This window comes from Pseudomonas sp. SIMBA_041, assembly GCF_046535095.1.
Classification (GTDB): domain Bacteria; phylum Pseudomonadota; class Gammaproteobacteria; order Pseudomonadales; family Pseudomonadaceae; genus Aquipseudomonas; species Aquipseudomonas mucoides.
This window is the reverse complement of record NZ_JAWRXJ010000010.1, coordinates 57,672-115,342: the sequence shown is the minus strand read 5'-3', so window position 1 is coordinate 115,342 and position 57,671 is coordinate 57,672. Positions and strand designations below refer to the sequence as shown.

Sequence of the window (57,671 nt, the reverse complement as noted above, 5' to 3'; positions counted from 1 at the left end):
CAGCGGCGCCAGACCTATTTGGCCCAGCGCCGGCACCAGACCGATGTGTAACAGCCACAAGCCGCCAACCCACAACATCTGAGTCAGCTGCCAAACCATGGCGCCCGCACGCAGCGGACGCAGGCTTTTAGATGTGGCGGACTTCGACAATCTCGTACTCGATCACGCCACTCGGCGTTTTCACGGCAACCACATCCCCCTCTTCCTTGGCAATCAAGGCGCGGGCCAGCGGTGAACCGACGGAAATCTTGCCGAGTTTGAAATCAGCCTCGTCCTCACCCACGATGTGGTAGGTGACGCTTTCATCAGTCTCGACGTTGGCGATTTCAACGGTCGTGCCGAAAATCACTTTGCCAGTGTGAGGAATGGTCGTGACGTCAATGATGACCTGATTCTGAATCCGGCCTTCGATGTCACGAATCCGCGCCTCAACCATCCCTTGCTGCTCACGAGCAGCGTGGTATTCGGCGTTTTCCTTCAAGTCACCCAACTCGCGGGCCGTGCCGATGTCCTGGCTGAGCTTCGGACGAACGACCTTGGTCAGGTGAGCGTGTTCTTCTTCCAGGGCTTTCGCGCCCTGGACGGTCATTGGGTATTTGATCATGCCTTCAATCCTGCGTGTAGATCCTGCAAGCGGCGCACGGTCTTCTCGGGACCGAACTTCAGCGCTTCGCAAATGGCTTCGCCAGCAGCAATAGTCGTGGTGCAGTAGATCTTGTGCTGCAGGGCATTACGACGAATGGAGTACGAGTCGGCAATCGACTGGCGACCCTCGGTGGTGTTGATGATCAGGGTGACTTCGTCATTCTTGATCATGTCGACCACGTGCGGACGACCTTCGGTCACCTTGTTCACACGGCGCACTTTCAGGCCTGCGGCTTCGATCAGCTTGGCAGTACCGGCAGTGGCGACCACTTCGAAACCCAAGTTGATCAGATCACGAGCGACGCCTGCAACCAGTGGCTTGTCGTCGTCGCGAACGCTGATGAACGCGGTACCGCCAGTCGGCAGCACTTCGCTGGCGCCCATCTGGGCCTTGGCGAATGCTTCACCAAAGGTGTCGCCCACGCCCATCACTTCACCGGTGGACTTCATCTCTGGGCCCAGGATCGGGTCCACACCAGGGAATTTGGCGAATGGGAATACCGCCTCTTTCACGCTGTAGAAGTTCGGGATGATTTCTTTGGTGAAACCGATTTCCTTCAGGGTTTTACCGGCCATGACGCGAGCCGCGATCATTGCCAGGGAAACACCGATGCACTTCGATACGAACGGTACGGTACGGGAAGCACGCGGGTTGACTTCGATGACGTAGATGTCTTCGCCTTGCAGCGCCAACTGAACGTTCATCAGGCCGACCACGCCCAGCTCCAGGGCCATTTTCTTGACCTGTTCGCGCATCTCGTCCTGGATGTGGCCAGGCAGCGAGTACGGCGGCAGGGAGCACGCGGAGTCACCGGAGTGAACGCCTGCCTGCTCGATGTGTTGCATGATCGCGCCGATCACCACGTCAGTGCCGTCGCAGACCGCATCCACGTCCATTTCGATGGCGCAGTTGAGGAAGTGGTCGAGCAGCACAGGGCTGTCGTTCGACACTTTCACCGCGTCACGCAGGTAACGCTTCAGCTCTTCTTCTTCGTAAACGATTTCCATCGCACGACCGCCCAGTACATAGGACGGACGAACCACCAGCGGGTAGCCGATCTTGGCAGCAGCACGAATCGCTTCGTCTTCGCTGCGCACGGTGGCGTTTGGCGGCTGACGCAGGTTCAGGCGCTCGACCATTTGCTGGAAACGCTCACGATCTTCGGCGCGGTCGATGGCGTCAGGGCTGGTGCCGATGATTGGCACGCCGGCTTCTTCCAGAGCGCGAGCCAGTTTCAACGGAGTCTGGCCGCCGTATTGGACGATCACGCCTTTGGGCTTCTCGACTCGGCAGATTTCCAGCACGTCTTCCAGGGTCACTGGCTCGAAGTACAGGCGATCGGAGGTGTCGTAATCAGTGGATACGGTTTCCGGGTTGCAGTTGACCATGATGGTCTCGTAACCGTCTTCGCGCAGAGCCAATGCCGCGTGTACGCAGCAGTAGTCGAACTCGATACCCTGGCCGATACGGTTTGGACCGCCGCCGAGGATCATGATCTTGTCGCGGCCCGATGGCGCGGCTTCGCACTCTTCCTCGTAAGTCGAGTACATGTAGGCGGTGTCGGTGGCGAACTCGGCCGCGCAGGTGTCAACGCGCTTGTAGACCGGGTAAACCTCGAGCTTGTGACGGTGGCGACGCAACGCCTTCTCGGTCACGCCCAGCAGCTTGGCCAGACGCATGTCGGAGAAGCCTTTGCGCTTGAGGCGGAACATCACGTCGCGGTCGATGCTGGCCAGACCCAGGGTCTTGACCTTCTCTTCTTCCTTGATCAGATCTTCGATCTGCACCAGGAACCACGGGTCGATCATGTTCATGCCGAAGATGTCTTTGACCGACAGACCGGCGCGGAAGGCATCAGCCACGTACCAGATACGCTCGGCGCCCGGCACAGTCAGTTCGCGCTTGAGCACGCTCATGCTTTCCGGGTTGCTCAGGTCGAGCTTCTCGTCCAGGCCGCAAACGCCCACTTCCAGACCGCGAAGGGCTTTCTGCAGGGATTCCTGGAAGGTCCGGCCGATGGCCATGACTTCACCGACCGACTTCATTTGAGTGGTCAGGCGTGCGTCGGCTTTCGGGAATTTCTCGAAGGCGAAACGTGGCAGCTTGGTCACGACGTAGTCGATGGACGGCTCGAAGGACGCAGGCGTAGCGCCGCCGGTGATTTCGTTCGACAGTTCGTCGAGGGTGTAGCCGATCGCCAGCTTGGCAGCGATACGCGCAATCGGGAAACCAGTGGCTTTCGAGGCCAGCGCTGAAGAGCGGGAAACACGCGGGTTCATCTCGATCACGACCATACGGCCAGTGTCCGGGCAGATGCCGAACTGAACGTTAGAGCCGCCGGTTTCCACGCCGATCTCACGCAGTACCGCCAACGAGGCGTTACGCATGATCTGGTATTCCTTGTCCGTCAAGGTCTGTGCTGGCGCAACAGTGATCGAGTCACCAGTGTGCACGCCCATCGGGTCAAAGTTTTCGATGGAGCAGACGATGATGCAGTTGTCCTTCTTATCGCGGACAACCTCCATCTCGTACTCTTTCCAGCCGATCAGGGATTCGTCGATCAGCAGCTCTTTGGTTGGCGACAGGTCCAGACCACGGGCGCAGATTTCTTCGAATTCTTCACGGTTGTAAGCAATACCGCCACCGGTGCCACCCATGGTGAAGGACGGACGGATGATGCACGGGAAGCCCAGGCGTTCGAGAACGGCGTTGGCTTCTTCCATGCTGTGGGCGATACCCGAACGCGGGCAGTCCAGGCCGATGGATTTCATCGCCTTGTCGAAGCGCGAACGGTCTTCAGCCTTGTCGATGGTGTCCGCATTGGCGCCGATCATCTCTACGCCGAACTTCTCCAGAACGCCTTCGCGCTCCAGGTCCAGTGCACAGTTCAGAGCGGTCTGGCCACCCATGGTTGGCAGCAGCGCGTCCGGACGCTCTTTCTCGATGATCTTGGCAACGGTCTGCCATTTGATCGGCTCGATGTAGGTGGCGTCGGCCATGTCCGGGTCGGTCATGATGGTCGCCGGGTTGGAGTTCACCAGGATGACGCGGTAACCCTCTTCGCGCAGGGCTTTACAGGCCTGGGCGCCGGAGTAGTCGAATTCGCAGGCCTGGCCGATAACGATCGGGCCAGCGCCGAGAATCAGGATGCTTTTAATGTCTGTACGTTTTGGCATGGGTTTGTCACTCAAATCCGCAGGTCAGTCGGCAAGCCGTCTTGTTCAATCTTTGAAGCCTTGAGGGGGCCGCCGGTGTCGGGACCGCCCTCAAACCTTGCACCATCAAGGCGAGCGATCAGCGTCGCTTGGCCATCTCGTTGATGAAGCGATCGAACAATGGCGCTACGTCGTTCGGGCCAGGGCTGGCTTCCGGGTGACCCTGGAAGCTGAAGGCGCTCTTGTCAGTACGCTCGATGCCTTGCAGGGTGCCGTCGAACAGCGATTTGTGGGTCGCGCGAACGTTGGCCGGCAGGGTCGCTTCGTCTACGGCAAAACCGTGGTTCTGGCTGGTGATCATCACCACACCGCTGTCCAGATCCTGGACCGGGTGGTTGGCACCGTGGTGGCCATGGCCCATTTTCAGGGTTTTGGCGCCGGAGGCCAGAGCCAGCAGTTGGTGACCGAGGCAGATGCCGAACACCGGGATCTCGGTTTCGAGCACGTCCTTGATCGCCTGGATCGCGTAGTCGCATGGCTCCGGATCACCAGGGCCGTTGGACAGGAACACGCCGTCCGGCTTCATTGCCAGCACATCGGCAGCAGGCGTTTGTGCAGGTACCACGGTCACGCGGCAACCGCGCGCGACCAGCATGCGCAGGATGTTCAGCTTGACGCCGTAGTCGTAGGCGACCACGTGGTACGGCAGCTCGGCAGCGTCGATGGTTGCGTGGCTGTCGGTTTTCAGATCCCAGACAGTCGAGCGCCATTCGTACTGCTCTTTGGTGCTGACGACTTTTGCCAGGTCCATGCCTTTCAGGCCAGGGAAACCCTGTGCGGCGGCGATGGCGGCGGCTTCAGAAATGTTGTCACCGGCCATGATGCAGCCGTTCTGTGCGCCTTTCTCACGCAGAATGCGCGTCAGGCGGCGGGTGTCGATACCGGCGATAGCCACAACGTTGTTGGCTTTCAGGTAGTCAGACAGGGACATCGTGTTACGCCAGTTGCTCGCAACCAGTGGCAGGTCACGAATGACCAGGCCAGCAGACCAGACGCGGTCAGACTCGGCATCTTCCGGCGTGGTGCCGGTGTTGCCGATGTGCGGGTAGGTCAGGGTAACGATCTGTTGGGCGTAGGAAGGATCGGTAAGGATTTCCTGATAGCCGGTCATTGCGGTGTTAAACACCACCTCACCAACGGTTTGACCGTCGGCTCCAATGGCTTCGCCGCGAAAAATGCTGCCATCAGCAAGGGCGAGTATGGCTGGCTTAGTCAAGAAGACCTCCCGTAAATAAAGCCTGAAAGGGCGATCGCAGGTTGTAAAAAAGCGGAGTGACGTATGGACACGTCACCCCGCTTCTTCACCGAATAATTCTGCGCGCTTTTAGTGGACACACTAAAGCTGTAGCTTACAGAAAAAGGCCTTTTTGGTCTACCGCCAATGAGCCCGAAAGGCTGGAGAATGCGACAGGACGTCGCTTGGCAGTGTAAAACCGGGCTCAAACGCTGGGTCTGAGCCCGATTTCGGGTGCATCTTAACGCAAATCAAGCACGTCTTGCATGTCGTAAAGACCCGGCTCACGACCATCGAGCCACAACGCAGCCCGCACCGCCCCCTTGGCGAAGGTCATGCGGCTGGACGCTTTATGGGTGATTTCCAGACGCTCACCTTCGCAGGCGAACAGCACCGTGTGATCACCGACCACATCACCGCCACGAACCGTGGCAAAGCCGATCGTTTCACGCTCACGCGCGCCGGTATGCCCTTCGCGACCATAGACCGCAACCTTCTGCAGATCACGATCCAGGGCACTGGCAATCACTTCACCCATGCGCAACGCGGTGCCTGAAGGCGCATCAATCTTGTGCCGGTGATGCGCTTCGATGATTTCAATGTCCGCGTCATCACCCAGCACGCGCGCCGCCATGTCGAGCAACTTCAGCGACAGGTTGACACCGACACTGAAATTGGCCGCGAACACGATAGGAATGTCTTTGCCCGCTTCGGCCAGCAACTGCTTCTGCGCAGCCTCCAGCCCCGTCGTGCCGATGACCATGGCTTTGCCGGCCTTGCGGCAGAACGCGAGGTTTTTCAGCATGACTTCCGGCAGCGTAAAGTCGATCAACACATCGAACTCATCAGCGACCGACTCCAGATTGCCGGACAACGGCACGCCGATGCGGCCCAGCGAGGCCAGCTCGCCAGCATCCACACCAATCAGTGTGCTGCCGGGGCGCACGATGGCCGCCGTCAGACCGGTCAGCGGCGCGCGCTGCTGCACGGCCTCGACCAGAATCTTGCCCATGCGCCCGGCAGCGCCCATCACAGCTATACGTCGCATGCCGACTCCTTACAAATCGCCGAAGAAGCGCTTCACGCCTTCAAACCAACCGGTGGTTTTCGGCGAATGGCTGTTGTCGTCCGCCAAAGAGCTGCGGAATTCTTCCAGCAGTTCACGCTGACGACGACCCAGGTTGACCGGGGTTTCAACCGCCACGCGGCACATCAGGTCACCGGCACCGCCGCCACGCACTGGCGCAACGCCTTTGCCGCGAACGCGGAACTGCTTGCCGGTCTGGGTCCCCTCAGGGATTTTCAGTTTGACTCGACCATCAAGGGTCGGAATCTCCAGCTCTCCGCCCAACGCCGCATCGACAAAACTGATCGGCACTTCGCAGAACAGGTGCTTGCCGTCACGCTGGAAGATCGCGTGCTCGCGCACATTGATAACCACGTACAGGTCGCCCGTCGGGCCACCCTGAGCGCCCGCCTCGCCTTCGCCAGACAGGCGAATGCGGTCACCGGTATCGACACCGGCCGGCACTTTGACGGAAAGGGTTTTGTACTCTTCGACGCGGCCTTCGCCGTTGCAGGAGTTGCACGGGTCGGAAATGATCTTGCCTTGGCCATGGCAACGCGGGCAGGTTTGCTGCACCGAGAAGAAGCCTTGCTGCATACGGACCTGGCCGATACCGCCGCACGTCGGGCAAGTGACTGGCGAGGAGCCTTTCTTGGCACCCGAACCCTCGCACGGCTTGCAGTTAACCAGCGTCGGAACACGGATATTCACGGTGGTACCGCGCACCGCTTCTTCCAGGTTCAGTTCCAGGGTGTAACGCAGGTCGCTGCCGCGCTGGGCGCCGCCACGGGAACCGCCGCGACCACCACCGAAGAAGTCACTGAAGACATCGCCAAAGATGTCGGAGAAGTTCTGACCGCCAAAACCGGCACCGCCGCCGCCCATGCTTGGGTCGACACCGGCATGACCGTATTGGTCGTAGGCCGCGCGCTTGCTGGAGTCGGACAGTACTTCGTAGGCCTCGTTGGCCTCCTTGAACATCTCTTCCGACGTTTTGTCATCGGGATTACGGTCCGGGTGATGCTTCATCGCCAGGCGGCGGTAGGCCTTCTTCAGGTCTGCTTCGCTTGAGCCACGCTCAACACCCAATACTTCGTAATAGTCACGCTTTGCCATATGTCTTTGCACTCTTGAGGACGTTCGGCAAACCTCTCCTGAGCCTTGCCAAACTCGTTGAGCCCCAATACAGGCCCGGACCCAACTCACGTCAATTCAACGATCCTGGTCTTTGATTCATTGCGGTACTTTCGGCTCGAAAAGCAGGAGCATTCCCGGCCATACCAACAACACACGAGCGTTGTCGCATGCTGTAAAAATTCGCGTATTCCAGACACGCCAACGCGGGAGCAAGCTCCCGCGCGGCGACATCCTACCAGTCACCGCCTAAAGGCAGTCAACCGGGCGACCAACAACTTACTTGTGGTCTTTGACTTCTTCGAACTCGGCATCGACAACGTCGTCAGCCTTTTCAGCTTTTTCGTCTTGCGGTGCCGCGCCTTCAGCAGGCTGGGCCTGTTCGGCGTACATCTTCTGCGCCACTGGAGCAGAGACTTTCGACAGCTCTTCAACTTTGGCTTCAATTGCAGCTTTGTCGTCGCCTTTGACGGCGGCTTCCAGAGCAACAACAGCGGCTTCGATTGCAGTCTTCTCTTCGGCAGTCACTTTATCGCCAGCGTCAGCGACCATTTTGCGCGTCGAGTGAACCAGTGCATCACCCTGGTTGCGAGCGGTCGCCAGTTCTTCGAACTGACGGTCTGCGTCGGCGTTGGTTTCAGCATCGCGAATCATCTGCTGAATTTCTTCCTCGGACAGACCGGAGTTGGCCTTGATCACGATCGACTGAGTCTTGCCGGTGGCCTTGTCTTTGGCGCCTACGTGCAGAATGCCGTTGGCGTCGATGTCGAAGGTCACTTCAATTTGTGGCACGCCACGTGGTGCTGGCGGAATCTCGGCCAGGTCGAACTTGCCCAAGGACTTGTTCTGGGCCGCTTGCTTACGCTCACCTTGCAGCACGTGAATGGTCACAGCGCCCTGGTTGTCATCGGCAGTCGAGAATACTTGCGATTTCTTGGTAGGAATCGTGGTGTTTTTCTCGATCAGCGCGGTCATCACGCCACCCATGGTTTCGATACCCAGGGTCAGCGGGCTAACGTCCAGCAGCAGAACGTCTTTAACGTCGCCAGCCAATACCGCGCCCTGGATAGCAGCACCCATGGCCACCGCTTCGTCCGGGTTCACGTCTTTACGAGCTTCTTTACCGAAGAACTCGGTTACCAGCTTCTGAACCAGTGGCATACGGGTCTGACCGCCGACCAGGATCACGTCGTTGATCGCGCCAACGTCAATACCGGAGTCTTTCAGCGCGATGCGGCAAGGTTCGATGGTGCGCTGAACCAGGTCTTCAACCAGTGCTTCCAACTTGGCGCGAGAAATCTTCACGTTCAAGTGCTTCGGACCGGTGGCGTCTGCAGTGATGTACGGCAGGTTCACGTCGGTCGACAGCGCGGAGGACAGCTCGATCTTGGCTTTTTCAGCGGCTTCTTTCAGGCGCTGCATCGCCAGCGGGTCACCTTTGAGGTTCATGCCGCTTTCTTTCTTGAATTCGTCGACGAGGTAGTCGATCAGACGAATGTCAAAGTCTTCACCACCCAGGAACGTGTCGCCGTTGGTGGCCAATACTTCGAACTGGTGCTCGCCATCAACTTCAGCGATCTCGATCACGGAAACGTCGAAAGTACCGCCGCCCAAGTCGTAAACGATCACGGTGTGATCGCCTTTCGCCTTGTCCATACCGTAAGCCAGAGCGGCTGCGGTGGGTTCGTTGATGATACGTTTTACGTCCAGGCCCGCGATGCGGCCGGCGTCTTTGGTGGCTTGACGCTGGCTGTCGTTGAAGTAGGCCGGAACGGTGATCACCGCTTCAGTCACTGGCTCGCCGAGGTAGTCTTCGGCGGTCTTCTTCATTTTCTTCAGAATTTCAGCCGAGATTTGTGGCGGCGACATTTTCTGGCCGTTCACTTCTACCCACGCGTCGCCGTTGTCGGCCTTGGCGATTTTGTACGGGACCATCTTGATGTCTTTCTGTACGACTTCTTCGTCAAACTTACGACCGATCAGACGCTTCACCGCATACAGGGTGTTATGCGGATTGGTCACAGCCTGACGCTTGGCCGATTGGCCAACCAGAATTTCGCCATCGTTGGCGTAAGCGATGATCGACGGCGTAGTACGCGCGCCTTCAGCATTTTCAATAACTTTGGCTACGCCGTTTTCCAGCACGGAGACGCAGGAGTTGGTAGTCCCCAGGTCGATACCGATAATTTTGCCCATGTTCACTCTCCCGAAACTTTGGATTTGGATGCCGCAGCAGTGGTGGCTAACTGCGGTAGCACTTAAACGCTTGACTTATAAATGGGGGCCTTGCGGCCAATTTCAAGCCTGCTCGTCAATCGAAGGCGAAACTGGTGCCGGGGCTTTGCTGACCACGACCATGGCCGGGCGCAGCAGGCGACCATTGAGCTGATAGCCCTTCTGGAACACCTTGAGCACGCTATTTGGCTCGACATCAGCGCTTTCCTGCATGGCCATGGCCTGATGCTGAACAGCGTTGAACGGTTCGCCATGCGGATCGATCGCTTCCAGCTGATAGCGTTTCAGGGTGTCCTGGAACATTTTCAGGGTCAGCTCGATGCCTTCGCGCATTGGGCGGATGCTTTCGTCGTCCGGGTTGGACAACTCCAGACCACGCTCCAGGCTGTCGATGATCGGCAGCAAATCGCCTGCAAACTTTTCGAGGGCGAATTTGTGCGCTTTTTCTACATCCTGCTCAGCGCGACGGCGGACGTTCTGCAGATCGGCGGCAACACGCAAAGCCTGATCCTGCGCGCCTGCCAGTTGCTCTTCGAGCACTTGTACACGAGCCGCCAGGTCATCACCCGAAGCCGCGGAGCCCTGGTTGGCGTCTTGATTCTGCGTATCCACTGTCTGTTCGTCAGCCATAGATTTCTCCTTTCAATATCGTCCGTGAGCTCAACTCACGCTTCTGTCCCGGTATATGGGGCCGCAAAAATCAGCTTCAAGGGGCTCGTTGCGATTAACCCTACAAAAAGCGCTGCATTGCGATTACCCGACGCACCACGCATTTCGTCAGACCGAGCAAATCGAGCTAAGCGAGGGCATTGTCAGGCGCAAATAAAACACTGTATAAATAACCAGACCTAAAGCCTGGGAGCGGCCTTTATGCTGGTGCACCTGTCCGTACATAACTACGCCATCGTTGAACACCTCGATCTCGAACTCGATCGCGGGATGAGCGTGATCACCGGGGAAACCGGTGCCGGCAAGTCGATCATGCTCGACGCCCTGGGCCTGACCCTGGGTGATCGCGCCGACAGTGGAGTAGTCCGCCCCGGCGCAGACAAGGCCGACATCCTGGCGACCTTCGACCTGGTCGATATCCCGGAAGCCAGCGCCTGGCTCGCCGAGCGCGACCTTGAAAGCGATGGCCCGTGCATCCTGCGCCGGGTGATCACCGCCGAAGGCCGCTCCCGTGGCTATATCAACGGCACGCCCTGCCCGCTCGGCGACCTCAAGGCCCTGGGCGAGCTGCTGATCGATATCCACAGCCAGCATGAGCACCAATCGCTGCTCAAGACCGACACCCATCGCCGACTGCTCGATGAATACGCCGGGGCCACGGACCTTGCACGCCAAGTGCAGTTGGCCGCTCAACGGTGGCGCCAGACCCGCCAGGAACTGGAGCGCCTTTCCAACTCCGGCGACGAGCAACGCGCCCGCCATCAATTGCTCAGCTATCAGCTTGAAGAGCTGGAGAACCTTGGGCTCGGCGAAAACGAGCTGGAACAACTTGAGCAGGAACACAAGAACCTGACCAACGCCGAAACCCTGCTGGGCATCTGCCGGCAAGTGGTCGAGCAGTGCAGCGAAAGTGATTCTGGCAATGTCCTCAATGCCCTCACCGCAAGCCTCAATCGCCTCTCAAGCGTCAACAACTCGATCGGCGCCTTGGGCGAGGCCAGCAGCCTGCTGACCAGCGCACAGATTCAGGTAGAAGAAGCGGTAGGCGAACTGAACCGCTTCCTCGACAACTTCGACGCCGACCCGGCGCGCCTGCAATACCTGGAAGAACGCCTCGATGCGATCTACACCATGGCGCGCAAACACCGCATCCAGCCGACCGAGGTCGCGGAGATGCAGCAGCGACTGCTGGATGAAATCGAAACCCTGAATGCCAACGATGAATCCATCGAACGGCTGAGCGATGAACTGGCCTCTTATGCCCGTCATTATCAGGAGAAGGCGCGCGAGCTGAGTGACTTGCGCCATCAAGCGTCGAGCAGCCTGGCCAGCGCCGTTGAGCAGGAGATCCAGCGACTGGGCATGCCCGGCGGTCGTTTCACCATCGAGTTGCGCCCCAACAGCAGTGATGAGCTGCTGCCCAATGGCCTCGAACAGGTCGAACTGCTGGTGAGCGCCAACCCCGGCCAACCATTAAAAGCCTTGGCCAAAGTGGCTTCAGGCGGTGAGCTGTCGCGGATCAGCCTGGCGATTCAGGTGATCACCGCACAAACCTCTCGTGTCCCGACACTGGTATTCGACGAAGTAGACGTGGGCATTGGCGGCCCGACCGCCGAGATCGTAGGTCAGTTGTTACGGCGCCTCGGAGAGCGTGGGCAAGTGCTGACCGTCACTCACTTGCCGCAAGTAGCCGCTCAGGGTCACCAACATTTATTCGTGCACAAGGTACGGGGCGAAGAGGCGACCCACACCGCCGTCTCCAAGCTGAGCAAAAATGATCGCGTCGAAGAAGTGGCGCGGATGCTGGGCGGCATCGACCTGACCAAGGAATCCCTGGCCCACGCGAAAAAGATGGTCGTCACCGCAAAGATTTAAGATCGGCAGACAGCACGAAGGCGACCCTGGGGTCGCCTTCGTTCGTTTCGCGAATGTGAAATTCGCGCGACATGCTTACTTTTTCTTGCGTACGTACAGCACCAGATTGTGATCAACCATCTCGAAACCATACTTGTCGACGATGGCTTTCTGAAGGCGCTCGATTTCTTCGTCGAAGAATTCGATCACTTCGCTGGTCTCGACGTTGACCATATGGTCGTGATGCTTGCCGTCATCCAGTTCGAAGACCGCATGGCCTCCGTCGAAGTTGTGCCGCACCACAAGGCCAGCCGCCTCGAACTGAGTCAGTACACGGTAAACCGTGGCCAGACCGACGTCCTCACCAGCCTCCATCAGTGCCTTGTAAACATCTTCGGCACTCATGTGGCGCTGCTCGGCGGAATCGAGCATTTGCAGAATTTTGACCCGTGGAAGGGTCACTTTGAGGCCGGCTTTGCGTAGTTCGCTATTTTCAACCATGGTCAGCTTTCTCGCGATGCTGCTTCGCAGCTTCTCTTAATGCGGGTATGATCGGCGTTTACGTTGTCCCAGCCAAGATAGTGGAAGTCGCCCACCGATGCAAAACACCAAGCTCTTGCTAACCAGTTTCACCTTTGTGGGACTGCTCGCACTCGCCGGTTGTTCATTCCCCGGGGTTTACAAAATCGACATCCAGCAGGGCAATGTCGTCACGCAGGACATGATAGACCAGTTACGCCCGGGAATGACCCGCAAGCAAGTACGGTTTATCATGGGTAACCCTCTGCTGACCGACACGTTCCATGCCGATCGCTGGGATTATCTGTACAGCCTGCAACCGGGTGGCGGTGAACGCCAACAGGAACGCATCAGCGTTATCTTCAACCCAAATGACCAGCTTGTCAGCCTCTCTGGTGATTTCATGCCAGGCGTGAGCCGCGACGAAGCCATTCTCGGCAAGGACAGCGGCACGCAAGTCGCTGCACCAGCAGAAAACGCCGAGAAGCCAAAACCGGAAAAACCGGTCAAGCCAGGTTCGTTGCTGGACCAGATCCAGAAGGACGTCGACGGTGTAGAAACCGTTCCAGTCCCGACGCCAACACCGCTGGACACTTCGCCGCAATAATTTGCGACGCAATAAAAAACCCGGAATCTCCGGGTTTTTTATTGCCTGGCGTTTAGTGAATCACTGATTCCGCGCTTTGGCCTCGGCTGCCTTGGCGGCACGCAAGCGACGAACCTCCTTGGGATCCACCAGCAATGGCCGGTAAATCTCGATCCGATCACCCGCATGAACCGGATGCACATCGGGGTCGACAATGACCTTGCCGAATATACCCACCGGGCAAGTGCCCAGATCCAGCTCCGGAAACTGCGCACCTACCGCTGATTTGCGCAACGCCTCGCGCACCGACGCGCCGTCAGGCACAGCGACCGTCAGCAATACCTGACGATCAGCCGCGGCATACACCACTTCGACCTCAATCACCGACTCAACCATGAATCTGCTTGGCGCGCTGACAGAACGCGTCCACCAGCGTGTTGGCCGCCTGATTGAACAACGGCCCCAACGTCGCGCGAACAATCGGTCCGGCATAGTCGAACGACAGATCCAGACTGATTTTGCAGGCCTTATCCGTCAGCGGCTTGAACACCCAGATACCGTGCAACTGAGTGAAAGGCCCCTCTTCAAGGTTCATCTCGATCGACTGCCCGGGCACCAACGTGTTCCGAGTAACGAAATGCTGGCTCAAACCGCCTTTGGCCACCCCGACGCTGGCGCGCATGTGCTCCGGCGAGCTTTCCAAGACTTCGGCTGCCGAACACCACGGCAAAAACTCGGGATAACGCGCTACGTCGTTGACCAGGTCATACAGCGCCTGCGCCGGGTACGGCAGCAGGGCCGAGCGTTGAATATGCGTCGTCATGTCAGCGTCACTTCCACAGCTGGGCGGCAAACACTACAAGAATGCCGATGGGCGCCACATAGCGCATCAAGAACAGGGACAGGCCAAACAGTATCGGGCTGCGGATCGACAACTCGTCGCGCACCGCTTCACGCCCCATGATCCAGCCTGCAAACACCACGAAACACAAACCGCCGAGTGGCAACATGATCCGCGAGGTGAAAAAGTCGATCACACCAAAGAAGTCCAGGCCGCCGGCCGCGCCCCATTGGTAGAGGTGGAACATTCCGCCTTCGTTCACGAAAAACTTGGCTTGCTTCCAGATATTGAAGGAAAACACGGTGCCCAGACCAACGAACCAGCAGGTAAACGCCAGCCAGAACGTGACCCAGGCGCGGCTGACCTTGGTGCGTTCAACCAGATACGCGACCATCGGCTCGAGCAGCGAAATCGCCGAACTCCAGGCTGCAACCGCGACCAGCACGAAGAACACTACGCCCATCAACTGGCCAAACACTACGTTACCAAAGGCAAAAGGCAGGCTGACGAACATCAGACCAGGGCCTTCGCTCGGGTTCAGGCCCGCAGCGAACACAATCGGAAACAATGCCAGACCGGCCACCAGCGAAACGAACGTATCGAGCAGTGCCACGCCAACCACGGTGCCGGAAATCGACGAGTTCTTCGGCATATAAGCGCCGTAGATCATGATTGAACCAACGCCCACGCTCAGCGAGAAGAACGCATGGCCCATGGCGGGCAGCAAGCCGTCGAGGACTTTTTCCGGGTGGAAGTCGAACATGAAATGCACGCCCTCCATGAAATGCCCGGTGGTCATGCTGTAACCCAGCAGCACTATGATCATCACAAACAGCAGCGGCATCATGATCCGCAAGCTGCGCTCAAGCCCGGCGACCACGCCTTTGGCGATCACCACGGCAGACAGCAGCATGAAAATCGTGTGCCAAAGTGTCAGGCGCCACGGGTCGGCGATCACATTACCGAAGTACGCGCCGACTTGGTCAGGCGTCACACCCTGGAAGTCACCACGGCCCATGTCGATGATGTAATCCAGCGACCAGCCGCCGACCACACTATAGAAAGACAGGATCAGCAACGCCGTGATCATCCCGGCGAAGGCGCCCCAGGACCACTTGCCCGAATGCCCCGCCTCCAGCGCCAGCACCTTCAAGGCATTGGCCGGACTTTGCCGGGCACGACGGCCGATCAGGGTTTCGGCCAGCATGACCGGTACGCCGATCAGCGCGATACAGGCCAGGAACATCAGCACGAAAGCGCCGCCGCCGTAGACGCCAACCATGTACGGGAATTTCCAGATACTACCCAGGCCCACGGCCGAACCGGTCGCGGCGAGTATGAAGACCCAGCGGCTAGCCCAACTGCCGTGGACAGAAACCTTGTCTGTCGACATCGTTATCACGCCCAAGCGTTCAAAAAAGAGGCCGCATTGTCCGGGATTCAATCAACCTGCTCAAGCACGTAGCGATACCGTAGCCGACTTGCTTGCAACTCCCTATAATGCCGCCCCTATGGCTAAACAGAAGAAACACCCAACAGGGACCATCGCGCAAAACAAAAAGGCGCGACACGATTACTTCATCGAGCATAAGTTCGAGGCTGGTCTGGTCCTGGCCGGCTGGGAAGTAAAAAGTCTGCGGGCAAGCAAGCTGCAACTGGTCGACAGTTACGTGCTGCTCAAGGATGGCGAAGCCTGGCTGCTTGGCAGCCACATCACGCCGCTGATGACGGCCAGCACGCACGTCATCGCTGATCCGACCCGTACCCGCAAATTGCTGCTCAACCGCCGCGAGCTGGAAAAGCTGGCGGCCGCGGTGCAGCAAAAAGGCTATGCCTGCGTGTGCCTGTCCTGGTACTGGAGCAAGCACATGGTCAAGTGCGAGATCGCACTGGGCAAGGGCAAGAAGGAATACGACAAGCGTGATACCGAACGCGAACGCGACGCCGGTCGTGAACTGGCCCGTGCGGTGCGCAACAAGGGCAAGGAAGATTAACTTCCTACCCTGATCATTCCCACGCTCTGCGTGGGAATGATCGTTTGCTGACTACATCCCCTTGCGCCGCTCCGCCCGAGCCATGCGCTGCACTTCCTGACGCACCTCTTCCAGCACTTCCTGCACATACAAAATATGGCGACTGGAAACTTCCCGCGCCTGCTCCGCCCGCCCTTCGATAATCGCCATGTACAACTCCCGATGCTGCGTGATCAGCATGTCGCGGGTTTCCGTGCGCTGCTTGTACATGCCGCCAATGTTGGTCACCACGTTGCGCTTGAGCAGGTCGAACAACCCGCGAATCGTGTGCAGCAGCACCGCGTTATGACTGGCTTCCGCAATGGCCAGGTGGAAACTGGCGTCCGCCGCGCCCTCTTCGGCCCGACTCACGTCGTCATGACGCGAATAACAGTCCTGGAGCACCTCAAACGCTGCCGTCAGCCGCTCGCGATCGACATCGGTGGCGCGCAAAGCCGCGTAATAAGCGCATGACGCTTCCAGGGTATGACGAAATTCCAGCAGATCGCGCTGCGCCTCGGGGTTGTTTTCCAGCAGATGCAGCAATGGATCGCTGAAGGTCGACCCCAGCGAATCGACGACATAATTGCCACCGCCCTGACGACTGACCAGCAAGCCCTTGGCTGCCAGTTTCTGAATCGCCTCGCGCAACGAAGGGCGCGACACGCCGAACTGCTCGGCCAGTGCGCGTTCGGCCGGCAAGCGCTCACCGGACTTCAGCGTGCCTTCAAGGATCATCCCCTCGAGCCGCTCGACAATATCGTCAGACAAACGGCGCTGACGTATCTGATCAAACCCCATAACTCACTTCTCCACGATCCCGACCGCTCGCCGGGCTCTCTATTCTGGCCTATTGGCGCGGCGTCAGCACCTGCCAGGAAGACGCTCGATCAAGCCGGTCAGCGGCATTACACACGGCGTATTCGACAAAAGTTTTAGGGCGGCAAATTGACACACCGCACAGAAGGCTTTTACCCTAGCCAACAGCGATTGTAAATTGGTATTACCAATTAACCAAGAACGCTGCCCAGTGCCTGACCAACAACAATTAGGGGCCACCCCATATGCAAACCTGGCAACAGCTCTACACCCCGCTCGGCAGTCTCGGCATCTCCGCCCTCGCGGCCGTCATCCCCATCGTATTTTTCTTCCTGGCGTTGGCGGTGTTCCGCCTCAAAGGCCATGTGGCCGGCAGCATCACCTTGGCGCTGTCGATTGCCGTGGCGATCTTTGCCTTCCAGATGCCGGTCGACATGGCATTCGCCGCCGCCGGTTATGGCTTCGCCTACGGTCTGTGGCCCATTGCCTGGATCATCGTGGCGGCTGTGTTCCTGTACAAACTGACGGTCAAGAGCGGTCAGTTCGAAGTGATCCGTAGCTCGGTACTGTCGATCACCGACGACCAGCGCTTGCAGGTGTTGCTGATCGGGTTCTGCTTCGGTGCATTCCTCGAAGGCGCTGCCGGTTTCGGTGCGCCGGTGGCGATTACCGCTGCCCTGCTCGTCGGCCTGGGCTTCAATCCGCTGTACGCGGCCGGCCTGTGCCTGATCGCCAACACCGCGCCCGTCGCATTCGGCGCCTTGGGGATCCCGATCATCGTGGCCGGGCAAGTGACCGGTATCGACGCATTCAAAATCGGCGCCATGACCGGTCGCCAGCTGCCGCTGCTGTCGCTGTTCGTGCCGTTCTGGCTGGTGTTCATGATGGACGGCATGCGCGGCGTGAAGGAAACCTGGCCTGCCGCGCTGGTGGCCGGCTTGAGCTTCGCCATCACCCAATACTTCACATCCAACTTCATTGGCCCGGAACTGCCGGACATCACCTCGGCCCTGGTCAGCCTGATTTCCCTGACCCTGTTCCTGAAAGTCTGGCAGCCGAAACGCGCCGCCGGCCAACACATTGCCGGTGCCGTCTCGGCGTCCGTGGTGACCGCCAGCGTCGGTGGTTTCGGTCAGCCGCGCACCACCGTGGCCTCGCCGTATAGCCTCGGTGAAATCTTCAAAGCCTGGTCGCCATTCCTGATCCTCACCGTACTCGTCACCATCTGGACCCTGAAGCCGTTCAAGGCGATGTTCGCGGCCGGCGGTTCGATGTACAGCTGGGTGTTCAACTTCGCCATCCCGCACCTGGATCAAATGGTGATCAAGGTGGCACCGATCGTGGCGGCCCCGACGGCCATCCCGGCAGTGTTCAAGCTCGACCCGATTTCCGCGACCGGCACGGCGATTTTCTTCTCTGCGCTGATCTCGATGCTGGTGCTGAAGATCAACTTCAAAACTGGTCTGACCACTTTTAAAGAGACCTTCTACGAACTGCGCTGGCCGATCCTGTCCATCGGCATGGTGCTTGCGTTCGCCTTCGTCACCAACTACTCCGGCATGTCGTCGACCATGGCGCTGGTGTTGGCAGCGACGGGCGCAGCGTTCCCGTTCTTCTCGCCGTTCCTCGGCTGGCTGGGCGTGTTCCTGACCGGTTCCGACACCTCGTCCAACGCCCTGTTCAGTTCGTTGCAAGCGACCACCGCACACCAGATCGGTGTCAGCGATGTGTTGCTGGTGGCGGCAAACACCAGCGGCGGCGTGACCGGCAAGATGATCTCGCCACAATCGATCGCCGTGGCCTGCGCCGCAACCGGCTTGGTGGGCAAGGAATCGGATCTGTTCCGCTTCACCCTCAAGCACAGCCTATTCTTTGCAACGATAGTCGGCTTGATCACCCTGGCTCAGGCCTATTGGTTCACCGGCATGCTGGTGCATTAAGTACTACAGGTTAAAACGCAAAAACCGACGCCGGACCACGATTCCGGCGTCAGCAATTCACAACCCGGTCTGCAAGGCTGCTGAAAGCTTCCCGCTCTATATTCAGCAGCCTCAGCGGACGGATAACCGGGACTCACCCGGAGACACGCCTGATGAGCGAGCTTTTTTACAACGCTGTGCCGAACGCGACCCGCGTCGCCCCGCCACTGCCCGAGCCTCGGCAATACCCCAGCGAGAAACCGTCACGGGTGTACCTGTTCGGGACTTGCGTAGTGGACTTGTTCTACCCGGAAGCCGGGATGGACGCGATCCACTTGCTGGAACGCGAAGGCATTCGTGTCGAGTACCCACAAGGGCAAAGCTGCTGCGGACAACCCGCCTACACCTCGGGTTACACCGAGCAGGCAAGGACCGTGGCGCGTTCGCAACTGGCGCTGTTCGCCGGAGATTTTCCGGTGGTGGTGCCGTCGGGATCGTGTGCCGGGATGTTGCGCGAACACTATGCCGACTTGTTCAAGGACGAGCCGGACACGTTGAAGCAAGTCCAGGCGCTCGCCGCCCGGACGTACGAACTGGCCGAGTTCCTGCTGTTTGTCTGCAAGGTGCAGCTCAAGGACAGCGGTGAGCCGGTCAAAGTGGCGTTGCACACGTCGTGCTCGGCACGCCGGGAAATGAACACCCACCTGCACGGTCGCGAGTTATTGGCGCAACTGAGCAACGTGGAGCGGGTCAATCACGACCACGAAAGCGAATGTTGTGGCTTCGGAGGGACGTTCAGCGTCCGTATGCCAGACATTTCCGGCGCGATGGTGGCGGACAAGACCCGGTCGTTGAAGGAATCTGGCGCGCACAAGGTACTCAGTGCCGACTGCGGTTGCCTGATGAACATCAACGGCTCGCTGGAGAAACAGCAGGAAGCATTGCGCGGCCAGCACCTGGCTAGTTTCCTCTGGCAGCGAACCGGAGGTGCCCGATGAGCACTTCCACGATTATTCCGACGGTCAGCGTCGACGAAGATTTTCGTGCCCGGGCTCACAAGGCGTTGGACGACAAGCAACTGCGAAACAACTTTCGCACTGCGATGGATTCACTGATGACAAAACGGGCAGCGTCCTTCAGCGATGCCCACGAAAGAGAACATTTGCGATCGCTGGGCAATGCTGTCCGCGCCCGTGCGTTATCCAAGTTGCCCGACTTGCTCGAGCAGCTTGAACAGAACCTGACCCGCAACGGTGTGACAGTGCACTGGGCGGAAACGGTGGACGAAGCCAATGGCATCGTCCTCTCGATCATCCGCGCTCACGAGGGGCGGCAAGTGATCAAGGGCAAATCGATGGTCAGCGAAGAGATGGAGATGAATCATTTCCTCGCTGATCAGGGCATTGAATGCCTGGAATCGGACATGGGCGAGTACATCGTCCAGCTCGACCACGAGAAGCCTTCACACATTATTATGCCGGCGATCCACAAGAATGCCGGTCAGGTCGCGTCCTTGTTCCACGACAAACTTGGCGTGGAATACACAAAGGACGTTGACCAACTCATTCAGATCGGTCGCAGAGTCTTGCGGCAGAAATTCTTCGAAGCGGACATCGGCGTCTCCGGTGTCAACTTCGCCGTGGCCGAAACCGGCACCCTGTTGTTGGTGGAAAACGAAGGCAACGGGCGCATGACCACGTCGGTGCCACCGGTGCACATCGCCGTGACCGGCATCGAAAAAGTCGTGGAAAACCTGCGCGACGTGGTGCCGTTGCTGTCACTGCTGACCCGCTCGGCGCTGGGCATTCCGATCACCACCTACGTCAACATGATCTCCGGGCCGCGCAAGGCGCATGAACTCGACGGTCCTCAGGAAGTGCACCTGGTCTTGCTCGACAACGGTCGCAGCCAGGCATTTGCCGACAGCGAACTGCGCCAGACCCTGAACTGCATCCGCTGCGGCGCCTGTATGAATCATTGCCCGGTCTACACCCGAATCGGCGGCCACGCCTATGGGGAGGTTTACCCTGGGCCTATCGGAAAAATCATCACGCCGCACATGGTCGGCCTGGCGAAAGTCCCGGATCACCCCAGCGCTTCCTCCCTTTGCGGTGCGTGCGGCGAAGTCTGCCCGGTAAAAATCCCGATCCCTGCATTGCTGCGTCGCCTGCGGGAAGAGAACGTCAAAGCCCCGGACAGCCCGCATCAAGTCATGCGCGGCCAAGGCAGCAAGTATTCGCGCAAAGAACGGTTCATCTGGAATGCCTGGGCGAAGCTCAACAGTTCGCCGACGTTGTATCGGCTGTTCGGTTTCTTCGCCACACGGCTGCGCGCGCTCACGCCGAACCATATCGGCCCGTGGACGCAGAACCACAGCGCCCCCAAACCCGCCGCCCGCTCACTGCACGACATGGCCCGCGAGCATTTGGCCAAACAGGGAGACCGTTGATGAGCGCCAGACAAAACATCCTCGCCAAGTTACGGAAAAGTCTGACCGGCACTACGCCGGTGCCTGACGAGTTCGACGTCGAACTGGTGACAGCGCCCTACACCTACACCGCTGAACAACGCATTCCGCAGCTGCGCAAATTGATGGAAGCGGTGCACACCGAAATCCACCTGACATCGGGCAAAGGCTGGCCTTCGCTGCTGGCCCAGTTGTTACAGGATCGTCAGTTGCCCAGCCTGTTGATCGCGCCGACTACACCTCACGGGGAACACATCACTCAGCATTGGGCGAAAAATCCGGGGCTGCCGGCGCTCAAAGCATACGACCGCCCGATTGAAGAATGGAAAGCCGAGTTGTTCAACGAGACTCCGGCCAGCCTCACCGGCACCCTTGGCGCAATCGCGGCCACCGGTAGCCTGATTCTGTGGCCGACGCGGGAAGAGCCGCGCCTGATGAGCCTGGTGCCACCGGTGCATTTCGCCCTGCTCAAGGCCAGTGAAATTCGCGACAACTTCTATCAGGTGCAGCAGGAATTCAACTGGGCCCACGGCATGCCGACCAACGCCTTGCTGGTGTCCGGCCCGTCGAAAACCGCCGACATTGAACAGATCCTCGCCTACGGCGCGCACGGTCCGAAAGACCTTGTCGTGTTGATCCTGGAGGACCAATGAGTCTACCGGCGGCTTTCCTTAGAGATGCACAGCAACTGATCCCCCAAGCGCGACGTTTCGACGACCCGCTGTCGACATTGGCCTTCGGCACTGATGCCAGTTTCTATCGGCTGATTCCGCAACTGGTAATTCGCGTCGAGTCCGAAGACGAAGTGGTGGCGCTGCTCAAACTGGCGCAACGGGATCAGGTCCCGGTGACCTTCCGCGCCGCCGGCACCAGCCTGTCTGGCCAGGCTATCAGCGATTCGGTGCTGATCGTGTTGGGGGATAACTGGAACGGTCGCGAGATTCGTGGCCAAGGTACGCAAATCCGCCTGCAACCGGGCGTGATCGGCGCACAAGCCAACGCCTGGCTGGCCCCGTTCGGACGCAAGATCGGCCCGGACCCGGCCTCGATCAACGCCTGTAAAATTGGCGGCATCGTCGCCAACAACGCCAGCGGCATGTGTTGCGGCACGGCGCAGAATACTTATCACACGCTGGCCGGCATTCGGCTGGTGCTGGCCGATGGCAGCCGCCTCGATACCGAAGACGCGGCCAGTGTGGCGGCGTTTAGACAAAGCCACGCCCCGTTGCTTGAACGTCTGGCCACGTTGGGCCGCGAGACGCGCGCCAACGCCGAACTGGCGGCAAGAATCCGCCACAAATACCGTCTGAAAAATACCACCGGCCTGTCACTCAATGCCTTGGTGGATTTCGACGAGCCTGTGGATATCTTGAGCCACTTGCTGGTGGGCTCCGAAGGCACCCTCGGCTTTATCAGCGCGGTGACTTACGACACGGTGATCGATCACCCGAACAAAGCCTCGGCGCTGATCGTGTTCCCGGACGTGGAAACCTGCTGCAACGCCGTGACCGTACTGAAAAGCCAACCGGTGTCGGCCGTGGAACTGCTGGACCGTCGCAGCCTGCGCTCGGTACAGGACAAACCCGGCATGCCCGCTTTCGTACAACAGCTGTCGAACAATGCTTGCGCGCTGCTGATCGAATCCCGCGCCGCATCGTCCACTTTGCTGCAGGAACAACTGGCGCAGATCATGGCGTCGCTGACCTCGTTCCCCGTGGAAAAACAGGTCGACTTCACCGAAGACCCGGTGGAAAACGCCCGCCTCTGGGCGATCCGCAAAGACACCTTCCCCGCCGTCGGCGCCGTGCGCAAAACCGGCACCACGGTGATCATCGAAGACGTGACCTTCCCGGTGGAACAACTGGCCATCGGCGTCAATCGCCTGATCGAGCTGTTCGACAAACATCACTACGACGAAGCGATCCTTTTCGGACACGCACTGGAAGGCAATCTGCACTTCGTCTTCACCCAAGGCTTCAACAACCCGGAAGAAGTCGCACGCTATCAGGCGTTCATGGACGACGTGGCGCAGTTGGTGGCGGTGGAATTCGGTGGCTCGCTGAAGGCCGAACACGGCACCGGGCGCAACATGGCGCCCTTCGTCGAACTGGAATGGGGCAGCGATGCCTACCAGTTGATGTGGCAGCTCAAACGCCTGCTCGACCCCAATGGCATTCTCAATCCGGACGTGGTGCTCAGCGAAGATCCACAGATCCACCTCAAGCACCTGAAACCGTTGCCGGCCGCCGATGAGATTGTGGATAAGTGCATCGAGTGCGGTTTCTGCGAGCCGGTGTGCCCGTCGAAAGGCCTGACCCTGAGCCCGCGTCAGCGCATCGTGATCTGGCGGGATATTCAGGCGAAAAAACGCGCAGGCGTTGATACCACCGAACTCGAAGCCGCTTACGAATATCAAGGCATCGACACCTGCGCGGCCACCGGTCTTTGCGCGCAACGCTGCCCTGTTGGCATCAATACCGGCGAGCTGGTGAAAAAACTCCGCAGCCGCAACGCAACGCGTACGAAAACCGCCAACTGGCTGGAAGGTAATTTCGCCACGGCACTGCAAGGTGCGCGTTTCACCCTGCACGTTGCCAATGGCGCACGGATGCTGCTGGGAGCGCCACGCCTGGCGAAGCTGTCGGCGACGCTGACGAAGCTGTCCAAAGGGCAGGTCCCGCAGTGGACCAACGCCATGCCGCAGCCGGAAAAAGCCATTCGCTTCAGCCCGACTGTGTCGGACGAACGCCCCCGGGTGGTGTACCTGGCGGCGTGTGTGTCGCGGGTCATGGGCCCGGCGGCGGGTGATAAAGAGCAGATGTCGCTGTACGACAAAACCCGTGGACTGCTGGAAAAAGCCGGTTACCAAGTGGTCTTCCCGGACAATCAGGACAACCTCTGCTGTGGCCAGCCATTCGCCTCAAAAGGTTACGCCGAACAGGCCGAACACAAACGCCAGGAACTGATCGGCGCCTTGCTGCACGCCAGTCGCGGCGGGCTCGACCCGATTTACTGCGACACCAGCCCCTGCACGCTGCGGCTGGTTCAGGACCTGGGCGACGTTCGACTGGACCTGTACGACCCGGTGCGATTCATCCGTACGCATTTGATGGATCGCCTGGATTTCACACCGCAGGAAGCGCCGATTGCCGTACACGTCACGTGCAGTACCCAGCACCTTGGCGAGAGCCAGGCGTTGATTGATCTGGCGCGCAAGTGCAGCAAAACCGTGGTCATTCCTGAAGGGATTCACTGCTGCGGGTTCGCCGGTGACAAGGGTTTCACCACGCCGGAACTGAACGCTCATTCGCTAAGAACGCTCAAGGACGCGGTGCAGCAGTGCAGCGAGGGGATTTCCACCAGCCGCACCTGTGAGATCGGGCTGTCGCAACATGGCGGCATTGATTACCACGGGCTAGTCTATCTGGTGGACCGCGTTACCCAGGCTAGGGCGACCTGAGCAGGACCTCAAGGAAGGCGCATTCAAGCGCCTTTTTTAGTGTTTCTTGCCAGAACCGACAGCAGTACAGCAAAAATTTAGAACCCTGACGTGCCGCCGCAGTCCACTGATCAAGTCCCGCAAAAGTGGGACCTTCCCAACACTCGGCAGCCCGTCCTGATGGTCAGAATGACTGGCCTCAGTTCAAGGAGATACACATGAAACGTTCTGTACTGTTTGGTCTGTTCGTTACTGCCTCACTGCTGGCTTCCCCCTCGTTTGCCGCCGAAAAAGATCTATGCGCGGTCAATCTGCAAACCATCGAAAACGCACAGGCACAGATTCCTGCGGAGATGGCTGACCAAGTAGCGGACTCCGTCAAGCAAGCCCAAGCGGACCATGCAAAAGGCACCAAGGAAGGTACTGACGCTTGCATCGCCGAGACCAATGACACCATCAAGATGATCAAGGACGCGAGCAAAGGCGGGAAGTAACCCGGCTCTGGGCCGACCTTCGGGTTGGCACGCTGGCTCTAACCGATACACATCCAAAACCCGCCAATTGCGGGTTTTGGTGCATTTGGGGTTTGATAATCCCTTATAGTGCCATTGCTTCCATCAGTCAGTTTTTCCATAGCTTTTTTTGCACAAACCGAATTACTGTGCCGCGCCGTAGTCTTTTAGATAAGCCCATCAATCGTGGCTGACTATCCGCTCGAGGAGATACCCATGAAACGTACCGCACTCGCTGGTCTGTTCATTTGCGCTGCAATGTTGGCCTCTCCGGTATTTGCTGCGGACAACAACCTGTGTACGAGCAAGCTGCAAGAACTCGAAGCCAAAGTGAATTCGCTGCCAGCGACCGCCACCAATGCGCCGGAGATCAAAAGACTGTTGGCCAGCGCCAAAGCGTCACAAGCCGCCAAAGATGACAAAAAATGCGCCACCGAGGCCAGTCAGGCATTGGCGATGGCCAATTGAACAACGAACCAACCCATGATCAATCGAAGCCCACCTTGCGGGTGGCCTTCTGAAGCGTGTTGGCGTACACTGCACAGGCCTGTTGCTCACTTTGATTCACCGAGTAGCAGGCTCGGGGCCGTTTAGGATTCGACGCCGGTTGCGAAACTTTAGGTGCATGCCGAGTTGGTAACAGAACTCGTAAATCCACTGTTGCAACTACTTATAGTTGCCAATGACGAAACCTACGGCCAGGAATTCTCTCTCGCTGCGTAAGCAGCTTTAGATCCTGAGCTTCTGGTACCTTCGGGTCCAGCAATCACCAGGGGATGTCTGTAAACCCAAAGTGATTGTCATATAGAACAGAATCGCCGTGCAGTACGTTGTGGACGAAGCGGCTAAAACTTACACAACTCGCCCAAAGCACCCTGCCCTTCGGGTCGCTGAGGGTTAACTTAATAGAAACGGCTACGCATGTAGTACCGACAGCGGAGTACTGGCGGACGGGGGTTCAAATCCCCCCGGCTCCACCAAACAAACATCTAAAGACGTCCAAGGGCGTCTTTTTTTGTGCCTGAAATCCAGTAAATACGGGGCTTTCAGGTCCAACTGGGTCCAATGGTATCTGAACTCATCCTACAATTCGTGTATTCCACGTGGTATTCCAAACCCACGACTGGTATTTTTTGGAATACACGCAGTACCGGAGATCACCATGGGTGCTCAAACAACGCGGCTTTCAGACGTCAAAGTCAAAGCAGCGAAACCAAAGGAAAAAGACTACATCCTCACTGATGGCGACGGCCTTCAGATGAGGGTGAGAGCCAATGGCTCAAAACTATGGAATTTTAACTACATTCACCCTGCAACCAAAAAACGGATCAACATGGGCCTTGGTACCTTTCCGGAGGTGAGCTTGGCTCAAGCCCGGAAACGGACCGTAGAAGCCAGAGAGTTGGTGGCGCAAGGGTTAGATCCGAAGGAGAAGCGTGACGCGGATCGGCAAATATTAAGAGCGACTACGGAACATACCTTTAAAAACGTTGCCACCGCGTGGTTCGAACTCAAGAAAGACGCTGTTACCACTGCCTACGCTGAAGACATCTGGCGTTCGCTGACGCTGCATGTTTTCCCCGACCTGGGTACAACCCCGATCTCAGCGATCACCGCACCGGCGGTCATAAAGTTACTTAGACCGCTTGAGACCAAAGGCAGCCTTGAGACCGTAAAGCGGCTAAGCCAGCGTCTTAACGAAATCATGACTTACGGCGTGAATTCCGGCTTGATTCACTCAAATCCACTCAGCGGGATTCGTTCGGTTTTCAAGAAACCAAAAAAGAAAAACATGGCAGCGCTCGCACCAGACGAACTGAAAGAACTAATGGTGACGGTGGCCAATGCCAGTATAAAAAGGACTACACGCTGCTTGATTGAGTGGCAGCTCCACACCATGACTCGTCCCGCAGAAGCAGCTACCGCACGATGGGCAGACATCGACATCGACAAGAGGATCTGGACAATACCTGCGGAGCGGATGAAAAAGCGTCGGACTCACATCATCCCACTTACGGAACAGGCTTTGGGGCTTCTAGAGGCTATAAAACCGCTTAGCGGCCATCGAGAGCATATTTTTCCAGCAGACCGGAATCCCCGGACCCATTGCAACAGCCAAACGGCCAATATGGCTCTGAAGCGCATGGGTTTTGAAGGTCGCCTGGTGAGCCATGGAATGCGCTCAATGGCCAGTACCATCCTCAACGAGCACGGCTGGGATCCTGAGCTGGTCGAGGTTGCGCTTGCTCACGTTGACAAGGATGAGGTACGTAGCGCGTACAATCGGGCCGATTACATTGAGCGTCGACGCCCAATGATGAAGTGGTGGAGCGAACATATCAAGGAAGCGGCTACCGGAAACCTTTCAATATCCGCAATCATCGATAGCCTAGACTGAAGCTACTCTTCGATGAGCTGGAAGATCAACGTCTTATCTTCGGGAGGCGTGTGAGCAGGCGTTCTCTTGCAATCGACAGAGCTAAGTGAAGGCAGCGTTTTTTTCGCTGCCGAACTGTTTGTTAAAAATCTGACCATGATGAGACATAGAGCGCGCTGCTCAGGGGTTATGCATGCAAACGCCATACGGACACTCCTACATGACATGGGATACAAACAAATCACTCGACACGGTTTTCGTTCTTCATTCCGAGACTGGGCTGGGGAATGCACTCACTACCCACGTGAAGTATGCGAAATGGCGCTAGCGCATGATGAGCGAGATTAAACTGAAGGGGCATACCCGCGTACTGATTTTCTCGATAAACGGCGCGACCTAATGCACGACTGGAGCAAACTCATTACGTCCCCCTCAATAGCCATGTGGGTAAAACACGCCCCTCCCGACCAACATCCCTCCACCGATTCGACAATGCGGCCTCGATAACATACGAATAACCCAACTTCATTAAAGATCAGCAGAAAAAAAATGAAAGAAAAAAAGCCCACATTATTTACGAGAACGCAGCTCGCCACACAAGAGAATGAACGCATCGGCAACATCACGATTGATAAAGCCATCGCTAAGAATCGTGAGTTACTGCATCACCATTTTTTTTCACCGCTTTCTGAAACTGAGGATTATCTAGAACTGTTAGAAAGCATCCGTTACAGCATCAGCAACCCTGAGCTTCAGGGAAGGCTAGAAGAAAAATGGAACACCGAAGCCAACAAGCACGACGACGAATTCACTATATTACTTCAGCATGTGAAATACGCCTGCTTATACTTGGAGTTAGCCAGCGCTGCCGAGCAAAATAAAGCCCGCGACAGAGCTTGGGCCCTTAATAGTTACGCCAGTTTAATGATTGGCGAAATCATAGAGCGTTCCGCAGCAATCCAAAACCTTAACGAAGCTGATAGACGCTCCGAACGAAACAGCAATAATGCCCGGGGCCGAAATAAATCTGTATTACCTGTAAAAGAGGAAGCCGCAAGACTATTGGAGGAATTGCGGCCTGAAGCAGGTTGGCCTTATAAGTCAACCGCAGTAGCGGCGCTAGAACGTCATTTGGTCGTTTTTATCGAAAGCAACAACATTTCTGGCGTACAGATCTCCAACATAGAAAATTGGCTGACCAAATGGCTGCGTGAAGATGAACTCGTAAATCACGTTTGGGAGAAAACCAAGCGTCAACAGGGAAATAATAAATCAGAACAAACAGGCTAATCACCACAGGGCTCTCAGCGCTGCGCAGACAGCTCGACGGCGCTGACCCCTAGGCTATGCACTCCTAAACAACAATTACTGCTCTTGGTCTACCACGCGCGCCTTTAGGGCTAGGGTATAACCCTTTCCCCATGCCGCGCCCTTTGGTTTGAAGTTTCATATATAAATCCGTCTTGGTGAGATAAAACACAGCTTTGCACAAACCTGCGCGCAGCTCGGCATCCGCATGTTCAATCATCCCAATCCCACAGCTCGCATAGGTAAGCTTAACCGCATTGCAGTTGTAGTACAGGCCTCGACCTTTCGTAATCACCTCCGTCCAATATTCCCCAATCCGCTTGGCCAGAGTTATGTCTTCTCGAACCTTGGAGCCGTCAAAGAAAAACATCATGTGATAATGGAAGCCTTTCTCCGGACCGTGCTCCAGTTTCCAGATGTAGCCCACCATATCATCAAACAGCTTGTTCGACCTCGCGTTCTCGAACAGGCGCTGTCGATCTTGCTTAGCTTGAGCCTGCGTCGTCCTAGAGTTTTCTTTCGAATAGGAAAGATCAATCCTCAGCACCAGCAGTCTGGCATGGCGCTCAAACAACGCATCTACATATTCTGTGAGTTCCTTGTAGTTTTTATTACTCGACCGCTGATAGCTGTTGAGCGTCGCTAGAAAGCTCTTAGATTTGACTTCTTGACGAATCTGCTCCACACACTCGTTCAGGTGCACCATGAGCTTACGAACTTCACTTGCGGTGCTCACCTGCAATAACGGAGGCGGAGGATACAATTTGAATTCTATAAGGCGGCTAATCGCCATATCTAGATACGGTTCAAATTTGTAAAGCGAATTAAACCGACTGCCGTTCGGGATGTGTTCCTTTAGAAGCCTGAGCAGAATATTGCCTGGAGCATTGCTCTCGAGGCGTGCATTGCCGAAGTCATCCACAACACGGATCTTAAACGCATCTCCTTCTGTTTTTATAAGCCTTCTGACCAACCACGATGCGCTCTTCATAATTGCAATCAGACCATTATTCAGAGCACCTACTTCTATGCCCTCTACCGTTAGCCCAATCTTACTCTGGAGCGCTGCAAGGCGCTCTTCATCACCTTTCACAAACACCTCTTCTTTTCTAGGAAATTTAACTGTCAATCACATTACTGATTGATCTGGCTGTAGACCAAGTCAATTCATTGCATTTTGATATCTGTAGACACACCTCACCTCTCTACTTACACGCAAGCATGGGTGATGCTTGCTGAATAGTTACTAACCTCTAGAGTAGTAGATCTAATTATTATCTAGAGGAGTAATACAGATAACATAAAAACCAAAAATATTAAGGCAAGCCGATCCGATCAAAGCACTGCCAGTAGTGCACCTCGCAATAGAAACATTGGTTAAAAACGTATACGGAGTTAGTGTTCGAATTCAGTTGAAAATAGTAAAGGGAATTTCAGCTCCATTCACCAGCGAACAGGTCTTTGAAAGATTAGCGCGCCTCCTTGGCAGACATGCGCTGCTCGAGCCAGGTGGTGATTTCGGAGTCAATCCAGCCGATGGCCGCTGCCCCTAATTTGATTGGTTTGGGGAACGTAGCGTCGTACCTCGGCGACTGGGTGTCCATGCGGTCGTAGATCGTTGACCGCCCAAGGCCGATACGATCGATCAGTTGCTTCAGGCGCAAAATCCTCGGGTAGAAAACGGCTTCTGTATTTGTCACTTGCCTTCTCGTCATGTGTTGGGAATGACGCGACTTTAGGCCACCCTCTCCCTGGACTTAAGGTTCCAGCGCCCAGTATTTTTTTTCGGCGAGTCGAACACCTGCTTTGACTGGGTCAGAGGGCGTGCTGCCTCCAATAGGAACCAAGTGCGTATACGAGGAACTAACTCTGCATGTTTTTTGACTGACAAACGCTGACCGTTGGGGGTGGGACGACCAACTGCTTTCGCTCCAAATGATTTTGAAACTCATTACACACCTATATCACGGTACTGAATTCATCATGGATGCTTCAACCATGTCATTTCGGTGCCCTTTCTGTAACTCGCAAAAAATCGCTTTTCATAAAACAGCCATGCGAATCGGTGCTGTTGTCGGCGCCGTCGGAGGCGCAGCACAAGGTGTCAGCGCCGCGCTCGCAGCAACCCGCACAGTCCCTCCTGTCGGTGGCATTGCCGATCCATTCGCTATCACGCTCAGTACAGTCTCTAGCGCCATCCTCGGCGGACTGGCCGGGGGCGTGAGCGGCTGTATTGTTGGCGCTCAACTTGGCGAAAAGCTGGATCGTCATGTACTGGCCAATAACTTCTGCCTGACCTGCGGGCATCGTTTCAACCTTCCAACCTAATCAATCTTTCTGATTTCCCCGTCAAGTGCTGCGTTCTACGCAGCGCTTTTGCCGCTCTATACCCAAAGGAACCACTCTCATGGCACATCTCGTTGAACAAATGGCATACGTTGGCGATGCACCCTGGCACGGCCTTGGCTCTGCGTTGTCGCCGAAACAGCCTCTAGAAATCTGGCAGCGTGAAGCCGGAATGAATTGGCAGATCCAGGAAAGCCCGGTTCATTTTAAAGCGGATGCATCTGGTCACCTCGGCACCATCCACTCGTTCCCAGAACAAAAGGTGTTGTATCGCTCTGACACCAAAGCCCCGTTATCGGTGGTATCCAATCGCTACCAAGTGGTACAGCCACGTGAAGTTCTGGAGTTCTACCGAGACCTTACCGAGTTCTCAGGTTACGAGCTGGAAACCGCTGGAGTGCTCAAAGGTGGTCGCAAGTTCTGGGCACTTGCCAGAACGGGCCAGGCGACAACCCTGAGGGGCAATGATCAGGTCAACGGCTATCTGCTGCTGGCGACCTCGTGCGACGGCACATTGGCTACCACTGCGACCCCTACCACCGTTCGCGTGGTCTGCAACAACACCCTGAGCATTTCCCTGAGCGGCGCCACCCACGCCATCAAAGTGCCGCACAGTACGCGTTTTGATCCGCAAACCATCAAAAAACAATTGGGCATTGCCGTCTCACGATGGGACGAATTCATGTACCGGATGCGCGCCCTCAGCGAACGCAAAGTTCAGACGAAAGAGGTCATAGGCTTCTTTATGGACGTGCTGTGCGACACCGGCGCGCATGACCCGATTCCCAATGTACTGCCCAACAAACGAGCTATGGAGAAGGTACAAAGCCTCTACGAAGGTAAAGGCAGAGGATCTGATTTGGAGTCCGCTCGCGGAACAGCATGGGGCTTGCTAAACGCCGTGACTGAATATGTGGATCATGAAAAGCGTGCCAGGAGTTCTGAGTATCGAATGGATTCGGCATGGTTTGGGCAAGGCGCAGTAATCAAACAGAAGGCACTAGATGCAGCGTTACAACTCGTTGCGTGAATCATCAAGCACAGCATCGCCGAGCACTCTCCCCTAATGCCAGCACCGCCCCTCCAGTAACTGCGCCACCCACCATCGTGTGCATTCACGCGTTCGGATAGGAATCCCAGCATGAAATATCCCAAGCTCAAATCCGGTGAAACGACTAACACCTTTGCCCTTGAATCACCACTCACCGAGGCAGACGTCTTACAGATGGCTCAACAACTCGCGATGTACCGCCTGTCTAAAGGACGGGCGCTGACTGAGCGCAGGCTCGTATTCAGTCACCTACAAACGCTGCTGCAATTTCATGATTACGAAGTCTTTGCTTTGTTACTGCTCGATACCGAGCACCGGGTTATTGGTTTCAGGGAACTATTCAGAAGTCCTTTAGAGGGGGGCGGCGTTTGTCCACGAGAAGTGGTGAAAATCGTAATGGAACATAACGCTGCAGCTGTGATCCTGGTTCATAACCACCCCTCCGCCATCCAGGAAACCAGCCAAGCCGATCGCACGTTGACCACGCCCCTTAAAAACGCCCTGAACATGGTTGGCACCCAGATTTTGGATCACGTTGTGGTGAGCCAGGAATGCTGCAAATCAATGGCAGAGCGAGGACATCTGTAATCGGCACGTGCGAACCCAGCCAGTTTGGCAGGTGGCACCTGAAACTCTCACCGAGTCAAATCACCTTAAAACGAGGAGCCCCCATGGTGTTGATACGTTCTTAATCACACTTTTAACCTTCATCAGAGTGCTGGCAAACGCTTCAGCAGAAGTGTTGACTGTAATCCTGATTCTGCGATTTCCGCCGATCCTGATTGCCGTTGGCACCGCTTTACTGCTCTTTCAATGGCTTCTCAAGCGCCTCTCCAGCTTCGAACAAAAGGCAGAAGGTGACAGGAGGCGGAAACGCCTCCTGTCGGCATAAATTCATTTTTGTATCTGATCAATCGAAAACCCAAGCTCTTTTTCTGCGGGACCCACCGTGCCTCCTTGTTCGGCACGCCTCGCGCGAACGTCAGGAGTAATTCCCGCGTCGCACTTTCGCGAACCCAAGGGCGGGCATGCGAGTTTTGCTGCTCAGAGCTTCTTTTAATTAATTGAGCTATGCACCAGTCGACGAACGTGCCTTGTACGAATCGCCTCAAGACCAATACTGTATATAATCACAGCAATCCAACTCATGCCTTTCAAAAACACCTGGATATAACTGCTTACTCTTCAATACACTCCCTAAGCTAGCGACTGATTAGGCCTGCATAGGGCTGCGCTGAGAAGAGATTGATCGGATTTCAGACCGGCTGAAGGAGCTCAACAATGTGGGTACCACCAAGCGAAGCCCCAGGCTTAGCCGATGAAATATTTTTGAATGAATTCAACGATTTAAGTGAATGTTTCAATTTCAAACCAAGCCAGCCGCCAGGCAGCCCAAGCGATGGCGTTTGCTTGCGGCAAAATCCGTTATCCATCACTATTGCCCCCTCGACGCCTACCGAGCAACCTCTAGTCAACTTGCCGAATAAACCTCAATCATCGGTGGCGAAAAAAGACCACCATCGTTCTGCCTATATAGGCGATAGCCAAGGGCTTCGCGAGACGCTCCCTACCCTGAAAACGACCGTATCCGGGCAGGAGCCCATGAAAAATATCGAAACCCACCCCCCGTTACCCGCCCACGGGCAACCTTTGATGTTTGCAGATCTCTTTGCGGGCTGTGGAGGCTTGTCCCTCGGCCTCTCGCTCGCAGGGCTAAATGGCGTTTTTGCCGTCGAACGCGACAAAATGGCCTTTTCCACGCTGTCGGCGAACCTGCTAGAAGGGCGTGACGTGCCCGTCCGCCAGTTCGAATGGCCCTCTTGGCTGGAAAGAAAGGCCTGGGGTATCGATGAAATTCTTGAACGGCACCCACTTGAACTTTCCAAACTTAAGGGCAAGGTGCATGTGCTTGCAGGAGGTCCTCCCTGCCAAGGATTCAGCTTCGCAGGGAAGCGGCTAGAGTCCGATCCACGAAACCAACTGTTTGAGAAGTACGTGGAAATGGTCAAGGCCATTCAGCCTGCAGCCATTGTCCTAGAAAACGTACCGGGCATGAAGGTCGCGCATAAAGCCAAATCTTGGAAAGAGCTTGGGATACAAGTTAAGCCCCAATCCTACTATGACAAGCTTGTCGAAAGCCTGGACCGAGTCGGCTATCAGGTCCTCGGCCGAATAGTGGATTCATCACTTTTCGGAGTACCCCAGAAGCGCCCACGCTTAATCGTAATTGGGATTCGCAAGGATCTCGCTCGTCATCTTCGTGGCGGCGCCACCAGAGCCTTCGAGCTATTAGAGGAGGCTAGGCTGAAGCAACTGCAAGATCTTGGCCTTCCAGAAACCGTCAGCGCTTCGGAGGCCATTTCTGATCTGGAAATAAGCCACGCGGGGACCCGACCATGCACTGATCCCTCTTCTCGGACCGGCTTTCAAGAGCTTGCATATAAGGGGCCTCGGACACCTTACCAAACCCTCATGCAACAGGGAGTGGACGGTTCCATGGACAGCGTACGATTGGCAAAACATAAGCCCGAGATCAGTGAACGGTTCATGAAGATCATTCAGGACCCAGAGTGCACCAAGGGCGGTTTAATGAGCTTGGCGCAAAGGGAAAAATATGGTCTCAAGAAGCACCGCATATGCCTAATGCGAGCAGAAAATCCCGCACCAACAATCACAACGTTACCCGACGATGTGCTCCACTACAGCGAGCCCAGAATACTGACCGTCCGAGAGTCTGCACGCCTCCAGTCGTTTCCCGACTGGTTCCAGTTCCGCGGTAAATTCACTACAGGTGGCAGCCGACGAACTAAGGAATGCCCGCGCTACACGCAGGTGGGCAACGCTGTCCCTCCCTACCTCGCGAGAGCCATTGGGCTAGCCATCAGGTCGGTACTAGAGGAAGCCGTGGCGGCCTCTAGCCAACAAGCAGTCGATGAAGTAGAACAACAAACCTTGGCCATAGCTTAAAACATAGGACTCGAGGGAAATGGATGGCACCCGACTGGAAGGACCGCGCGACCTCGCTCCCTTGTCGTTCGGGCTTGCCATCCTTCGGATCGACAGCGGCCAATGAAACAAGCAACTGCTTAGGGGAAGCCATCTTCCCCAGCTCCAACTCTTTGCAATTTAATCGACCTGGCTCATCTAAAGGTCGCAGCAGCTCAAGCAATTGTATTCAAGGGATAACATGGAATTTGAAAAGCAAGATGAATTGCTTTACCCAGAGGGTCTGATCAACTGGTCTGGGGCCAAGAAAGGAGGAGTCAGGCAGCCCTTTCAAGAAGAGTCCGGAAGGCCGGTAAAAGAGCAACTAAAAACCCCTCTAGTAGAGAAATTATCGAGCTGGGTTGAATCAGTTATCGCAGGCACCTCTGGAACTCCTTCGGCCATCTTACTGGTCGGCGGGCCCGGAAATGGGAAAACTGATGCGGTTGAGGGGGCAATCGAGACTTTTGATCGGCTAAGCGGTGCGGGTGGGCAGCTGCTGGCTAGTTTCTCGAATCAGTACAAGAACCCCTCAGGGTCCCTCCCCCCTCGACGAACCGAGGTTGAATTCAACGGTATCGTACCTGATGTTAGTGGCATGATTCCTGTTATCCAGTTGGTTCAAGACGCCACTGAAAAAGACCCGGCGCAACCAGGTGAGACAGCAGAGTCGCTGCTACTAAAAGAACTGCGGGCAATTAGGTACGGCGAGTACAAAGGTATTTACATCGGCTGTGTAAATCGCGGGATTCTGGCAAACACTTCAGCGCTTGCCATCCGAACCGGCGACACAGAGATGGCTTCATTTATCGCAAAAATCGTCTCCGCCGTGAGTGGAGGCGTAGATGCTCCAGCTTGCTGGCCCCTTCAAGAAAGCAACCTCGCATTATGGCCCATGGACGTGGACTCTTTGGTTGCCCCCCGTGATGGCGATTCAGGCAGCACAGTTGCACACCTAGTACTAGAAAAGGCCCTGGCCGAGGAAAAATGGAAGCCAGCGTGCAACAACAAGGCAGACTGCCCGTTTTGTCAAAACAAAACTTTGCTGGCGAGCGAAAAAGCTCGCGATAACCTGATCCAATTTCTTTACTACTACGAGCTCGCATCTGGCAAACGATGGACGTTTCGCGACTTGTACTCACTGGTGTCTCACCTTTTCATTGGGGAACCAGGATCCTTGACGATTGACGGTAAGTCTTACACGCCTTGCGACTGGACGGCCAAGATGCTCCAACTGGAGACGAAGGGCCCCAGCACGTTGGCAGGAGCTCGTGCTCGCTACTTGTTGACCTCTCGGCTATATCATCACCGGCTGTTCTCCAACTGGCCCCGACTAGCCTCAGGCAAGCATCTCGAGGCTTATCACGCAGTGTTCGCAGGGTCAAAGGTACCAGACCAGCTTGACGAAAAAGCCTTCAACATGGCGAAGTATCATTTCGGGTCTCTTAAAGCCCTAGCCGAGAAAGAACACACTGCGATCAGTGAACTTCTGTCAGGTGATTTCGCCACCTTCCTGGACCCCGCGCTCTTATACGGCGAACAGAAGATGTATACCGAGGCGAAGGATGGAAAGATAGTTACCGTCAACGATGTGGATGAGCACTTTAGTCTCTCCATAAAAGATGGACTGGAATTGGTATCTAGCCGTCTGGCACCGAGCGAGCGCAAGCTACTTGCACAGCTATCGGAAGCAGACGAAGCCCTGATGGACCAACACCATCCTGCCAAGGTATCCAGACAAGTGCGGCGTCTGCAGTCCTCCATGAGACAGTTCGCAGGAAGGCTTGTGAAACGGAGCCTCGGATTAAAGTACGGGGTATCCAAGGACGTAAAGCTATTTGTGGATTACGCCGGTTTATACCAGAGCGATTTTCAGCATGAAAACCTCGAAGACCTAGTCGAGCAATTAGTAAACGAAGACAGGCGAGTTTTTAAGATCCCCCTATCCACGACTTTTGGTCAGCCCGTTGCACACTGGGATAGGGAAGTTTCGCTACGTGTCCGCAGCGTCAAAACTTCAATGGAAATGTTCCTAGGAGATGCTTCCCGGCCAGCAAATCGCTTCCCGTTCATAAAAGTTCACAACAGGTATATACCAGTCACTTTTGCGCTCTACAAGGCACTCGTGGAGCTTGAGGAAGGGCTCGACGCCGCCTCCCTTCCACAGGAGGTGTTTGCCCTATTCGACGAAGTGAAATCGGTAACTGCTGGACAAATTGCAAGGGATAAAAATTTCGTAGACGGTAACGTTGAGCTGACCATAGGCCAGGACACCTACACGTTGAAAGTTAGCAAATCTATCCGGTTTAGAGGGTGAGTCATGGACAAGCTAAAGGACTACTTGAATGACCCCTGGGGGAAATCTAGTTCGCACAAGACTTACAAGAATAGCTTCTTGCATTTGACACCGTCGCCTGAAGTCACAACTGGCGAAATCCTGCTCGCGTCTCTATATAGGAACGTAGGATTCGCAGATAGCAAAGCTGGAGAAGCAGTCTGGGTGCTTGGAACACCTTTCAAAAAACAGTTGGCAACTGGGAAGCGTCCGGATAACGCGCAAAGCGAGGTGGCGTTTGATACCAAGCTGTGGAACACGGTAGTAAATTGCGTAATTGCCACACCGAATCTCTCGGGACAATCCCGCCAACGAGGAAGCCAAATCGCCCCGCTCGTACCCGATGCCACGCTATATTCCATGTCTGCACGGCTTACGGGACATCCATGGAACCCAGGTAAACTAGTGGCAAGAATGATTGCCCTTGGTAGCGATGACTACGACACAGCTCTAGCAATCTGGCAGAAACTTTTCTATAAGCTAAGCGTCACGTCAGAAGAAGATGATGTTTGGGCCAGAATGCTGCAATCGGAATTCGAGTCCTGGCGTGTAAAAAAGATAAGTGAAGCCTGGCAGTTGCCGAGCGAATTCCCGCAGGACGAAGGCATCTTTCCCGGCCCGTTAAACCTTGATTTCCCAGCCAAGCGCTTTGTTGAAGATCTCCACGTAGTGCTCGATTTAAAGCAGGACCTCACCCGTAGGCAATGGGTAAGCATGTTGGAGTCTTTATGCCGGATTGGAACCGCAGCTCATGTCACCTGGTGTTGCCACGCTAATAACAAATGCTGCGAACTTATAGAGGAAGCGCTGAGCCTAGGGAAGATCCGTAGCGAAGACGAAGTATCTGAAGAGCTATCAACAGGAAAAGGATTTTGGAGTCTTGGCCAACTTACAGCGAAACCGATAAAGGAGGCAGCACGTCATTATATCGAAGGGCGTGGCGCCCTGAATTTGTTGATGTATATGCTGGAGGATGCCGGCTTCGATATGTCGCAGGTCAGCCTAGGAACTACTGTCGAGATCGCCGAAACTCTGGACTATCTAGCCAAGCATCGCGATAAGTTTGACTTCAAACTGTATCTTAATAACTTTAACCAAATAATAGAAAGTGACCCCAAGATTGCAGAATGTAAGAAGGGCTCGTCGAAGAACGTGTTGGAGTTTCTAGAACATGTTGCTCGCCAGCGCATAACTTCCGAGGCCGGACTCGAAGGTTATGATCAGGGGTACTACATGGAGAAACGCGGTAACCACAAAAGCTCACCGCGCGTTGTTGGTCTCGGCCCCCTGTCAACGTTGCTGATGGTCCATTGTGCAGCTAGTCGGGTAACAGGCCCCTGCACCGTTCAGAATCTTTGCCAGCAGCTGGCCGGATATGGTATCAGCGCCGAAATGGCACTAGGGAAAGGTGAAAGCTTGAACAAGAGACTAAGAGATATGTCCATCGCCATCGATAGCCCAGATGCCGAAGGTGGCATGGTTATCACAAGCCCCTTGGCGAAAGCCGGCAAAGAAGGAAACTAAAGTGATCGGTGACTTTATAGGGTATCTGGTATCGAAGATACGAGCAGAAGCTGGACACTTTATCTCGTCGGAAGTTAACGACTTGAGGGTCACATTCTGTGCCCCTCCAGGTGGCATTCTCGACGAGATCTACGACAGATTCGATGCAATGGGCCCCCGTTTGGAGCTAGAGTCTGATGGCCATGTAATGCGGGTGCCCGTATTACGGGTTCAGGAAGGAGTTGAAGACCCCTCACACCAGAATACCACCCGGTGTTCGAGTAACCATGTCGTGGCGATTAGAACCTCATATGGCTCTTACTTGGCACTTTCGACCATAAATTCCCCCCCATTACTATCTACAGATACCACAGCAAACAAACTGGGTTTGAATCGGGTAAATCACGTGTCTTTCTCTACATGGAAAGATGAACCTTTCGTTGATGATGTCTTTAATGCAGTCTTGAGCCGGTTTAAAGAAGTGCCTGCAGAGGTAAAAGAACTAGCCTGGGAAGCTCTGGAGGAGGCCTTCATCGAGTCTGCGCAGACCGGAGACATGCAAGAACCCTGGGAGTTGCTCCGGGCCTTATACGATCTAGGGGGGAATGGAAAAACCAGCCGGGACCTATGTCACGCCCTTGGAGTACCCAAACTGGAAGAAGGCGAACCTCCCCAGCCAAATTTGAACTACAACATTGCCAGCTACATGCAAACTCATGGCTTCACGGCCGGTATCAACTTGCTGCAAGAGGATGCTGGCTCAGAGGAGGTTTCCGAAGCTCTGAAACTTTTGAGTCAGGATTTCGTGATGCTGTACCGGACGCCACAGAGATTCGTTACCCGCCCGCTCGGAAACTACGCTAAAGCCGGGAATGCTGAAAGGGCACAATGGTGGCACGTACTTTCGCAATCCGTGTGGGTAGAGCTGCTCAATCAGGAAGAAAGTAAAGATCTGGGCACGGTCAAAGTTATCTGCTCCAATGAGTTGTTCCGCCCTACTTTGAATAGCCAATTGGCAGTTGTAAAAAGCTCACCCCAATTCCTACTCCGCGTTGACGAGGAGTTATTGGGCGAGGAACTCTCTGTGTACCGTGCCTCAGGTCGGAAAACCCTTGAGCTGATTCAGACGATCACCATTAGTGATCTTGAAACTAATTGGGATGATAATTTGTGGCCTTGTGATCATGAACAGTACGTTCGCTATGAATTCGCCTGCAAAAAGCAGGAAAAGCCTGCCACATTCAAATTAATATCACTGGAGTCTTACCTCCCTAAAGTGGTACTAAACTGCCGATCAGCCCAGAAATTAACTCCTTTTAAAAAGAAAAGGGTAGGCCGTGGAGCGAAGACCACCGTTCAATACGAATGTGAATTGGTGACTAACGGTACCGGCACCCAGACTATCGAGTTCTTTCATTGTAATTCTGTGAGCCTGCCTGACAGTATTCACGGTCAACTCGGCGAAGGGATAAACGCTAGCGAAGTAGTTTGGCCATTAACAACCGCCGAGGTACAAGAGGGCCGCGCATTAGCCGTTATTGAGATTACCGAAGATTGTCAAGTCAGCTTCGAGATGAGCCTTTCAGAGTTAGACGACCCGATCATCTATACCCTTAATATTAGCGCCAACGAATTTACGGCCAAAGGGGCCTCTAGCGAGTTCGATAGGTTAGTCACCAACAACTGCACTCGCTCTGAAAACGTGGCCAAGACAGATGTCGAGCAATCCATGTTGACTCTCCTTGAGCAATGGATTTTAGAGAGTGAGGAGTCATACCAACCATTGGTCATTGGCCCCGGTTTTAAGGAGAGCTGGCATCAACCAGATTGGACCGTGCAACCCCGTATTTCCACCCGTCACCTGTCCTTAGATCCGCGCCCAAGGACGGACGAGCTAGCCCCCCCTACCGGTTACCTACAAGCCAGAAAAGAAGCACGGGAGCTTCTAAAAAAACTTTGTGACGATAAAGGATGCACTATCGAGGCTCTCAGCCTGGGCCAGCTCATGCTGGATAAGGATAACCGCAGCATTATTGAGCGTTACGTGTGCGAGTACGTAGACTGGCTATCTGCGCCTAACTCCCTCGCAGCCTGGGCAGACCTAATCACAGTTCACAAGGCTCAGCAGCAAAGCCACTTTCTAGAATCCAAACCTCTCGCGGTACTACTGTCGCCCTTTCACCCTGTTCGGTTGGCTTGGCAATGCAATGCCCAGCAACTCATGCAGGATTCGATTAATGCAGGATTACCCTGTCCGGTTGCCGGGATCATCGAGCCATACAGTTTTCCCGACTGCCTGGCTCTGAAGTGCAGGGATATGGACGGCCGTTTTAATCCAGCAGGGTACGTCACCGTTAAAAGCTCGTCGGATTACTGGTCAGTCCTGTGGCGGGCCGATCTAATAGCCGAGGTGAGCAAAGGCAACGACGAAGAGGTATTTGGCAATGATCTGGGATTGAAGATCGAGGGAATGGTAAATGGTTTCAATAGGCAGCAGGTGAAGCGCTCCTTAGACGAAATCCGCCACCTCTACCCTGCCAAGTCCACTCTCCGGATTTCCCTGCACAGCGACTCATCTGGGTATAGCTCCTGCAATGATGGAATAGATGAATGGTGCCTGGAAAATCTTGGGCCGGATGCCGACGAATGGTCTCCTGCCCATGGTTTAACACTTCAGATCATAGATAGGAGACCTCGGGTAGAGCAGCCCAGGCCAGCAGTGCTTGCTTCACTAACAGAGCGCTCAGGCACCAAGATTAGGTGGTATACCAATAGCAAAGAAGATCACGCTGTGCGGGATCTTTCCATCGTCGACCACTTGCAGACCATGGACCAAGAATTCCGCAAAGACGGCGTACTTTCCCCTGTTGATCCTACCTGTGTATCCCGCGTTAGCATCAAGAAAAACGCGGCTGCCCACAGGCAGTACTTATCTCTATCCAGAGCTGGCGAATTCGTTAGTGAGTCAACTGGTGACGTGCTGCAGGATAGCTTGTCCCGAGCACTGGAGTTGCTCGAATCCGGTTGTGTCAATGACGCAAAGTTTGACAGCCTTAGCTTCGCACCCAACTTACAAACTTTGAACAACTCGCTGAGGGATACGCGCTACAGCGCCATATCTTCTTCTGCCGTCGACGCTACCTGCTTTCACAGCCCCGGCAAAGACGCATACCTGTGGGACTTTGAACTGCCACGTTATGCGCCTGGTGCGGGGCAATCGAGCGGATTCTATTTGGTGGCAAAACAGTCACCAACCATGGTCACGGCGGTGAGGAACGTGCTGAAACAGCTCCCCGGCACAAGAAACGTTAGCGACGAACAAGTGGCTTCGCTGCTTGACGAGGTTTCTCGGCGCGGGATCCCTACTCTAAAAAGGCTGACCAGCGGGGGCTCTGCCAGCCTGGGTGAAGTAGGCATGCTGATAGCTGCACGCTTGCTTCAGTCAGACTTCCAACGCGGTAGTGAAGGAAAGGGTTTGGTTCCTGCAATAGGTAACCGCATGGTGAATCTCGTGATCCCGGCGGACGTATTCCAGCCGCGTTTCGACGAGTTACGCAAAGCCCTAGGCGCGGAGACCAGAGAAAGGCCTGACTTGCTTGTTTTAAGCATCGCCTTCGGCATAGATGTAGGGAACGAGTTACTCGAGCCGAATGCCCTCAAGATCACGCCAATCGAGGTGAAGGCCCGATCCACCGAGATGACAGAAAGACAACGTGACGAAGCGTTAACGCAGGCTAAATCGTTCGCCGGATTTCTCAATAACTTGAAAGAACGCGGAAAAGATTCTGCCCTTTGGGGAATTGCTTACCGTGACCTGATATCCAGCTGGCTGGATTATGGCTTCCGTGTTTACGGTGAAACTGACGTAGCTCAGGCTAGTCCTCGCTGGGTTCAGTATCACCAGCAAACTATCGCAAGATTGATGTCGAACAAGCTCGAAATCGAACTCGACCCTGAAGGGCGTCTGATATCAATTGAGAACACGTCCAAGAGCCGAGTCGTGTGCACGGGGAAAAGCCCTCTAAAAAACACTGCTATTCTCGGCTTAGAGTTAGCTGGAGCACTGTTGGCTGGTAATCAGCCACAGGTCGTTGCAGACATGGTGAAGCAGGTAGGTGACTGGAAGCTGCTGGCAGTCAGCAGCTCCACTGCGGAAACAATAACCGAGGAAAAAAAACCGTATCTCGGAGATAAAGAAGAGCCCTCCGGACTTATCGAGAATTCTCCCGAGTCAAACGAATCATCGTTGCAGCCAGAAGAGCCCGCTCTTACAAGCAATGAATCTGAAATCATTGTACCCGAAGCTGTCGCTGGACTTAATTTCAGAATTGGCAGCACCAAGGATCTAATTGGAAGTAAAGAAGTCATTTTTTACCCGGGTAATACTGAGCTAACTAATATCAACATAGGAGTAGTAGGCGATCTAGGGACTGGAAAAACGCAATTACTGAAATCACTCGTTTACCAGATGGTAAAGCAACCAGAGCAAAACCGAGGAGTGGCTCCTAAGGTCTTGATTCTGGATTACAAGCGGGATTTCAGCGACAAAGAAGATAACTGCCAGTTCATTAATAAGGCTAAGGTTAAGGTCGTATCTCCTCACAAGATACCTCTGAACTTATTCGCGACAGGCGGAGATAATTCCAATCGGACGATGCTCGACAAAATCGGCTTTTTCCGAGACATCCTGCGCAAAATTTTCTCCGTGAACGCGCCGGTTCAGGATAAAAATCTTAAGGAGGCCATCAAGGCGGCTTATCATCACACGAGGGAAGACGAAGGACGAGATCCTACTATCTACGACGTTTTCAAACACTACGAAGCGATCGTCGATAAGCCCGACTCCGTGACTGGAATCATCAGCGATTTGGTGGACTACGAGATCTTCGAAGATGATCCGACAAAAATCGTTAGCTTCGACGAATTTTTTGAAGGTGTTGTGGCCATTGACCTGAAAGACCTCAGCGATGAGAAGCTGAAGAAAATGGTAGTCGTTATTTTCCTTAATCTCTATCTAGACTACATGTTGAGGGTAAAAAAGAAGCCTTTTCTGGGTACAGACCCACAAACACGCTTCATCGATTCCTACCTATTGGTAGATGAGGCCCACAACATTATGCCTTACGAATTTGAAGTACTAACTAAACTCTTGGTACAAGGTCGAGCATTCGGAGTCGGCGTAATTCTTGCCTCCCAGTATTTCAGCCACTTCAAAACAACGCGGACAGATTACCTAGAGCCGATCGGGAGCTGGTTTATCCATCAAGTACCAGGATTAACAGCGAGAGATCTAGACAAAATTGGCCTACCTGCCGCCTCTGACAGCATGGTAAATCGCATATCAGGCCTGGAGAAATTCAACTCCCTCTGCAAAACACTTGATTGGAGCGGGGAGTTCATCGAGGAGGTCCCCTTCTATCAACTTGACTAACTAGCAAGTGACAGGAGCAATAAACTGACCTCTTGATCTATATACCTCAGTCGAACGCCATTATTCCGTTCGACTTGAGGTGTTATTTGAGCATGTGTAAGCCTTATAGGTTTTTCGATACTTCAGAAGAGGTAATTCGTGAACTGTCTCTCTACGAACTGGTCAACGAAGGAAATAGAGACCTTGCCGAGGAGATTTCAAACCGGAGGCCAGATATGACCGACTTCCTTTCTCCTAATGAGCGGTCAGAAAGGATGGCCCGAATCAAAGGGAGTAACACCCGCCCAGAAATAGCGCTGCGCAAAGTGCTGCATAGCCTTGGCCTACGCTACCGCCTGAATGGGTTAGGCTTGCCCGGCAAGCCCGACCTTGTGTTTCCCCGGTACAAGGCCGTTGTTTTTGTCCATGGATGCTTCTGGCATCGACATTCCAACTGCAACATCGCCACGACACCAAAAAGCAACACTGAATTTTGGGTGGAAAAGTTCGAGAAGAATGTCGCCCGAGATAATCGAGTGACCTCGTCTCTAAAGTCAGCAGGATGGAAAGTATTCATAGTTTGGGAGTGTGAGGTGGCGTCTGCCAAAAAAGCTAATGCAACCGGAAAGCGAATTGCGGATTTAATACGAGCAGAATAGCAGAACAACTTTCTAATAAAAGGCAAGACCACCCTGACTAGAAACAACTTGCAAAATAATTTTTTGCAAATCCTTATTTATACCCATTATCAAACCCCTCTAACCGGCAATTATATTTTCTTTTAATTCAATTGCATCTTGAAGTCTTTTACCAAAATCTTTCCGATCAATAGAGTAATGGGCACGACGATGACAATTAGGGCAAAGCGCAGCAACATTTGAAGGTAAATCTGGTCCTTCATCGGCAAGCCGAGTGAGATGATGCACTTCAAGAAACCCCCGTCCATCTAAACGAGTGAAAGGAGCCACAGACCCGCACGCTTCGCATTGCCCATTTGATCTAAGCGATGCATATAGGTGAACTGCGGCACTTCTAGACCTATATTCCGCAAGATTTATCCGAGGCTCGACTCTACTGGAGTTCAACGACAATAGTCGATGCTGCATCTCCCTCAAATCACTGGATGAGTCTAGAGCCAGATCATTTTGCTCACTATAATAATTATACTTCTCTTCACCAACCGGCAAAAGGCGAAAACGCCATAACTTATCACCCTGACGACTGCCATTAATGGGCACAAACTGTTCAAAACCTGACACATTAAACTGCCCACAATAGGAAAACAATTTCCCATAAGTTCCTCGATCGGCCACTTCTTTCGCTGTGGGTTCTCTTGTCGTGAAGAGCAGAACTGAAAAATTTCCAGAAGAGAGCTTGGAGTTCGCGGCGTTCCTCAAAGATTGATCACCTGTACGCCCTTGGCCAAAATACCACCAAGTACCATCAGAGATTCGCTCATCCGAGTAACCAGCTTTCTTACCGCCTCGGCCTCCTGATGTACAAATAAGACACCCTTGCTCCTCCCTCCCCCAAAGAACACCTGACTGCGTTTGCCCACTACCGAGAAACTCAAGTAAGCGGGATCTTTCATACTCTTCACCAATAACAAAGGGGGACATTTTCACTCCAGAACCACGCATCAGGCTATATAGACATACGCGAAGACAGAGTTGAACTATAGAGGAAATATCAATACGCCACCACGGAATGCTCAGCATCTTCCTGAAAGCGAGAAAATGAGAAAATGAGAAAATGAGAAAATGAGAAAATAGGGCTTAGCCAAGTCATGTCGCGTCGCTTCAGAAAAATTGATACAACTAATCATGGACGAGTCCAATTTCGGTCCATGCCAGCTCCTCGGATACCGATCTGGCGCGATAGCCCCAGTACTGGCTCTAGGCTATTATCCGTGCCCTTATTGACAGGCTGGCAGGGATTCGCATGAACGCAGCAGCACATTTTCGTAAACAGGACATCTATGCGGAGTTTCCGGAAATCGCCACCCGATACACGCTTGAGGGAGATGCAGCAATCGGCGAGGACAGCGGTTTTGGTTCGGTTTGGCGAGCTCACGACAAATGGGTTGGCTCATCAGTAGCCATCAAAATTAGTGAACATAATTTGTCAGACGAGGTTAGGCTTTGCCGGGAAATTGACGGTGAAACCGCCCGTGTATTTGATTTCTATAAGGGCGTGAGCGGCTGGGAAGCATACGCCATGGAGCACCTCAAAGATCCATGGGTGACTCTCTCCAAATTGATAGGAAAACGTCGATACAAATCCTCAGATATACAATTCTATCTAGAATGTTTCGAGATTCTCCGTGCGATACTTCACGGCTTAAGCTCCTTGCACGGAAGGCCGTACCAGCGGGGCAATCGAGTCGTTCACGCAGATATAAAGCCTGCGAATCTTTTTCTTCTTAACAAAAAAAAGCAGCGGCCTCATACCGTTTTTCGAATGCCCGCCTATGTCGACATGATCAAAATCATCGACCTAGGTGTAAGCACCTATACGGGAGGAGCCCCGCGTGGTTACACACCCCAATACCGTCCTCCACAGATGCAAACGGTAGGGCCCGGCTTCGATCTATATGCGGTTGCGGTAACGTTCGTCGAGTTGGTGACTGGGCACAGACCGGAGCACGAAGACTTGGCTAATCCATCAGCTATTCGAAAGGCTGTTGCCATACGCCCTTCAGGCGCTTTCTACATCGATGACTTAGTCGTAGAGCTCGCCAAACGCTGCAAAAATGCGGCAACACAGCGCACACACACGGCAGAGAAGCTGATCGAGTATCTTGACTCGAAGCTCTTCGACAAAGAGCCGTTGAGCCTAATCTGTTTACGCGCTCTGGTAAAAGCAAAGGTGACCTCCGGTACCAGATCTGAACTTTCAGATGCGATATATCCGGCCATAGCCAAATACTGGGGATGGAAGAAAACCTCGCGAAAACGTGAAGCGCTCACCGACGGCTTCGTATCAAGCTTGCTTGAGGAAGGTTTTTTGAAAAAAAGCCCTGGTACTAGAAAACTAGTTGTGGCCACTGGCGCCGTATAAGCACGTCCTAATCCAATGTCGCTCATGGCTCTCAGTTTAAAAAGAGCCGAAGCTTTGGGGAGCCTCCTGTGGGGGCTTCTAAAGCGGGTGCTGAAAACAGACTGACGACCTCTGTCCGCAGACCGAGCTGGGGGGACAAACGGGGGGACAAAATTATAAACTCTCACTAAACCCAACAAAATAAAGAGAAATATCACCAATAATGCCGCCCACAAGCCGAGCTAACCTAAAACCGATTAGCTAAAGCAGGAGGGGTTATTAGCAGAGCCCAACGTTAGAAAGGTATTAGATCGAGTCATCCAGATCAGAGTGAACATCATCGGCTCGGTCGAGCTCTCCTCAGAGCATCACAAAGGGACACGGTATTCCAATATGTATTCCAAGAAAAAAATAAAATCATAAAAACCTCTATAAATCAGTTAGTTATAGATTCAATTCAGATCACCCCGGCCCACCAAATCCGAAGCAAAACAAAACCCGCCAAGTGCGGGTTTTGTTGCATCTGGGGGTTGGTATGTTGCAGCTCCCATTCCTCGGGTTGCGGGGTTCAACACAATCAGGCCTATGCTGTCGTCCTAATCCCAAGGATGGCGCCATGAAATTCAAAACACTGATTGTCGTGTTAACCCTCTCCCTGACGTCCGGCTGTGCGTACTACAACGACCGCACCACCGACACCAGCAAGAACGGACGGATTGCCTGTGATGCCGAGCCAGCCAATCAGCGGGGGTGTTACACGAAGCAGTCGAAGGACTGGAATTGGAGTGGGTTGAAGTTTGGGGTTGGGGCTTCGAACTAGGCTCTGAACCCCGAGGTGTTCGCCACACCGCTGACCCCTTGTAGGCGTGAGCCTGCTCGCGACGGCCGTGTGTCAGTCACCCTCCTTTTTGAATGTACGATGGCTATCGCGAGCAGGCTCACTCCTACAAAAAGCAAATCCGGTGTGAGGCCAGGATCTACACCACTTTCAGCTCAACCGAAACATGTCCCCGCGTCATCCGTGAATACGGGCACATTTGATGCGCAGCGTCGGCCAGCTCACGCTTCACCCCATCTTCCAGCCCGGGAATGTTGACGTTCAACCTGACCGCCAACTGAAAATCCCCACCACTGGTTTTACCCAGATCCACCTCGGCATCCACCGACGTGTCTTCCGGCAATTTGATTTTCATCTTGCCCGCCGCCACCTGGATCGCGCCGATAAAACACGCCGAATAGCCCAGCGCAAACAGTTGCTCCGGGTTGGTGCCGGGCTTGCCCGAGCCGGGGGAGCTGAAGGTGACGTCGAGTTCGCCATCGCTGGACTTGCCGGTGCCGGTGCGGCCGCCGACGGTGTGGGTTTTTGCGGTGTACAGAACGGTTTCCAGTGCAGTACTCATGGCCGTGACTCCTGAAGGGAAGCGACAGAGTAGGCAAGCCTAGCAGCGCAGCGTCCGCGCATCGGTGACGTTGGTCGGATGAAAAAAAGGCACTGAGCGATGATCGCCAGTGCCTTTTTTGTGCCTGAAAAACTGTTAGCGCGATAGCATGAACGTGTCGTACTCCAGATCTTCCAGCGCCGTGGTCAGCCGGTGTAAGCCCAGCAATACACAGATCAGCAGCGACAGCGTAAACCCGTATCCGAAGAAGCTCGGGCCGAGGTACATGCTGAACAGCGTCAGCATCGCGTTCAACACCGCGAACAGCACGCACAATTCCAGCACCACGGTGCGTTTGTCCAGATAGAAGAACACGTTGAGCAACGCCATGAACACCACTTGAATGCTCACGCCGATCAGGTCGATGTAGAACAGCGGCAGGTAGTAACTGGAGATACCCAGCCAATCGAGCAAGCGCGGCGCGAACAGGAATAACAGCACCGCCGTCAGGCCCTGGACCTTGCAGATTTCCAGCAAGCCCTGGCGGATCGACAAGGTCATTTCGGTTTTCAGCTGACCGATGTGCTGCAAGGTTTCGCCTTCGCGGATTGCCCGGAACAGACGGTCGTACCACTCGGCAAAATCGGTTTCGATGCGCACCAGAAACACCGCCATGCCAGGGATGATCGCCAGGTACGCGAGGAAAATCGGCAAGTCGTACAGGATCGACGCGCGCAGCGGGCCAACGATTGCGTTGGAGGTGCCGGGGTTGAACCAGAACATGAATTTGTCGATCCAGATGCCCAGGTTGTAGAAGAAACCGGTGGCCAGCAGGCTGAGGAAAACGTTGCGCCGTGCGAGGAAATCGAAGGCGATGAGTTTCTCGGCCCGGTACTCGCGCAAGATGTCGTAGAGGAACAGGAACAGCAGCGTGCTGTGCCCGATCAACAGCGCCAGCAGCAAGCCCGGCATCTGCAGAAAGCTCAGCAGGTAAGCACTCGCTAGCATCAGCGTGTAACCCACCAACATCACCAGCAAGATGCGGTTATAGGCCTTCATCCCCGAGAGGAAGATGATCACCAGCCACAAGTTGCACAGCACCACAAAGTTGGCCAACACCAACACGCGGTAGATCAGCGGCTGGTCGAACAACAGACCCAGTACGATGATACCCAGCAGCCCCGCGCCCAAGGTGACCAGCAACAACACGCCCAACAGGTTGGGCAGGATCTGATCGTACTTGTGCTCGAACAACCGGTCGGACACGAAGCGGGTGAAGAACAACTGCAGGCCGCCCGTGAGGATCAGCGAGGTGGCCATCAGGTACGTCACCGTCACCAGAAACTGCCCGACCAAGGCGTTCGGCAGCAGCAAGCCGATACTGATGATCCCCACCAGCATCACGCTGATGATCGACAACACCCACGGCCCGGAGCTGATCAGCCCCGCGTAGACGTAGGCGTGCAACGTCGCGGTGTAGGAATCACGCGAAAGGATTTTTCGCAGTTCGAAGCCAATCCCGGCCATTTAACTGTTCTCCATGGCAGCTTGATACAAGTCGCGATAACGCTGCAGCATCAAGGCTTCGGTGTAGTAACGAGTGACCCGCAACAAGCCGCTGGCCTGAGCGGCCTGCCAGCGTTGCGGGCTGCGCAGCAGTTCGAGGATCGCCGCGCTGGTGGCTTGCGGGTCGGCAATCGCCACCACTTTGCCGGCGTGCCCGAGGTCACGGTCTTCGGCGCTGCCGCCTTCGATCAACTCACGGCACGAGCCGACGTCGCTGCTGACCACCGGCGTACCGGCGGCCCAGGCTTCAAGGATCACCAGCGGTTGCGCCTCGCTGATCGAGGTCAGCACCATCAGGCCGAGTTTCGGCAAGATCTCCTGAATGCGCTGGAAGCCGAGGAAATGCACCTTGCCCTCCAGGCCCAGGCTGGCCATCAGGCTGCGGCATTCGCTGACGTATTCCGGGTCTTCCTCTTCCGGGCCGACGATCCAGCCCTCGGCGTGCGGCATGGCGCTGATCACGCCGCGCATGGCACGCAGAAAGGTTTTGACGTCCTTGATCGGCACCACACGGCCGATCAGGCCGACGACCGGCGCAATGCCGTGGGCGCGGGATTCCAGCGCGGCGGTCCACACCGGCAGGTCGATACCGTTCGGAATCACCTGGGTGCGGGACGCCATGGCGCCGTCCTTGATCTGCCGCTGACGGTTGCCGTCGTACAGCGCGATGATGTTGTCAGCGCTGTTGTACGTCAGCTGGCCGATGCGCTCGAAGAAGCGTACCCACAAGGTGCGGATATAGCCCGAACCGGCATCAAGGCTGCGGTTCAGCGCCTGGCCGGAACTCTCGGCGATCCAGCTGGCCTGGGCCAGGTCGATCTTGCGTTCCTTGGTGTAGATGCCGTGCTCGCTGAGCAAATAGGTGCAGTTCCAGCGTTGCTTGAGGATGCACCCGAGAAAACCCGCGTAGCCGGTGGAAATCGAATGCAGCACCCGCGCTTTCGGCATCCGTCGTGCGGCTTCTGCGAGCATCAGCAACGGCGACTGCATCGAGCGCAGGGTCCAGAAATAATTGACGAAGGACGGGTCGGCGCAATGCTGGCGGTAGCCTTCGCTCAGGGTTTCCCAACTGGCGCGGCTGCGCAGCACATCGTCGAGGGTCATGTGGCCCTGGGCGATGCAGTCGAGCAAGCGTTCGCCCATGTCGAGGTCAGGCGCGTCCGGGTGATGCAGGAAGCGATACAAGTCCTGAAGTTGCTGTTGGTCAGCCTCGCGCGGATCGCCCAGCGTCTTGGTCGGATGCGTGGCATCTTCGAGGAACACTTCTTCGATGTGCAGCACGTTGGCCGGCACGTCATAGCGGCGCGCCGAATACGCCTGACGCTGCCCGCCGATGAACATCACCGAAAAGGTCAGTTCCGGCAGGCCGAGGATCATCTGGTGAATCCAGCTGGAAACGCCGCCACGCACGTAAGGCCAGGTGCCTTCGAGCAGCAGGCAGATGTCGGCAACAGGTGCCTGTTCCTTGTGACTCATGTCCAGCTCCTGACCAATGCAGCGAACGGTGGCCGCTGACGGGTTTCCTCGGGAAGCCGCGCGAGCAGTCCGGGAATTTCGTGATAACGACCGGCCTCGAAGGCCAGTTCTGCATGGAACGGCAGCACCTGCGCTGCGCCCATGCCATTCTCCTGGGCCTGACGGAGCAGCACTTCAGCGCGCTCGATGTCGCCACGCTCCAGCGCGATGCGCCCGGCCAGCAGAAACAACTCACCGCCCTCGCCTGCTTCCAGGCCCAGTTCGGCATGTTCGCTGGCTTGATTGAGTACGTGATCCAGCACACTGCCTTGCGCCAGCCCCAGATACGCCAGCTCCCAATACCAGCGCGCCAACCGGCCATGCAGCGCACCCGCCGCTTTGGCGTTGGCGTCGGGCAGTTCGCCGAGGGCGATCTGGATGTGCAGGTTGATGTCGCTTTCCTGCTTGTCGAGCATCGAGTACGCCAGCAAGCGCACGTCGTCGCTCGGGTCGGCCAGCGCCAGTTTGAGGATCGGCACGGCTTCTTTGCCGGGCATGCGTCGGGTGGCCAGCAATGCGGCCAGACGCTGGTCCGGATCGGGCGCATGACGCAACACGTCCTGCAAACCGCCATCGGCAAATACCGGTTTATGCAATTGCAGTTGCGCCCGATACGGCAGCTTCGGAATGCCTACCGCTTGCCATGCCTGCTTGTCGCGTTTGCGCGGCAGGTACAGCGCCGGGAAAATCGCCGCGACCACACCGACCGCCCCGAGTACCGGCACAAAGAACGCCAGGCTGAAGATGAACAGTGGGCTCCACGGCAGCGGCGAGCGGTAACGCGCCGGCAACAGCAACCACACCGCCGCGCACAACATCACGCAGGCCAGGCCATGGCTCAAGGTGAACACCAGCAATTGTCGTAACTCGGGCGCCGGGAGCCACAAGCTGGCCCAACTGCCCGCCTCTAACAACAAGGCTCCGCTAAACAGCCACTTGCTGATCATTCAGGCCACACTCGTTGAACAGGAAATTACGCAGCCCGTTGCGTTCACAGCCAGGCTCCAGGTTGAACGGCAACACACGCACGCCAAGGCTTTCCAGGCTGCTTTCGATACCAAAGTGCTCGTGCAGCAACAGGTTGATTCGGGCAAGATACCCTTCGCTGCCTTGCGGACTGGTCAATGGCAGCAGCACCAGCAACAACGAATGATCGCGGTCGTTACGCAGCGACAATTGCAGATCGAGACCGCGCTGGCTGCGCTCAAACAAACGCGCCAGCTCATCGTTGGGACGGGTCATTTCAAAGGCAAACAGGCCGGCCGCCAGCTTGTGCTGCTCAACATCCAGCAGCGAGCGCTTGAGTTGCAGCGTGAAGTGCTGCGCATCGGCGTCGGCCAGTAGCAGCACTTGCGGGTCGCGGCGCAGCAGGTCGGCGATGTGTCCGGCGAGCAAGGCCAACAGGCTCAACGTACGATCCTGAAACGCGAAGAACGGCATCTGCCGCACCGCCAGAATCGCCAGCAAGCGACCTTCGGCATCGATCAGCGGAATGCACGCCTGCAACGACGAGAACTGCGCCGAACTGCCGGCATCGATCAATTCCTGACGCACGCTGACCAGCTCGCCACGCTCAAGGCACAGCTTGACCAGACCGTCTTCGGTGCCCAACGGCCCCATGATGCCGATGGTCGCCAAGGCTTCGGGCAAGACGTTTTCTTCACGCTCGTCGACGCGGTACAAACCGGCTACGCGCAACGCGCCGTACTGACCGAGCATGGTCACGATCGGGTCGGCCAGCGCGGCCAGTGCATCACCTTCTTCCGGCATCACGCGGAGCTTGTCGCGCAAGCCCAGCAAGGAGCTGCGCAAACTCTGATCGCTGCCCGCCACGCGCTGCTCCAGCAGGTCGTGGGAGACCCGCAGAATCTGGTGTGCACGGGTGAATTCGTCGAGACGGTACTGGCGGTAATCGTTGGCCATCTGCAGACGCTGCAAGCGCCGTTCCCACAGATCGCGAACCTCGCCCACCAGCATGCCGCTGACCAGCACGCCGACGATGAACGACGGATCGAGCTGCTCGTAGCCTTCATGCCCGACATAGCGCAGGGCGAACATCGCCATCACCAGCAGACTGGCGCTGACCAGGCCGCGCACAAAACCGTAGCGCACACCGAGCAGCAATGGCGCCAACACCGGCCAGGGGAAACCGGCGTGCATTTGCAGTGGGTCCTGCGGGGTCAGCCACAAGCCGAGGCCGACGGCCCCGCCGGTCACCAACAGCGTTTCCAGCCAGGACACCGGGCCGCTGGCACGCGGCGCGAGGCTGTAATCCATGTGAGGAGAATTCATTGCATTCACTCGAACCGAAGGGCGCCAACAAGTGTGTCGAGCACCGTTTGCGCGGTGCCGGCGAGGCTTTCACGGGACCAACCGGCGCGCGCACCGCTTTTGCTCCAGAGCACACGACCGCTGCTGGCTTCGAGCACGCGCAGGCTGATGCCCACCGCCGGTTCGCCGTCCAGACCGTTCTTGTACTGCCACTCTTCAACGCTGCCGGAGACCACGTAATCGAGCTTCTGATCCCGGGCCCAATCGAGGGCGCCGGCCAGGCGTTCGTTGTCGTCCATCAGCGCTTGTTCGCCCTGGGTACTGGCCGGGTAAACCCGTGGTTGCAGACCGTGGCTGCTGAGCACGCTGAGCAGAATTTGCTCACTGCGCTCGCCGGCCTGCGGGGTCTGCGAATAGTTGACCATCGGCACCACGCCCCACTTCGCAGTACGCGGCAGATTGGGGCTGGTGTCGCCGGTGAAGCTGGCGCAACCGGCGACGAACAGGACTGCCAGAGCCAGGCTCAGATTACGAATTGCTTGCATCAGTTTTTCTCCCGTAAACATTTCATGATCAGCGTCCGAATCGCACGCCGTAGCTCACACCCAGTGTTCCGCCCGCCTGACCATCCCCGCCTTGTGGCGCGGATTGGTAGCCGAAGGTCAGGGCCAATTCGTCATCGCCCAGCACTTCGACGCCGATCCCGGTGTTGATGCCGTAGTTGAAGGTTTGATCCAGCCATTGCCAGCCCGCCGTGACGTCCACCAGCCAGGTGTATTGCGGACGAGTGCGCACCAGCGCGCCCGGCAAACCGCGACGCCAGGAGCTGCCGACATAGAGTTGGCCGTAACGGCTTTGCAGCAAATCTTCGGCCGTGACGACCGCTGGATCATCCGAGTTATCAACGCTTTTCACCGGGCCGCCGTTGGCGCTGGACAGGTAATCCAGGGTGCGGTCCTTGACGTTGTTGTGCTGATAATCGACACCGCTGCGCACGGTCCAATTAGGCCCGGCGAACTCCAGCGTGTGGTTGTATTCCATCTTCAGCGCCTGGCCGTTACCCAGGGAATCGCCCGCACGGGTGGAGAAGGATTTCTGCGCCACTTCCCAACTGATCTGATCCCGCGCCGACAAGCCGTGACGACCGCCGAGCCACAGGCTGTCGTGTTGGCCGAAAGCGCGCATCAAGCCGCTGTCTTCGCTCTTGCGATTCCAGTCCAGGCCCGCCTCGATCTGGTCACTGACGTCCAGCTGCCAGATCCGCGACAGGCCCAGGCCATTGCGGTCGTCGTCCTTGCGCTGACTGGTGTCGGCGAACAACTTGTAACTGCCGTCCTCGACGAAACGCTGCAAGGTCAGGCCGGCGTTATTCTCGTCGCCCATGCGCGATTCAATCAGTTGGTCGCTGTTGTACGTGCCCTGCTCCAGCTCAAGGTTGGCGTACCACTGATCGCCCAGGTTGTGCGCCACTTGCAGGCGCGGGCCGTTGAATTCCAGGCCGCCGAAATCCTGTTGATGCCAGGACAACTGCGCGCCTTGCGGCGTCAATTCCTGAAGTTCCACGGCTTGGCGACGCAATTGCTCACGTACCGCGGCCGGTTGATCGTCACCCAATGCGGATTCGTTAAGGTCGAGGGCTTCGGCGTATCGGCCAAGACGACTGAGGGCCTGCGCACGTTGCGCCGGGTTCAGGTCGTTGCTGGCCAACAGGGTTTCGACCTGCTGCTTGTTGCGGCTGCGCAAGGCTTGCTGAATCTCTTCATAGCGCTCGACCTTCAAGCCCTGGCTGCGCGCCCAATCCAGCCACTGGTCTTTCTGCGATTCCTGGTTCGTCGCGTCGAGACGCGCCAGCAACCGTTCAAACCACAATTGCAGCATCGCCGGCGAACCGTCCTTCCACTGCGCGACTTCATTCGCTGCTTTGCCCGGCGAATAGCTGCTGGCCATGAGACGCAACCAGATCGCATAACGCTGGGAAGACGGTTTGATCTCTTCACCCTCAGGGCTGCGCAGCAACTTCAGGCGCAGGCGTTGGGCCGCATCGCGATAACCGGCGCTTTCGAGGGCATCGGCATACGCCGCACGCACCAGCCAATCCTGCGGACTGGTCTTGAGGTACAGGCGATACCAGGCCAACGCTTCGCTTTCACGACCGAGCAACTGGCTGGCACTGGCGAACGGCAGCCACAGAATCCGGTCTTGCCGCGCTTGCGGGCGCCATTCAGTCAGCAACGGTTTCAGCGCGGTGGTATTGCCCTGATCGATGTAGAGCCACATCAGGCGTTCGCGGAACAGGTTGTCATCCGGGAAACGCGACAGTCCCAACTGATACAAGCGCTGTGCTTCCTCGGTTTGTCCCTGCTGCACCGCCAAAGCACCGCGAATCGCCAATACCTGCGCCTGCTCGTTGGCGTCCGGGTATTGCTCGGCACTCTTGAGCAGGGCGGCGACTTGCGGCCAGTCCTGCAAGTCCTGAGCTTGCTGCAAGGCCTCGACCAGACGCAGCGGATCATGCACGCGCTGCCAACTGCCGACCATCATGGTCAGGGCGCGTTTTGGATCGCTGGTGCGGTACATCGTGATCAGCTGACTTTCGTCGCCACTGTTGAGCGAACCGCGCAGGGCGAGGAGTTTTTCCAGAGACGCTTGCAGCTCGTCGTCGAGTTCCAGAGCCCAGGCCAGCGAGGCTCGCAGACTCCAATATTCCTCGTCGGTGATCTTGCGGTTATCGATCTGCACCACGCCCCAGGCCGACTGATTATCAAACAGCTTCAAGTAGGTGTTGGCCCAATCGATGCGCTCGGAGGTGGTCAGTGCAAAACGTTTCGAGTAGCTCTTGTAAGTCTCGGCCTTGTGCGCGTACTGCCCGGTGTTTTCCAGGTTCTGCACCAGACGCGTCCACGCCAGGCGATGGGTCGGGTACTTGTTCAGGTAAGCGCGCAACCAGGCTTCGGCTTCGGTCGGCGTGCCGCGTGATTCGTGGCCGTAGATCAGCGCATCAAGTTCGACGTCAGTCAGCGCACGCTGCTGCATGATGTCGGCGAGCAAAGGAATCGCCTGATCGAAGTCGTACTGCTGGCTCGCCAGACGCCACGCGTGTTCGCGGGTTTGCGGGTCTTCGTGCAGTTTCAGCAAGCGAATCCAATAGGCCAGGGCCGCCTGACCGTCGCCACGCCATTCGCCCAGATGGGCCATTTGCTCGAGCAAGGCCAAGTCATCCGGGTGTTCGGCCACGAGCTGCTCACCGCTTTCCCAGGCACCGGCCAGATCGCCAAGCGCCAGGCGCATGCCGAATTCCTTCCTGAGGATTTGCGCGTTGTCGGGTTGCAAGACTCGCCACTGATCAACGAATCGCTGCGCCAGATCGAAGCGCTGGCTGCCGACGGCGACATCGACGCCCTGCTCCAGCCACACCGCAT

45 protein-coding genes, 1 other RNA gene and 1 pseudogene (2 of these 47 cut by a window edge) are annotated in these 57,671 nt (G+C 55.9%); 24 read left to right on the top strand and 23 right to left on the bottom strand.

Features of this window, described 5'->3' with window-relative positions; translation table 11 throughout:
- The 8 genes from SB725_RS23270 to grpE all read right to left on the bottom strand — a co-directional run.
- Positions 1-99, bottom strand: the beginning of a protein-coding gene (locus SB725_RS23270) for an MFS transporter (RefSeq protein ID WP_410922660.1). The gene continues 306 nt to the left of window position 1, outside the view; only the first 99 of its 405 coding nucleotides appear in the window; it begins with the start codon at positions 97-99; its stop codon lies beyond the left edge, outside the window.
- Between the two features lie 28 nt (positions 100-127).
- Complete coding sequence (greA, locus tag SB725_RS23265) at positions 128-604, bottom strand: transcription elongation factor GreA (protein ID WP_027924456.1); 477 nt, start codon at positions 602-604, stop codon at positions 128-130.
- On the bottom strand, positions 601-3,822 hold the full coding sequence (gene carB / locus SB725_RS23260; protein WP_410922637.1) for a carbamoyl-phosphate synthase large subunit: 3,222 nt from the start codon (positions 3,820-3,822) through the stop codon (positions 601-603). The genes greA and carB overlap by 4 nt, the downstream gene beginning before the upstream one ends.
- Before the next feature lie 118 nt (positions 3,823-3,940).
- Complete coding sequence (gene carA / locus SB725_RS23255; protein WP_027924454.1) at positions 3,941-5,077, bottom strand: glutamine-hydrolyzing carbamoyl-phosphate synthase small subunit; 1,137 nt, start codon at positions 5,075-5,077, stop codon at positions 3,941-3,943.
- A gap of 259 nt (positions 5,078-5,336) precedes the next feature.
- On the bottom strand, positions 5,337-6,143 hold the full coding sequence (gene dapB, locus SB725_RS23250) for a 4-hydroxy-tetrahydrodipicolinate reductase (protein ID WP_027924453.1): 807 nt from the start codon (positions 6,141-6,143) through the stop codon (positions 5,337-5,339).
- 9 nt (positions 6,144-6,152) lie between these two features.
- Positions 6,153-7,277, bottom strand: coding sequence for a molecular chaperone DnaJ (dnaJ, locus tag SB725_RS23245; RefSeq protein WP_027924452.1), 1,125 nt, complete (start codon positions 7,275-7,277; stop codon positions 6,153-6,155).
- Positions 7,278-7,574: 297 nt separating this feature from the next.
- Positions 7,575-9,491 (bottom strand): molecular chaperone DnaK, encoded by a 1,917-nt coding sequence (dnaK, locus tag SB725_RS23240; protein ID WP_027924451.1) that lies wholly within the window; start codon positions 9,489-9,491, stop codon positions 7,575-7,577.
- 102 nt (positions 9,492-9,593) lie between these two features.
- A complete protein-coding gene (gene grpE, locus SB725_RS23235; RefSeq protein ID WP_027924450.1) occupies positions 9,594-10,160 on the bottom strand; it encodes a nucleotide exchange factor GrpE in 567 nt (188 codons plus the stop codon).
- 240 nt (positions 10,161-10,400) lie between these two features.
- Here grpE and recN point away from each other — a divergent pair, with 240 nt between their 5' ends.
- Entirely contained in the window at positions 10,401-12,074 is a 1,674-nt protein-coding gene (recN, locus tag SB725_RS23230) for a DNA repair protein RecN (RefSeq protein ID WP_059181640.1), read from the top strand.
- 75 nt (positions 12,075-12,149) lie between these two features.
- On the opposite strand, the gene fur is transcribed toward recN, so the two are convergent.
- On the bottom strand, positions 12,150-12,554 hold the full coding sequence (fur, locus tag SB725_RS23225) for a ferric iron uptake transcriptional regulator (RefSeq protein ID WP_003197684.1): 405 nt from the start codon (positions 12,552-12,554) through the stop codon (positions 12,150-12,152).
- A 97-nt stretch (positions 12,555-12,651) separates the two neighbouring features.
- On the opposite strand from fur, the gene SB725_RS23220 reads away from it, so the two are divergent.
- Positions 12,652-13,179 carry an outer membrane protein assembly factor BamE gene (locus tag SB725_RS23220; RefSeq protein WP_027924448.1) on the top strand — a complete coding sequence of 176 codons (528 nt, stop codon included), beginning with the start codon at positions 12,652-12,654 and terminating at the stop codon, positions 13,177-13,179.
- Between the two features lie 60 nt (positions 13,180-13,239).
- On the opposite strand, the gene SB725_RS23215 is transcribed toward SB725_RS23220, so the two are convergent.
- The 3 genes from SB725_RS23215 to SB725_RS23205 are packed head-to-tail and all read right to left on the bottom strand — an operon-like array spanning position 13,240 to position 15,392.
- A complete protein-coding gene (locus tag SB725_RS23215) occupies positions 13,240-13,554 on the bottom strand; it encodes an RnfH family protein (protein WP_027924447.1) in 315 nt (104 codons plus the stop codon).
- Entirely contained in the window at positions 13,547-13,981 is a 435-nt protein-coding gene (locus tag SB725_RS23210; protein WP_027924446.1) for a type II toxin-antitoxin system RatA family toxin, read from the bottom strand. Before SB725_RS23210 ends, SB725_RS23215 begins: the two co-directional genes overlap by 8 nt.
- A gap of 7 nt (positions 13,982-13,988) precedes the next feature.
- On the bottom strand, positions 13,989-15,392 hold the full coding sequence (locus SB725_RS23205; protein WP_027924445.1) for a sodium-dependent transporter: 1,404 nt from the start codon (positions 15,390-15,392) through the stop codon (positions 13,989-13,991).
- A 118-nt stretch (positions 15,393-15,510) separates the two neighbouring features.
- Between SB725_RS23205 and smpB the strand changes: the two genes are divergently transcribed.
- Positions 15,511-15,993, top strand: a complete 483-nt coding sequence (gene smpB / locus SB725_RS23200) for an SsrA-binding protein SmpB (RefSeq protein ID WP_027924444.1) — start codon at positions 15,511-15,513, stop codon at positions 15,991-15,993.
- Between the two features lie 51 nt (positions 15,994-16,044).
- On the opposite strand, the gene SB725_RS23195 is transcribed toward smpB, so the two are convergent.
- Positions 16,045-16,812 carry a GntR family transcriptional regulator gene (locus SB725_RS23195; RefSeq protein ID WP_027924443.1) on the bottom strand — a complete coding sequence of 256 codons (768 nt, stop codon included), beginning with the start codon at positions 16,810-16,812 and terminating at the stop codon, positions 16,045-16,047.
- A 263-nt stretch (positions 16,813-17,075) separates the two neighbouring features.
- Here SB725_RS23195 and SB725_RS23190 point away from each other — a divergent pair, with 263 nt between their 5' ends.
- From SB725_RS23190 to SB725_RS23140, 11 genes and pseudogenes are all read left to right on the top strand, one after another.
- Entirely contained in the window at positions 17,076-18,770 is a 1,695-nt protein-coding gene (locus SB725_RS23190) for a lactate permease LctP family transporter (protein WP_027924442.1), read from the top strand.
- 152 nt (positions 18,771-18,922) lie between these two features.
- The gene (locus SB725_RS23185) at positions 18,923-19,747 is read left to right on the top strand and encodes a (Fe-S)-binding protein (RefSeq protein WP_027924441.1); all 825 of its coding nucleotides are present in this window, start codon (positions 18,923-18,925) and stop codon (positions 19,745-19,747) included.
- A complete protein-coding gene (locus SB725_RS23180; RefSeq protein ID WP_027924440.1) occupies positions 19,744-21,198 on the top strand; it encodes a LutB/LldF family L-lactate oxidation iron-sulfur protein in 1,455 nt (484 codons plus the stop codon). The genes SB725_RS23185 and SB725_RS23180 overlap by 4 nt, the downstream gene beginning before the upstream one ends.
- On the top strand, positions 21,198-21,869 hold the full coding sequence (locus SB725_RS23175) for a lactate utilization protein C (protein ID WP_027924439.1): 672 nt from the start codon (positions 21,198-21,200) through the stop codon (positions 21,867-21,869). Before SB725_RS23180 ends, SB725_RS23175 begins: the two co-directional genes overlap by 1 nt.
- Positions 21,866-24,676, top strand: coding sequence for an FAD-binding and (Fe-S)-binding domain-containing protein (locus SB725_RS23170; protein ID WP_410922636.1), 2,811 nt, complete (start codon positions 21,866-21,868; stop codon positions 24,674-24,676). Before SB725_RS23175 ends, SB725_RS23170 begins: the two co-directional genes overlap by 4 nt.
- A gap of 197 nt (positions 24,677-24,873) precedes the next feature.
- Positions 24,874-25,149 carry a hypothetical protein gene (locus tag SB725_RS23165; protein WP_059181645.1) on the top strand — a complete coding sequence of 92 codons (276 nt, stop codon included), beginning with the start codon at positions 24,874-24,876 and terminating at the stop codon, positions 25,147-25,149.
- Between the two features lie 234 nt (positions 25,150-25,383).
- Positions 25,384-25,635, top strand: coding sequence for a hypothetical protein (locus SB725_RS23160; RefSeq protein WP_027924436.1), 252 nt, complete (start codon positions 25,384-25,386; stop codon positions 25,633-25,635).
- 114 nt (positions 25,636-25,749) lie between these two features.
- Positions 25,750-26,147: a transfer-messenger RNA gene (gene ssrA, locus SB725_RS23155) on the top strand.
- A gap of 182 nt (positions 26,148-26,329) precedes the next feature.
- On the top strand, positions 26,330-27,565 hold the full coding sequence (locus tag SB725_RS23150; protein ID WP_410922635.1) for an integrase domain-containing protein: 1,236 nt from the start codon (positions 26,330-26,332) through the stop codon (positions 27,563-27,565).
- Positions 27,566-27,724: 159 nt separating this feature from the next.
- Positions 27,725-28,051, top strand: a pseudogene (locus SB725_RS23145) (hypothetical protein); the annotation flags it as partial.
- Between the two features lie 42 nt (positions 28,052-28,093).
- On the top strand, positions 28,094-28,834 hold the full coding sequence (locus tag SB725_RS23140; RefSeq protein WP_410922634.1) for a hypothetical protein: 741 nt from the start codon (positions 28,094-28,096) through the stop codon (positions 28,832-28,834).
- A 64-nt stretch (positions 28,835-28,898) separates the two neighbouring features.
- On the opposite strand, the gene SB725_RS23135 is transcribed toward SB725_RS23140, so the two are convergent.
- Positions 28,899-29,945 (bottom strand): inovirus-type Gp2 protein, encoded by a 1,047-nt coding sequence (locus tag SB725_RS23135; RefSeq protein ID WP_410922633.1) that lies wholly within the window; start codon positions 29,943-29,945, stop codon positions 28,899-28,901.
- A gap of 376 nt (positions 29,946-30,321) precedes the next feature.
- On the bottom strand, positions 30,322-30,552 hold the full coding sequence (locus SB725_RS23130; RefSeq protein ID WP_410922632.1) for a helix-turn-helix transcriptional regulator: 231 nt from the start codon (positions 30,550-30,552) through the stop codon (positions 30,322-30,324).
- Positions 30,553-30,907: 355 nt separating this feature from the next.
- Between SB725_RS23130 and SB725_RS23125 the strand changes: the two genes are divergently transcribed.
- The 8 genes from SB725_RS23125 to SB725_RS23090 all read left to right on the top strand — a co-directional run bounded on the left by SB725_RS23125 (position 30,908) and on the right by SB725_RS23090 (position 45,141).
- Complete coding sequence (locus tag SB725_RS23125; protein ID WP_410922659.1) at positions 30,908-31,180, top strand: hypothetical protein; 273 nt, start codon at positions 30,908-30,910, stop codon at positions 31,178-31,180.
- A gap of 79 nt (positions 31,181-31,259) precedes the next feature.
- Complete coding sequence (locus tag SB725_RS23120) at positions 31,260-32,228, top strand: DUF932 domain-containing protein (RefSeq protein ID WP_410922631.1); 969 nt, start codon at positions 31,260-31,262, stop codon at positions 32,226-32,228.
- A gap of 111 nt (positions 32,229-32,339) precedes the next feature.
- On the top strand, positions 32,340-32,837 hold the full coding sequence (locus SB725_RS23115; protein WP_410922630.1) for a JAB domain-containing protein: 498 nt from the start codon (positions 32,340-32,342) through the stop codon (positions 32,835-32,837).
- Between the two features lie 693 nt (positions 32,838-33,530).
- Positions 33,531-35,216 carry a DNA cytosine methyltransferase gene (locus tag SB725_RS23110; protein ID WP_410922629.1) on the top strand — a complete coding sequence of 562 codons (1,686 nt, stop codon included), beginning with the start codon at positions 33,531-33,533 and terminating at the stop codon, positions 35,214-35,216.
- A gap of 220 nt (positions 35,217-35,436) precedes the next feature.
- On the top strand, positions 35,437-37,551 hold the full coding sequence (locus SB725_RS23105; protein ID WP_410922628.1) for a hypothetical protein: 2,115 nt from the start codon (positions 35,437-35,439) through the stop codon (positions 37,549-37,551).
- A 3-nt stretch (positions 37,552-37,554) separates the two neighbouring features.
- Complete coding sequence (locus tag SB725_RS23100) at positions 37,555-39,093, top strand: hypothetical protein (protein WP_410922627.1); 1,539 nt, start codon at positions 37,555-37,557, stop codon at positions 39,091-39,093.
- 385 nt (positions 39,094-39,478) lie between these two features.
- The gene (locus SB725_RS23095) at positions 39,479-44,503 is read left to right on the top strand and encodes an ATP-binding protein (protein WP_410922626.1); all 5,025 of its coding nucleotides are present in this window, start codon (positions 39,479-39,481) and stop codon (positions 44,501-44,503) included.
- Positions 44,504-44,595: 92 nt separating this feature from the next.
- Positions 44,596-45,141, top strand: a complete 546-nt coding sequence (locus SB725_RS23090) for a very short patch repair endonuclease (RefSeq protein ID WP_410922625.1) — start codon at positions 44,596-44,598, stop codon at positions 45,139-45,141.
- Between the two features lie 99 nt (positions 45,142-45,240).
- Here the strand turns inward: SB725_RS23090 and SB725_RS23085 are convergent, their stop codons facing one another.
- The gene (locus tag SB725_RS23085; RefSeq protein ID WP_410922624.1) at positions 45,241-46,101 is read right to left on the bottom strand and encodes an HNH endonuclease; all 861 of its coding nucleotides are present in this window, start codon (positions 46,099-46,101) and stop codon (positions 45,241-45,243) included.
- 322 nt (positions 46,102-46,423) lie between these two features.
- On the opposite strand from SB725_RS23085, the gene SB725_RS23080 reads away from it, so the two are divergent.
- Together SB725_RS23080 and SB725_RS23075 are read left to right on the top strand one after the other, a co-directional pair.
- On the top strand, positions 46,424-47,542 hold the full coding sequence (locus SB725_RS23080; RefSeq protein ID WP_410922623.1) for a protein kinase domain-containing protein: 1,119 nt from the start codon (positions 46,424-46,426) through the stop codon (positions 47,540-47,542).
- Positions 47,543-48,137: 595 nt separating this feature from the next.
- Positions 48,138-48,341 carry a hypothetical protein gene (locus tag SB725_RS23075; RefSeq protein WP_410922622.1) on the top strand — a complete coding sequence of 68 codons (204 nt, stop codon included), beginning with the start codon at positions 48,138-48,140 and terminating at the stop codon, positions 48,339-48,341.
- Positions 48,342-48,498: 157 nt separating this feature from the next.
- On the opposite strand, the gene SB725_RS23070 is transcribed toward SB725_RS23075, so the two are convergent.
- The 7 genes from SB725_RS23070 to SB725_RS23040 form a co-directional block, all read right to left on the bottom strand.
- Positions 48,499-48,921 carry an organic hydroperoxide resistance protein gene (locus SB725_RS23070; RefSeq protein WP_059181649.1) on the bottom strand — a complete coding sequence of 141 codons (423 nt, stop codon included), beginning with the start codon at positions 48,919-48,921 and terminating at the stop codon, positions 48,499-48,501.
- A gap of 135 nt (positions 48,922-49,056) precedes the next feature.
- Positions 49,057-50,427: an exopolysaccharide Pel transporter PelG gene (pelG, locus tag SB725_RS23065; protein WP_410922621.1), complete on the bottom strand. Its 1,371-nt coding sequence runs from the start codon at positions 50,425-50,427 to the stop codon at positions 49,057-49,059.
- Positions 50,428-51,942, bottom strand: coding sequence for a GT4 family glycosyltransferase PelF (gene pelF, locus SB725_RS23060; RefSeq protein WP_027924427.1), 1,515 nt, complete (start codon positions 51,940-51,942; stop codon positions 50,428-50,430).
- Positions 51,939-52,928 (bottom strand): hypothetical protein, encoded by a 990-nt coding sequence (locus SB725_RS23055; protein WP_059181651.1) that lies wholly within the window; start codon positions 52,926-52,928, stop codon positions 51,939-51,941. Before SB725_RS23055 ends, pelF begins: the two co-directional genes overlap by 4 nt.
- The gene (locus SB725_RS23050) at positions 52,906-54,273 is read right to left on the bottom strand and encodes a PelD GGDEF domain-containing protein (protein ID WP_410922620.1); all 1,368 of its coding nucleotides are present in this window, start codon (positions 54,271-54,273) and stop codon (positions 52,906-52,908) included. The genes SB725_RS23055 and SB725_RS23050 overlap by 23 nt, the downstream gene beginning before the upstream one ends.
- Before the next feature lie 5 nt (positions 54,274-54,278).
- Entirely contained in the window at positions 54,279-54,797 is a 519-nt protein-coding gene (locus SB725_RS23045) for a hypothetical protein (protein WP_027924424.1), read from the bottom strand.
- A 28-nt stretch (positions 54,798-54,825) separates the two neighbouring features.
- Positions 54,826-57,671 carry the 3' portion of a tetratricopeptide repeat protein gene (locus SB725_RS23040; RefSeq protein ID WP_059181653.1) on the bottom strand. Its footprint extends 745 nt past the window's final position, so only the last 2,846 of its 3,591 coding nucleotides appear in the window; the start codon falls outside the window, past its right edge; its stop codon occupies positions 54,826-54,828.

Excerpts from the sequence above, each read along its gene's own strand:
- SB725_RS23115 (WP_410922630.1), top strand. The coding sequence starts at position 32,340 with ATGAAATATCCCAAGCTCAAATCCGGTGAAACGACTAACACCTTTGCC.
- SB725_RS23110 (WP_410922629.1), top strand. The coding sequence starts at position 33,531 with ATGTGGGTACCACCAAGCGAAGCCCCAGGCTTAGCCGATGAAATATTT.
- SB725_RS23070 (WP_059181649.1), bottom strand. The coding sequence starts at position 48,921 with ATGAGTACTGCACTGGAAACCGTTCTGTACACCGCAAAAACCCACACC.
- SB725_RS23075 (WP_410922622.1), top strand. The coding sequence starts at position 48,138 with ATGAAATTCAAAACACTGATTGTCGTGTTAACCCTCTCCCTGACGTCC.
- SB725_RS23080 (WP_410922623.1), top strand. The coding sequence starts at position 46,424 with ATGAACGCAGCAGCACATTTTCGTAAACAGGACATCTATGCGGAGTTT.
- dnaJ (WP_027924452.1), bottom strand. The coding sequence starts at position 7,277 with ATGGCAAAGCGTGACTATTACGAAGTATTGGGTGTTGAGCGTGGCTCA.
- SB725_RS23050 (WP_410922620.1), bottom strand. The coding sequence starts at position 54,273 with ATGAATTCTCCTCACATGGATTACAGCCTCGCGCCGCGTGCCAGCGGC.
- SB725_RS23085 (WP_410922624.1), bottom strand. The coding sequence starts at position 46,101 with ATGTCCCCCTTTGTTATTGGTGAAGAGTATGAAAGATCCCGCTTACTT.
- SB725_RS23215 (WP_027924447.1), bottom strand. The coding sequence starts at position 13,554 with ATGGTTGAGTCGGTGATTGAGGTCGAAGTGGTGTATGCCGCGGCTGAT.
- grpE (WP_027924450.1), bottom strand. The coding sequence starts at position 10,160 with ATGGCTGACGAACAGACAGTGGATACGCAGAATCAAGACGCCAACCAG.
- SB725_RS23220 (WP_027924448.1), top strand. The coding sequence starts at position 12,652 with ATGCAAAACACCAAGCTCTTGCTAACCAGTTTCACCTTTGTGGGACTG.
- SB725_RS23160 (WP_027924436.1), top strand. The coding sequence starts at position 25,384 with ATGAAACGTACCGCACTCGCTGGTCTGTTCATTTGCGCTGCAATGTTG.
- fur (WP_003197684.1), bottom strand. The coding sequence starts at position 12,554 with ATGGTTGAAAATAGCGAACTACGCAAAGCCGGCCTCAAAGTGACCCTT.
- SB725_RS23175 (WP_027924439.1), top strand. The coding sequence starts at position 21,198 with ATGAGCGCCAGACAAAACATCCTCGCCAAGTTACGGAAAAGTCTGACC.
- SB725_RS23100 (WP_410922627.1), top strand. The coding sequence starts at position 37,555 with ATGGACAAGCTAAAGGACTACTTGAATGACCCCTGGGGGAAATCTAGT.
- SB725_RS23045 (WP_027924424.1), bottom strand. The coding sequence starts at position 54,797 with ATGCAAGCAATTCGTAATCTGAGCCTGGCTCTGGCAGTCCTGTTCGTC.
- dnaK (WP_027924451.1), bottom strand. The coding sequence starts at position 9,491 with ATGGGCAAAATTATCGGTATCGACCTGGGGACTACCAACTCCTGCGTC.
- SB725_RS23125 (WP_410922659.1), top strand. The coding sequence starts at position 30,908 with ATGCGAATCGGTGCTGTTGTCGGCGCCGTCGGAGGCGCAGCACAAGGT.
- SB725_RS23105 (WP_410922628.1), top strand. The coding sequence starts at position 35,437 with ATGGAATTTGAAAAGCAAGATGAATTGCTTTACCCAGAGGGTCTGATC.
- pelG (WP_410922621.1), bottom strand. The coding sequence starts at position 50,427 with ATGGCCGGGATTGGCTTCGAACTGCGAAAAATCCTTTCGCGTGATTCC.
- SB725_RS23090 (WP_410922625.1), top strand. The coding sequence starts at position 44,596 with ATGTGTAAGCCTTATAGGTTTTTCGATACTTCAGAAGAGGTAATTCGT.
- SB725_RS23195 (WP_027924443.1), bottom strand. The coding sequence starts at position 16,812 with ATGGGGTTTGATCAGATACGTCAGCGCCGTTTGTCTGACGATATTGTC.
- pelF (WP_027924427.1), bottom strand. The coding sequence starts at position 51,942 with ATGAGTCACAAGGAACAGGCACCTGTTGCCGACATCTGCCTGCTGCTC.
- carB (WP_410922637.1), bottom strand. The coding sequence starts at position 3,822 with ATGCCAAAACGTACAGACATTAAAAGCATCCTGATTCTCGGCGCTGGC.
- SB725_RS23150 (WP_410922635.1), top strand. The coding sequence starts at position 26,330 with ATGGGTGCTCAAACAACGCGGCTTTCAGACGTCAAAGTCAAAGCAGCG.
- dapB (WP_027924453.1), bottom strand. The coding sequence starts at position 6,143 with ATGCGACGTATAGCTGTGATGGGCGCTGCCGGGCGCATGGGCAAGATT.
- greA (WP_027924456.1), bottom strand. The coding sequence starts at position 604 with ATGATCAAATACCCAATGACCGTCCAGGGCGCGAAAGCCCTGGAAGAA.
- SB725_RS23210 (WP_027924446.1), bottom strand. The coding sequence starts at position 13,981 with ATGACGACGCATATTCAACGCTCGGCCCTGCTGCCGTACCCGGCGCAG.
- SB725_RS23055 (WP_059181651.1), bottom strand. The coding sequence starts at position 52,928 with ATGATCAGCAAGTGGCTGTTTAGCGGAGCCTTGTTGTTAGAGGCGGGC.
- SB725_RS23120 (WP_410922631.1), top strand. The coding sequence starts at position 31,260 with ATGGCACATCTCGTTGAACAAATGGCATACGTTGGCGATGCACCCTGG.
- SB725_RS23170 (WP_410922636.1), top strand. The coding sequence starts at position 21,866 with ATGAGTCTACCGGCGGCTTTCCTTAGAGATGCACAGCAACTGATCCCC.
- SB725_RS23190 (WP_027924442.1), top strand. The coding sequence starts at position 17,076 with ATGCAAACCTGGCAACAGCTCTACACCCCGCTCGGCAGTCTCGGCATC.
- SB725_RS23180 (WP_027924440.1), top strand. The coding sequence starts at position 19,744 with ATGAGCACTTCCACGATTATTCCGACGGTCAGCGTCGACGAAGATTTT.
- recN (WP_059181640.1), top strand. The coding sequence starts at position 10,401 with ATGCTGGTGCACCTGTCCGTACATAACTACGCCATCGTTGAACACCTC.
- smpB (WP_027924444.1), top strand. The coding sequence starts at position 15,511 with ATGGCTAAACAGAAGAAACACCCAACAGGGACCATCGCGCAAAACAAA.
- SB725_RS23185 (WP_027924441.1), top strand. The coding sequence starts at position 18,923 with ATGAGCGAGCTTTTTTACAACGCTGTGCCGAACGCGACCCGCGTCGCC.
- SB725_RS23140 (WP_410922634.1), top strand. The coding sequence starts at position 28,094 with ATGAAAGAAAAAAAGCCCACATTATTTACGAGAACGCAGCTCGCCACA.
- SB725_RS23165 (WP_059181645.1), top strand. The coding sequence starts at position 24,874 with ATGAAACGTTCTGTACTGTTTGGTCTGTTCGTTACTGCCTCACTGCTG.
- SB725_RS23205 (WP_027924445.1), bottom strand. The coding sequence starts at position 15,392 with ATGTCGACAGACAAGGTTTCTGTCCACGGCAGTTGGGCTAGCCGCTGG.